This window comes from Hydrogenophaga bisanensis, from assembly GCF_042665135.1.
GTDB classification, from domain to species: Bacteria; Pseudomonadota; Gammaproteobacteria; order Burkholderiales; family Burkholderiaceae_C; genus Hydrogenophaga; species Hydrogenophaga bisanensis.
On record NZ_JBHTBX010000011.1, the window covers coordinates 1 to 53,936 of the forward strand.

The following is a 53,936-nucleotide window of genomic DNA, read 5'->3' on the forward strand; positions in this document are numbered from 1 at the left end:
AGCGGCCGGCTCGAACCAACTCGACCATCTGCTGGCGGAACTCCGCCGGGTAGGGCGGTCGTACTTTGGACATTGGTGACTCCTTGAACACAAAGCATGATGTGTCCACGGAACCGGGTCAACTCCACCCACTCGGCTCCGTACAGTCTTAATGTAGGACTGAGCCAGCGATGGAGTACGGACGTCGTCGACCTTGACGTCCGTGAGAAAGTCGGTCATCAGGATTTGCGCCATCTGCTTCACTTGCGCCGCACTGATCGCAGGCACCAACTCGTCAGTGGTTCTGTCGATGCGGAACCCCAGAAGTGCGAGGTTGTCGGCAGTGAAGAACCGATGCAACGAACTGATCGGGAAGTCGTCGCTGACGTAGATGTCCTGGTCTTCCGCCCAAAGCGCGTACTGAGCCGCGCGTTTGTAGTCTGGCGGATGGCCGTGGTTGATCAAGAAGACGTTTCGTAGGTAAGCAGACCAATCAACCTGCCCGACACCATCCTGGGCCCCAGAGTGTCTGGCAAGCACCTCCATCGAAACAGCCTTCGGATCAGCGGAAGACATCACGTCGACAGTTTCCGGAATGGTGTCGCGATGATCGTTCAGAAGTTGCTTCAAAAGCGGCTTGAGGCGCTCGTCAGGACAAGATTCGGGAAAATTCAGAAGCTTGAGCGCGGTCACGCGGCGATTGCCGTCCATAACCTTGTAGTGGCCGTCACCCGTAGGCATGACGATGATTGGCATCGTCGTCAGGCCTCGATTAGCGATGTCCTTCATCAGATTGACCATGTGGTCTTCCTTCCGAAGGATGCGCTCAATGCACGCACGTTGATCATGCGCGGCTCGGATCCGAGGGTTGCCCTCGTCAAGCAGCAGGTCGGTCAACGCGACGTCCTTGAGAAATTCAAAGTCCTTGCGGCTCATGTCTTCCTCATCAGTTATTGTCTCGCTATTGAGTGTAACGGTCGCCGCTTGGAATTCCAGACCTCAGTCACGGTGAGCGCCTCATAACCGAAGCAGTGTTGAACACGCGGAAGAAGTCTCGTGGCTGCTCAAGCAAGCCGCGAAGACCCGAGAAGTAGAGGTGATTCAAGCGAACTTGGGCGTTGGGAAAGTTGGCTTCGTCGGCATCCGAATTCCGACTTACTAGTTCCGTATTGATGAACTTCCGTCGTACCTCAAAACTGATGGCGGGAAGGGGTAGGCGGACTTGGACCACCGGCCGTTAATTGAGGCTGCTTTCATGACCTGCCTACAGGTCGGCTTGAACGGACCGTCAAGCGAGAACCTATGGGTGAGCGGCCACATCACGTACACGGAGGCTAAAGTGGAAACCATATGGATTGACAAGGTCATCGCGTTGCTTCACACAGTGACCCCTGACGACTTCAACAAGGTCGTTCTCGGCGCGGTCGCCTTGATTGCAATGGTCGTGAGCCCGATCGTTCAGTGGCAGATCGCCAAGCGGCAGGCGAACCTCCAAGAGCAAATTGCCAAGACTCAGGCGGAATTGCATGAGGAGATAGCTAAGCGCCAACTTGATACGCAGGGCGCTATCGCAAAGCGACAGGCAGCAGACAACATTTCATCAAAGCGTCAGGTTTGGATCGACGAACTGAGGAAGGATGCGGCAGAGTTTCTGACTGTCATAGCTAGGGTTGAAGAGTTACGGCGCCCGGGGACTACCCTATCACCTGATGACCAGCGAAAGAACTTCGACGAAATGGCTATTGCGAATGCACGGAGTCACGAGCTCGGCATCCGCATCAAGCTTCGCTTGAACGCAAGAGAGGACGAGCACAACGAATTAGTTCGGCTGATTGGAGTGCTGGTCGATGGGTGCGGTGAGCCACCAGCCAACGAGACTCTTGAGCAAAAACATGCAGCTCAAGTTCGATTTGCTACTGCTCGTGGTGATGTAGTGTCGCACCTACAGGTCATTCTCAAGCACGAGTGGGAGCGAGTGAAGCGGGGCGATGTTTAGAGTTTCAGCTATCTCATATCTACGACTAGCTATAACTTGAACGGCTGTTTCCTGCCTTCGCCGATACTCAGCTTCACGAAGTGACAGGCCGCTCCCGGCCAGTTGCCGTCGCCATCTTCTGTCATCGTTTTCCGTTTGGACTCGGTCGGTGGATCCTTGCTGCTCACTGGGAAGCAGGCACAGCCCGCAACACCTTACCCTGTGTGTTGTCCGTCAGCAGATACTCTGCCTCGTCAGGCCCCTTCCGCACGTCACGGATGCGTTCCCAGGTTCCTACAACAGCGCGTCTTGCGGGCCGGGTGCGCCGCCGCTGCCCACAGGCACCCGGCGCTTGTTGCGGTACCGACCCAACCCATTCCCCTGGGGACCCGATCTGCCCACTTCACCCGACAAGTACGCCGCGAAACGTCCGCTGTTTTGACTTTAGCGGACAAGGTTAGTGACCGATATCACAAAGACGTTGACCCATCCATGCCCGCCGGGCATGTTGACGACTTGGTCTGTCCATGCAGAGAAGCCCGCCATGAAACTCGCCCTCAAACTGCCTTTGGCGTTCGCCGCCTCCCTCTTGCTGGTGGTGGCCGCCGCCCTGTTCGGCATCTTCAGCCTGAACCAGGCCATCAAGACCTTTGAGGTCGAGGTTCACGCCAGCCACGAGAACGCGGCGGCGGCCGGCCGGCTGCTGAGCCAGTTCAAGACGCAGGTGCAGGAATGGAAAAACACCCTGCTGCGCGGCAAAGACCCGGCTCAACTCGAGCGCTACTGGACCGCGTTTAACAACATCGAGCGTGAGATTGCGCAGGCCTCGACCCAGCTGGCGCAGGCGCTGCCGGCCGGGGAGTCACAGGATCTGGTCAAGCAGTTCGCTGCGGCCCATGCCACCATGGGACAGAACTACCGCAAGGCTTTTGAAACCTTCAAGGCGGCCGACTTCGACCACGCGGTGGGCGACAAGGCGGTCAGCGGCATGGACCGCGAGCCTGCGCGCCTGCTGGACGCCGCGGTCAAGCATATTGCCGATGACAGTGCCGCTCTGGCACAGCAGGCTGAAGCCAGCGCCACGCGCGCCGCCACCATCAGCCTGGTGCTGATGGGGCTGGTCTGTGTGGTGGGTATCGCCGGGGGTGTGCTGTTCAGCCGCAGCATCGTCCGGCCGATTGAGCGGGCGGTTCACGTGGCCAGCCAGGTGGCGGGTGGTGATCTGACAGCGCGTGTGGATGCGCAGGGGTCGGATGAGGTGGCGCAGTTGCTGCAGGCCATGCAGGCCATGCAGGACAAACTGTCGGCGGTGGTGCACGTGGTGCGCCAGAACTCAGAGAGTGTGGCCACCGCCAGCGCGCAGATAGCCCAGGGCAACCACGACCTGAGCGCACGCACCGAGCAGCAGGCATCCTCGCTGGAGGAAACCGCCGCCTCTATGGAGCAGCTGAGCGCGACCGTGCGGCAGAACGCCGAGAACGCCCGCACCGCCAACCAGCTGGCCCAAGGCGCCAGCGGCGTCGCGCTCAAAGGCGGTGAGGTGGTGGGTCAGGTGGTTCAGACGATGAAGGGCATCAACGACAGCAGCAAGAAGATCGAGGACATCATCGCGGTGATCGATGGCATTTCGTTCCAGACCAACATCCTGGCGCTCAATGCCGCGGTGGAGGCAGCACGGGCCGGCGAGCAGGGCCGGGGCTTCGCCGTGGTGGCCGGCGAGGTGCGCAACCTGGCGCAGCGCAGCGCGGAAGCTGCCAAAGAGATCAAGCGCCTGATCGGCGACAGCGTGGAGCGCGTCGAGCAGGGGACCGTACAGGTCGATGAAGCGGGTCAGCGCATGGCCGAGATCGTCGAATCCATCCGCCGCGTCACCGACATCATGGGTGAGATCAGCGCGGCCTCAACAGAACAGAGCGATGGCGTGGCTCAGGTCAGTCATGCGGTCACGCAGATGGATCACGCCACCCAGCAGAACGCGGCCCTGGTGGAAGAGAGTGCTGCTGCTGCCTCCAGCCTGCGGACACAGGCCCAGCAACTGGTTGACGCGGTGGCCATTTTCAAGCTGTCGGGCTCGAAGGCCTGAGGCGCGTAGCGCTTTCTTTGGCGGTGTCGCTCAGGGCGAGGCCGGCACCACCCGAAGCACCCGCCCCTGTTCGTTGTCGGTCAGCAGGTACACCGCCCCGTCCGGCCCCATCCGCACATCGCGGATGCGTTCGCCCAGTTCCTTGAACAGCACGTCCTGCGGGCCGGGGGTGCCGTCACTGCCCATCGGCACGCGGCGCACGCTGCGTTCGGCCAAGGCGGCCACCAGCAGGCTGCCGCGCCAGGCGGGGAACAGTGGGCCGTCATACCACGCCATACCCGCCGGGGCGATGGAGGGGGTCCACTCGGTCAGCGGTGGGGTGATGCCGGGCAGGCTGCGGTAGGGGGTGATGCGGGCAAAGGTGTAGTCCACGCCGCCGGTGGTGATGGGCCAGCCGTAGTTGGCGCCGGGGGTCAGGCGGTTGAGTTCGTCGCCGCCGCGTGAGCCGTGTTCGTGGGCGTAGATGACGCCGTTCACCACCACCACACCCTGCGGGTTGCGGTGGCCTGTGCTGAAGATCTCGGGCAGGGCGCCGTCGCGCTTGATAAAGGGGTTGTCGGCCGGCACTGTGCCGTCGGGGCGGATGCGCATGAACTTGCCCAGGTGGGTGTGCAGGCGCTGCGCGTCGGTGCGCTCCAGGTTGCCGTCGCCCATGCCAAAGATCAGGGTGCCGTCGGGCAGCCAAGCCATGCGGCCGCCAAAGTGCTGGGTGTCGCTCTTGGCCGGTTGTGAGGTGAAGATGGGCCGCAGGTCTTTCAGCTCGTTGCCGTCCAGCCGGGCACTGACCACGCGCAGGTGGTTGGCCTCGGGCGTGCCGTGCGCGAACGACAGGAACAGCCGGCGGTTGTTGGCAAAGTCCGGGTCCAGCAGCACGTCGAACAGGCCGGCCTGTCCGCGAGCCAGCACCGGCGGCACGCCGGCTACGGGCTCGGGGCGCAGCTGCAAGCGGCCGTCGGGCCCGGGCTCGACCACACGCAGGCGGCCGGGCCTCTCGGTCACCAGCATGCGCCCGTCGGGCAGAAAGGCCAGCGACCAGGGGTGCTCCAGTCCGCCGGTCACGGTCTCCACGCGGTAGGCCACTGTCTGGGCCGATGGGGTCATGCTCAGCACAGCCAGGAACAAGGCAAGCAGGTATTTCATAATGGTCAGCATGAGATCCGGTGCCCGCCATGATGCCCCATCAGTTCGCTGGACGCGACGTCTGGGGGTGCTGTTGTGTGCGTGGGTGCTGGCAGCGGCCTGGGGTTCGGTGGTGCAGACGCAGTGGAACCTGCGGGCGCTGGTGGACGTGGGCGTGGAGATTCCCGCCAGCGACTGGCTGCGGGTGACCGCCCAGGACCTGATCGGCTTTGCGCCGGTGTATGGCGTCATCCTGGCCGTGGGCTGGCTGTTTGCCTTGCCGGTGGCCAGCGCCTTGGCCCGCTGGTGGCCGGCCGGGCGCAGTGCGCTGCTGGCGGCGGCGGCCGGGGTGGGCATGGTGGCCGCCGTGCGCACGGTGGACGCGGTGGCGCCCATGCCGGTGTTCATTGACGCCACGCGGCACCTGCCCGGCCTGCTGGCCATGGCCGCTGGCGCGGTCCTTGCTGGGCTGCTGTACGCCCGCCTGACCGCCCGTTTGACTTCACGCTGACCGGAGCTCACATGAAAACCATCGACGAAATGCTCCACCTGGAACTGCTGACCGCTGACCAGCACCACCAGATCAGCGCCTGGATCGCCCAGGCCGACACCCCGGACGAGATCCTGAAGATGCCCTCGGCCCTGTGGCAGGCCGTGGAACGCGCCAGCGCGGTGATGGGCATTGACGAAGACCTGCTGCGCCCACCCGCGATGGATGCGGGGGATCTGGTCTGCGGGTGAATTTGCTGTTAGATTGCTCGGATGCGAGACCACCCGATGAAGCCGCTGACGGAAGAATCCATGATCGTCCTGGAGGCCGGCATTCCCAAGCTGGCCCAGGGCGCTTTCCAGCGTGCGCAGTACGAAGCGTTGACCACCAGTGGCAAGGTGCTGCGGGCGGTCAATGGCCAGCTGGTGGAGACCTTTGCCGATGGCACCGAGACAGTGGTTCGTGATCTCCACCGTCCGGTGAAGGTTACCAAGGGTGCCAAACTCAAGCTCAAACCGCGCGCCACCGCCGCCGGATGAGCGCTGTCCAGCCGCGGCTGCGCATGTTTGCCGGCCCCAACGGGTCCGAGAAGAACTGAAAACAGACCTGGTGCCGTATTAGGTCAAGACCTCGCTGCTCGACAAGCCGGTGGATGACGACGCCGGCATCGAAAACGCCTGATGCCGAACTTGCCTTGCGCAGGCATTTGCCCAACAGCCGGGTCCACAGGGCTGGGGTTGGGTATGTTGAGTTCGATATACGCTGAATGTATTAATATCGTCCGGCGTGCGGATCGTGCGTTCAACAAAGAAATTCAGGGAAGCCAACATGACTAATACCCACTTCACCGAGCATCCGCCGGTGCCGCAAGTACTGCAGGAAGCGCTCAAGGACTATCCGGAGCTGATCGCGCAGCTTCAGGATGCCATTGCAGACCTTGGAATTCGCCCTGGCATGAGCAGGGAGCAGCGAACCGATCAGTTCGAAATGGCGATTGGCAGTCTCGAAGGCGGCCTGAATCACTTCGTCGGCCTTGCCGCCGCCGAAGTCCGAGCGGCCGAAGCTACAGGTGATGCAGCATTGATTGCCAAAGCGAGGGGGAAGGAGATGCTGATGAGCGACTGTCGGCACGATATCGGGGTAGATGAACTGATGGCGTTTTTTCGCTGGGGCCAGGACTGAGCTAGGTGGGTTCACTCATGTCTCGCACCTACGACCAGATTGACCCCGCGCAGCATCGGCAGATACTGAACGATCGCATACTCAATGACCGAAAGCTGTTCAACAACGCAACACCGGTAGATCGACCACGAATCATCATCACGGCGGGTCAACCCGGTGCCGGAAAAGGCGGTCTGGTGCGAATCGCTCAGGTTGAGCTAGGTGGCAACGTCGTCACCGTAGACCCTGACCAGTTGCGAGACAAGCACCCTCAAGCTGAGCAACTGCGCCAGCAACACCCCTACACCTGGTCCGGCCGCACCCACGGCGACGCCAGCCAGTGGGCCACGGAGCTGCGCGAGGCGGCGATGGCCCAGCGCAAGAACATCATCCTGGACACCACCATGCCGCGTGCCGACCTGATCAAGGAGCTGCAGGCGCAAGGTTACGACGTGGAAATACGGGCCATCGCCACACACCGCCTGGAAAGCGAGCTGGGTGTGGACAACCGATTCAGTCGAGATCTCGACAGGTTTGGCCAAGGTCGCCATGTTCCAGAAGAAGTGCGCAAGTCGGTCTACAACAAGCTCCCTGGGGCCCTTGACGACGTGGCCAAGCAGACCGGCGTGCCGATCCAGATCTACGACCGCGAGGGCAGGCTGCACTTTGACTCGCGCACAACGCCCAACGCCTCGCCCGGCCGCGCATTGGAAGCGGCCCGCTTTGGCCGCCTGACCCAGGACCGGCTGAATGATCTGCATCAGTCCACCGGCGCGCAACGCCAATGGCACCGTGATCTGCCTGGGCGGCTCCCCAATGAAAGGATCGGACCGGACACCGCCCGTCACCTGCTGGACGAGCGCCAGACCGGCCGGGTAGAAGAGGGCGTGCAACGCCTGCACAACGAAGTGGGCGGCTACCGTGCCGTGCGCCCCACCATCAAAGCCGCCGGCGTGCTCGGCACGGCCTACGGTGCGTACGATGCCAAGGGCCAGGTCGACGCGGCCATCGATACCGCGCGTTCCACCCGCGAGCAGTGGGTGCGCGGCGCGGAAGAATCGGCCAACCAGGCCACCAGGACGGTGGTCACCGGCGCGGCCGCCACCGTCGGGGCCGTTCCCGGTGCGGCGGCGGGCGCCCTGACCAGCCCGGTCACCGGGCCGGCGGGGCCGGTGCTGGGCGGTCTGGCCACCGGAGGTGCTGCGGCATACGGTGCGGAGAAGCTGTACGAAGAGTCCCGCTTGCAGCAGTTCAGCAGGCACCTGGGCCGCCAGGCGGGTGATCTGGGCTACGACTATCTATCCAGAGAAGGCCGCCTGCTGCGCCAGGTCAATGGCCTCAGGCAAGACCTGGGCGAAGCCCAGGACCCGGCCGAGCGTGCGCGCCTGCAGGGCCGGCTCGATCAGGCCAGCGCTGCCTTCCATCAGGAGGCCGAGCGCAACAACCGCTACTTCGAGGGGCGAGAGAAAGTCGATCAGGTGTGGGAGAAGATGCACGCGCGCATTCCCAAGGTCGACAAGGACGATGTGCAGGCGGCGCTGGCCCGTCACATCGATGCCGGCAAGCGCCCGGGCGATGCCGTGCGAGGTGCCTTCAGCGATGCGGTTCATGCCCGATACCCGCGTGCCCTGGACCACGAACCGCTGGAGAACTACCGCGCGTTGAGCAACACCCAACTGACAGACCGCTACCGCCAGTACCAGGGGGAAGTCGCGCAGGATGAGCGAACGGTCCAGGCGCTGAAGGCCAACACGCCGTCGTACAACGATCTGGATCAGGGCTGGCCCAAGGCCTTGGCCGAGCGGCGTCAGGCCGAGCGCCTGGAAAGCGCCCTGAATGAACAGTGGCGCGACCGGGGTCACCTCAAGGCCATCGGCGAAGCCATGCGCGAACGCGGCATGTCGCCACCGGTGACGCTCTCGCCGGCGCAGCAGCGCTACCACCAGCAGGCCCAGGAACAGATCGCGCCGGGGCTGCGCCGGATGGGTGTAGGTAATGAGCAGATCGATCGAGTGACCGCGGCTGCTGTCAGCCACGCTCAGTCCAGAGCGCAGGGCGCACCGGTGCAGGCCTTCCACCTGAGCAAGGATGGAGAGCGCGTGGCCATGATCGGGCCCGCCGGATCGCTCAGCGAGTTCCGCGTGAGCGAGGCCCTGTCGCAAGCGGCCGACCAGCATCTGGAGCAGGCCAGGGTGCACGCCGATGCGCACGCGAACGTGCAGGCGAAGGCGCACGCGAATGAACCGTCCCGCCGGTCAGACCCCTCGCAGAGCCAGGCTCCCGCAGCCCCTCCGGTGCATGAGTCGCCGGTGATGGTGCGATGAGGCCACCGCAGGCCACCAGCGGATGCTTCAGGGCAAGCCCGCCTTGCGCAGCCGGTAGCTGAACTGCCGCAGCGTCAGACCCAGGCTTTGTGCCGCGCGCGACTGGTTACCGCCGTGCAGGGCCAGGGCCTGGGACAGTTGGCGGGCATCATGTGATTGGGCGCTCAGGTAGTCGCGCACCAGGGGAGCGCCCGGGGCCACGGCCCGTGGGGTGGCAGGCTCGGTGTCGGGGGCGCCAGGGGCGTCGGGCAGGAAGCGCCCCAGGTCGCTGGCGTGCACCACGGCCTGATCGGCCAGCAGCACCAGGCGTTCGATGACGTTGCCCAGTTCGCGGATGTTGCCGGGCCAGTCCAGCCGCTGCAGCCGCTGCAGCGCGTCGGCGGCCAGGTGCACGTTGCGTTGGTGGGCCTGGTTGGCGCGGTTCACGAAATGCAGCGCCAGGTCGCGGATGTCTTCGCGACGCTCGCGCAGGCTGGGCAGCCGGATCGGCACGACGTTCAGCCGGTAGTACAGGTCCTGCCGGAATCGCCCGGCGGCCGCTTCCTGCGCCAGGTCGCGGTTGGTGGCCGCCACCAGCCGCACGTCGATGCGGATCTCGCGCTGGCCGCCCAGGCGCACCAGGGTGCCTTCCTGCAGGGTGCGCAGCAGCTTGGCCTGCATGGCCAGGGGCAGTTCACCGATCTCGTCCAGAAAGATGGTGCCGCCGTGTGCCTGCTCGAACCAGCCGGGGCGCGCCTGGGTGGCGCCGGTGAAGGCGCCGCGCTCGTGGCCGAACAGCTCGGACTCGAACAGCGTGTCCGGAATGGCCGAGCAGTTGACCTTGATGAAGGGTTGGTCGCGCCGCCCGCTGGCCAGGTGCACCGCGCGGGCGAACAGCTCTTTGCCGGTGCCCGACTCGCCCAGCAGCAGCACCGTGGCCTGCGATTGCGAGACGCGCTCGAGCTCGCCCAGGGCCTGCAGCAGGGCGGGTGAGCGGCCGATCAGTCCGTAGCGGGCGCTGGCGCTGTCCAGGGCGCGGGTCAGCGCCGCGTTGCGGGCCTGCAGCTGCGCAGTCTGGGCATGTACCAGCCGTTCGAGCTGCAGCAGCTGGCCGGTCAGCGTGGCCAGGGTGCGCAGCACGGCCAGATCATCGGTCAGACGCCGGCGCCGGCTGCGGATGCGGTGGCAGGCCAGCACCCCGGCCACGCGGCCGTCCACCTCGATCGGCAGGGCCAGGAAGGCCACGGTGTCCTCGGGCAACTGTTCGCGCCGAACGCTGCGGAACAGGAACAGCGGGTCGGCGTCGATGTCCTGCACGATGATGGCCTGGCCGCTGGCCAGTACCCGGCCGGTGATGCCTTCACCCGGCGCGTAGCGGCCGCGCCGGCGCTCTGCCGCCGTCAGGCCATAGGCCAGGTGGATGCGGGCCTGCTGGGGGTCTTCATCGTCCCGCAGCACGATGCGGCCGCGGTTGAGGCCCAGCAGCTCGCTCATCAGGTGCAGCATCTCGCGCAGCACGGGCTCTGGCGAGAGGCTGCGCCCCACGAGCTTCATCACCTCGTGCAGCAGCAGCAGTTCCTGGGCGTGCCAGTCGACGGGGAGATTGGCGGATGTCATGGTGGGGAGACAAGCAAGCTTCGCACCAGAGGAGGGCAGCAGACGGTAAAATCGCATCCTCTCAAGGAGCGTTGCAGCGCTGGCCGTCCCGCCAGCGTCAGGCTTGAGACCACGGGCGACCCTACATCGCCCTGCCGGCCCCGCCGGCTCCAACGGCGCTCACCAGTTTCTGAACCCTTCCTGGTGAGCCCCATGTCTGCCGTTGCCTCGTCCCCGTCCGCCCCCGCCGCGTCCGTCCCGCCCATGCTGCTGTCTGGCCTGGAGCCGCTGTTCATCGGTCGCGACAGCCTGTTCGTCAACGTGGGTGAGCGCACCAACGTCACGGGGTCCAAAGCCTTCGCCCGCATGATCCTGGAAGGACGCTACGAAGACGCCCTGGCCGTGGCCCGCCAGCAGGTGGAAAACGGTGCGCAGATCATCGACATCAACATGGACGAGGCCATGCTCGACAGCAAGGCCGCCATGGTGCGCTTCCTGAACCTGATCGCCGGCGAGCCCGACATCGCGCGTGTGCCGATCATGATCGATTCGTCCAAGTGGAGCGTGATCGAGGCCGGCTTGCAGTGCATCCAGGGCAAGGGGGTGGTCAACTCCATCTCCATGAAGGAAGGCGTGGAGGAGTTCAAGCGCCAGGCCAAACTGATCAAGCGCTATGGCGCTGCCACGGTGGTGATGGCCTTCGATGAACAGGGCCAGGCCGACACCTACGCGCGCAAGATCGAGATCTGCGAGCGCGCCTACCGCATCCTGGTCGACGAGGTGGGTTTTCCGCCCGAAGACATCATCTTCGACCCCAACATCTTCGCCATCGCCACCGGCATTGCCGAGCACGACAACTACGCGGTGGACTTCATCGAGGCCACGCGCTGGATCAAGCAGCACCTGCCGGGCGCCAAGGTTTCAGGCGGTGTGTCCAACGTGTCCTTCAGCTTCCGCGGCAACGACCCGGTGCGTGAGGCCATCCACACCGTGTTCCTGTACCACGCCATCCAGGCCGGCATGGACATGGGCATTGTCAACGCCGGCATGGTGGGCGTCTACGACGAACTGGACCCCGAGCTGCGTGAGCGGGTGGAAGATGTGGTGCTCAACCGGCGCCCGGACGCTGGCGAGCGGCTGGTGGAAATCGCCGAGAGTGCCAAGGGCGCGGCCAAGGACGACTCCAAGAAGAACGAATGGCGCGCGCTGCCGATCCGTGAGCGCCTGACGCACGCGCTGGTGCGCGGCATCAACGAGCACATCAGCGAAGACACCGAGGAAATGTGGCAGCTCATCAAGGCCGAAGGCGGACGTCCGCTGGCCGTGATCGAAGGCCCGTTGATGGACGGTATGAACGTGGTGGGTGACCTGTTCGGCGCCGGCAAGATGTTCCTGCCCCAGGTCGTGAAAAGCGCTCGCGTAATGAAGCAGGCCGTGGCCCACCTGCTGCCCTACATCGAGGAAGAGAAACGTCAGCTTGAAGCGGCCGGCGCCGATGTGCGCAGCAAGGGCAAGATCGTGATCGCCACCGTCAAGGGCGACGTGCACGACATCGGCAAGAACATCGTCACCGTGGTCTTGCAGTGCAACAACTTCGAGGTGGTGAACATGGGCGTGATGGTGCCCTGGCAGGACATCCTGGCCAAGGCCAAGGAAGAGGGTGCCGACATCGTCGGCCTTTCCGGCCTGATCACGCCCAGCCTGGAAGAGATGCAGGTGGTGGCGGCCGAGATGCAGAAGGACCCGCACTTCCGCGAGAAGCAGATTCCGCTGCTGATTGGCGGGGCCACCACCAGCCGCGTGCACACGGCGGTGAAGATCGCGCCGCACTACGAAGGCCCGGTGGTCTATGTGCCCGACGCCTCGCGCAGCGTGAGCGTGGCCCAGGGCCTGATCGGCGACGGCCGCGCGCAGTACCTGGCCGAGCTCAACGCCGACTATGAAAAGGTGCGCCAGCAGCACGCGAACAAGAAGCAAGTGCCGCTGTGGCCGCTGGACCAGGCGCGCGCCAACGCCACGCCGGTGGACTTTGCCACTTACACACCGACACCGCCCAAGTTCATTGGCCGTCGCGTGTTCAAGAATTTCGATCTGGCCGAGGCCGCGAAGTACATCGACTGGGGCCCGTTCTTCCAGACCTGGGACCTGGCCGGCCCGTACCCCGCCATCCTGGATGACGAGGTGGTGGGCGAACAGGCGCGCAAGGTGTTCGCCGACGCGCAGGCCATGCTCAAGAAGATCATCGAAGGCCGCTGGTTGACCGCCAACGCGGTGATCGGCCTGTACCCGGCCAACCGCGTCAACCATGACGACATTGCGCTCTACGCTGATGAGTCGCGCCAGCAGCCGCTGCTGACCTGGCACGGGCTGCGCCAGCAGGCGGAGAAGCAGGAGATCGATGGCGTGATGCGCCCCAGCCGCTGCCTGGCCGACTTCGTTGCGCCCGCGGGCACGCCGGATTACGTGGGGGTGTTCGCCGTCACCGCCGGCATCGGCGCCGAGAAGAAGGAAGCGCAGTTCCTGGCCGCGCACGACGACTACAACGCCATCCTGTTCAAGTCACTGGCCGACCGGTTGGCTGAGGCCATGGCCGAGTGCATGCACGAACGCGTGCGCAAGGACCTGTGGGGCTATGCCGCCGACGAGCAACTCACCAACGACCAGCTCATCAAGGAACAGTACCGCGGCATCCGACCGGCACCGGGCTATCCGGCCTGCCCGGACCACTCGGTCAAGCGACCCATGTTTGCGCTGCTGCAGGCCGACGAAATCGGCATGGGCCTGACCGAGAGCCTGGCCATGACGCCGGCCGCCAGCGTCAGCGGCTTCTATCTGGCGCACCCGGACAGCACCTACTTCAACGTCGGCAAGATCGGTGAAGACCAGGTGGCCGACCTGGCCGCGCGCAGCGGCGTGGATGCCAACGAACTCAGGCGCTGGCTGGGGCCCAACCTCTGACGGCCAGCCCGCAGGCCGCGCTCAGATGCGGTTGCCTTCGGGGCAACCCACGCGTTCGACCGTGGTGGAGCCCATCACGGTCACCCCTTTCTGATCGGCGTTGTTGCCCATCACCGTGGCGGTGCCCGAGAGCGAGGCCAGCTGGGCGCCACAGGCCAGGCGGATGGTCATGCCGCCCATCACACTGACGGTGCTGCGCAGGCAATACCAGCCGTTGGGGTTGAGCAGCTCGATCACGCTGCCGCCCATCACGTTGACCCCGGGGTTCACCACCACCAGAGCGGGGCTGGTGGTTTTCTCCGTGTCGGCGCTGGACGATCCGATGCCAAACACCTTGACCGACGTACCCAGCACCCGGTAGGACGGCCGGTCACCGAAAGGATGCGTGACCCAGGCTTTGAGGCAGGCGGCCACAGCCTGATCGGTTTCATTGGCCATCACCGGGCTGGCGCCGGCCGCCAGCATGCCGCTGAGCAGCCAGGTCAGCAGGGTACGGGGGCGGCACAGTGTCATGGGGTCTCCTGAGGTGGGCGCATGGCCGATGGCTGCATTGTGCCTTCGGTGCCACCGGGCGCTGCCTCCCTGCCGCCGGTCCTGTGGACCGTGCGACCGACCTTGTGCTCTGGTACAACCTCAGGACTGCGGGTGTGGTTCCTGGGTGGAGGCAAGCGTTTCATGGGTGTGGTGTGTCGGTCTTGCGGAACAGAGAATCGCGAGAAAGCGCGCTTCTGCATGGGTTGTGCCGCGCCACTGACCCCGGTTCCCGCGCCAGCCAGTCCGCGCCGCTCGCGCTCGGGGCGATCGCGCCGCGAGGGTTCGCGAAACGACAGCACCGCCCGCTCCTCGGCTGGTCGATGGATCGGCATCGGCGTGGTGGGGGCCGTGGCCCTGGTGTCGGCCATCGTGTGGACGCTGCGGCCTTCGGTGCCATCCCCTGCCACTGCCCTGAGTCCTTCTCTGGCTGGCGACGCATCTGCCGCACCGACCGGCGCTCTACCCGCCGGTCATCCGAGCCTGCAGGAGGCGACCGCCGCCGCCGAGGCCCGTCTGCAGGCCTCGCTGGAGCGCCTGGCGCGCGAAGACCGCGAACGCGAAGAGCTTCACCGGCAGGAACGCGAGGCGGCCGCCAAGCGACTGCAGGCCGAGCAGGCCCGTCGGGCTGAGTCGCGGGTGAAAGACGTGCCGCCGCCGGTGGCCGAGGCGCCCGCCGTCGCACCACCGCCGCCTGCACCTGAGCCGGCTCCCGCCCCGACGCCCAGTCCGGCGCGCCCCGCACCGGTGGCCACCGTGGAGCAGCGCTGCGCCGACAGCAGCAACTTCTTCAGCCGCTCTGTCTGCCAGTCGCGGGTTTGCGCGGATCCCGCCCTGGCGCAGGACCCGGTCTGCCGTCGTCTGCGCGAGATCGAGCAGTCCAGCCGTCGCGACCCCAACCTCCTGAACTGATCCTCGATCAGGTCACGTGTGCGGTAAGCTGCGAGGCCAGAGGGCTATCCATTCCCACCCCAGGAGGACACACCATGACCCGCACATTCCTGCGCCCGTTCACCTGGCTGGCCACGCTGTGGCTGGCCCTGCTGCTCAGCGGCTGCGGTTACAACGATTTCCAGCGCCTGGACGAGCAGACCAAATCGTCCTGGGCCGAGGTGCTCAACCAGTACCAGCGCCGTGCCGACCTGATTCCCAATATCGTGGCCACCGTCAAGGGTGAAGCCAATTTCGAGCAGGAGACCCTGACCAAGGTCATCGAAGCGCGCGCCAAGGCCACCGGCATCCAGGTGACCCCCGAGATGGTGTCCGACCCGGCGGCCATGCAGAAATTCCAGGCCGCCCAGGGTGAACTGGGCAGCGCCCTCAGCCGCCTGATGGTGGTCGTCGAGCAGTACCCCAACCTCAAGGCGAACCAGGCCTTTGCCGACCTGCGGGTGCAACTGGAGGGCACCGAGAACCGCATCACCGTGGCGCGCAACCGCTACATCGCGGCGGTGCAGGAGTACAACGTGCTGGCCCGCAGCTTCCCCACCAACCTGACCGCCATGGTCTTCGGCTACCAGCCCAAGGCTGGCTTCACCGTGGCCGATGAAGCCGCCGTGAGCGCCCCGCCCAAGGTCGACTTCGCCAAGTAAGCGATCATGGGGCTGATGGGGCGCGCGCCGGCGGTGCTGCGCCTGTGGCGCTGGGCACTGCTGTGGCTCATGACCGCGCTGGCCGTGCCGGTCCTGGCGCAGGGCGTGCAGCCGGTGCCGGCGCTCACCGCTCGCGTCATGGACCAGACCGGCACCCTGGCGGCGGGCGATGTGGCCGCGCTGGAGGCGCAACTGCAGGCCTTCGAGCAGCGGCGCGGCACGCAGATCGTGGTGCTGTTGGTGCGCAGCACCGCCCCCGAAGACATTGCCGACTACACCCAGCGCCTGGGCGATGCCTGGAAGATCGGCCGCCGCGACGTGGGCGATGGTCTGCTGTTCGTGGTGGCCCTGGACGACCGGCGCCTGCGCATCGCGCCTGCCAAGACCCTGGAAGGCGCCATCCCCGACGTGATGGCCAAGCGCATCATCGATCAGGTGGTGACGCCGGCCTTTCGACGGGGTGATATCGCAGGGGGCATTCGCGGCGGTCTGGAGCACCTGCAGGCACGCATCGAAGGCGAGGCGCTTCCTCTGCCCGAGGTCGGATCCGGTCGCCCCAGCCCTGGCGGCGGCATCGACTGGTTCGAGATCGGCCTGCTGTTCCTGTTTGCGGTGCCGCTGATCTCGGCTGTGCTGCGCGGCATTCTGGGTAACCGGCTGGGCGCGCTGGCGGCCGGTGGTGTCTCTGGTTTCCTGGTCTGGACCCTCAGTGGTCTTCTCTGGCTGGCCATCATGGCGGGCCTGGTCGGGCTGTTCATGTCCCTGTTCGTCCAGCAGTTGCCGCTGCAGTCTGGTGGTCGCCGTGGGGGCGGCCATTGGGGCGGTGGTTCCTCGGGCAGCTGGGGTGGGGGCGGAGGAGGCTGGTCGTCCGGTGGCGGGGGATTTTCCTCGGGGGGCGGCGGCGACTTTGGTGGCGGCGGTGCGTCAGGAGACTGGTGAGATGGGCAATTTCCGCGAACCCCTGTGGCGCCGCTGGGCACGCTGGTGGCGGCACCGCTGGCAGGCCGACGGGGCGGCGCAGCGCGCCGTGCCCCCGGACATGGCCGATCGCCTGCGGCAGCGCGTGGCCGCCAGCGAGCGGCGCCACAGTGGCGAAATCTGCCTGTGTGTCGAAGGCTCCCTGCCCGAGCGCTACCTTTGGCGCATCGGGCGCGATGCCTCGCTGCCCGAGGTGGTGCGCACCCGTGCGCTGGCCTGGTTCGGCAAGCTGCGTGTCTGGGACACCGATCACAACAACGGCGTCCTCATCTACCTGCTGCTGGCCGAACGGCGCATCGACATCGTCGCTGACCGGGGGATTGCCCGCCTGGTGCCTCCCGAACACTGGCAGGCCGTGGTCGACCGCCTGGCTCTCCGGCTGCGTCAGGGCGATGTCGAGGGTGGACTGACCGAGGCGCTGGAAGAGGTCTCGGCCCTGCTGGTGCAGCACTACCCGCTGGCCGAAGGCCAGGCCAACCCCAACGAATTGACCGACCAGGTGCGGGTGGTCTGAGTCCGGCAGCTCAGTTGCCGGAGCGCAGCACCCGCCGGTATTGCACCGCCTCGGCCACGTGGGCCACGCCCACCTGGTCGGCCTGCGCCAGATCGGCAATCGTTCGTGCCACCCGCATGGCGCGGTGGGTGCTGCGTGCGCTCCAGCCCAGACGGGCCGCGGCGGTGTTCAGGAACTTCAGTGCCGTGTCATCGGCACGCACATGCTCGTCCAGCGCCTGCCCGGCCAGCGCCTGGTTGGTGCCGCCCTGGCGTCTGCAGGCGCGCTCGCGGGCCTGCATCACGCGTTCGCGCACCTGTGCCGTGGTTTCGCCCGGCACCGCGCGCAACAGGTCGTCGGGCGGCAGTGCCGGTACCTCCACATGCAGGTCGATGCGGTCGAGCAGGGGACCGCTGAGCTTGCCCTGGTAGCGGGCGATCTGATCGGGGGTGTCGCGGCAGGCACGGGTCGGATGGCCGAGGTAGCCGCAGGGACAGGGGTTCATGGCGGCGATCAGCTGGAAGCGGGCCGGAAACTCGCTCTGCATCGCGGCGCGGGAGATGCGGATGTGGCCGGTCTCCAGGGGTTCGCGCAAAGCCTCCAGGGCGCTGCGGGCGAACTCCGGAAACTCGTCCAGGAACAGGACGCCGTGGTGCGCCAGCGAGATCTCGCCCGGTCGCGGTGGAGAGCCGCCGCCCACCAGGGCCACCGCACTGGCACTGTGGTGCGGCGCCGCCGTCGGGCGCACCCCCCAGCGATCGAGCCGGAATCGGCCCGCCAATGAGGCCACTGCCGCCGCCTCCAGCGCCTCGTCGGTGGACAGCGGGGGCAGCAAGCCGGCAAAGCGCTGGGCCAGCATGGATTTGCCGGAGCCAGGCGGTCCCATCATCAGCAGGCTGTGACCACCGGCCGCGGCAATCTCCAGCGCGCGCCGGGCGGCCGCCTGGCCTTTCACGTCGGCCAGATCGGGGTAGGGTTCGGACGTACCCAGTGCCGAGGAGGCCAGCCGCAGCCAGCCCCCATCGTCGATGGGCTCGGGCAGTGGCTCACCCGCCCGCTCGGGCAGAAATCGCTGCACCACGTCCAGCAGGTGCCTGGCCCGGTAGACCTGCGCCATGGGCACGAGGGCGGCTTCCTCGGCGCTGTCCGGTGGCAGCACCAGCCGCGCGGGGGCCTGATCGCCGGCGGACCCGCTGTGCAAGGCCAGGCTCATGGCTAGGGCCCCGCGCACCGGGCGCAGCTCGCCGCCCAGCGACAGTTCGCCGGCGAATTCCCACCCCTTGAGCTTGGCGGCATCCACCTGGCCGCTGGCCGCCAGGATGCCCAAGGCAATCGGCAAGTCGAAGCGGCCCGAATCCTTGGGCAGGTCGGCGGGAGCCAGGTTGACAGTGATGCGCTTGTTGCTGGGGAACTCCAGTCCGGCGTTGGCGATGGCCGAGCGGACCCGTTCGCGCGCCTCCTTGACCTCGGTGTCGACCAGACCGACCAGCGTGAAGCTGGGCAGGCCGTTGGCCAGGTGCACTTCCACCTGCACCGGGCGCGCCTGAAGACCCTGCAGTGCACGGCTGTGCACCAAGGACAGACTCATGGTGTATTCCTTCCCTGTTTCGGTGCATTTGTCGGCCATGGCTGGCTGGACGACCTTGTTGCACCTGTTTTGTGCATGCCGGGGCTTCTGAACGGCCGCCGGGCTGGGGATCATGGCACGCGGTCCACCGCGCACGCACCCTCAGGCGAGGGAAAAGCGGCATTTCCACGACAGTGCCGGTGCTGGAGAGCATCCGAGGTGGAGGTGGCCTGGCACGTTCCCTGCTAGACCCTTGGGGCGAACGTTTCGAAACATTGGAGTGCCCATGAACACCGTCGCATCCAAGGTGGCCGTCGTCCTCAGGGGCGCTGCCATGAATCTCAGCCCCGCGGCCGGCCTCACCGCCTGAACCGCAACCATCGACAAGAGGGAACAGCACATGAAAATGGTCTCCGCCATCATCAAGCCGTTCAAGCTGGACGAAGTGCGCGAAGCACTCTCCGGCATGGGCGTTCAAGGCATCACCGTCACCGAGGTCAAGGGCTTCGGTCGCCAGAAGGGCCATACCGAGCTCTATCGCGGCGCCGAATACGTCGTCGACTTCCTGCCCAAGGTCAAGATCGAGGCGGCCGTGGCCGACGAGCTCGTCGACCGGGTCATCGAAGCCATCGAAGGCGCTGCCCGCACCGGCAAGATCGGCGACGGCAAGATCTTCGTCTCTCCCCTGGAACAGGTCGTCCGCATCCGCACCGGTGAAACCGGCAAGGAAGCCCTCTGATCACGACCCCGTCACAAGAAAGATCACGGACATGAAAAAGCTCATTGCTTCACTGCTCCTGGGACTGGGACTGGCCTTTGGTGGCCTGAACGCGGTTGCCCAGACCACCACCGAGGCGCCGGCCGCTGCTGCTGCGCCTGCGGACGCCTCGGCCGCTCCCGCCGCCGTGGCGGCACCCGCTGCTGAACCTGCCGCTGCGCCCGCCGAGGCCGCTGCTGCCGAAGCCCCTGTCAAGGAAACCGTCGACAAGGGTGATGTGACCTGGATGATGATTTCCACCATCCTGGTGATCCTGATGGTCATCCCCGGTCTGGCCCTGTTCTACGGTGGCCTGGTGCGCAGCAAGAACATGCTGTCGGTGCTGATGCAGGTCATGGTCGTCTTCTCGCTGATCTCCGTGCTGTGGGCCGTCTATGGCTACAGCGTGGCGTTCGGCGGCGAGGGCCTGATCATCGGCGGCCTGGACAAGGTGTTCCTGGCGGGCGTGACGCCGGAGTCGCTGGCAGCGACCTTCACCCCCGGCGTGATGATTCCCGAGTACATCTTCATCGCCTTCCAGGCCACGTTTGCCGGCATCACCTGCGCGCTGATCGTGGGCTCGTTCGCCGAGCGCATCAAGTTCAGCGCCGTGCTGCTCTTCTGCGCCCTGTGGTTCACCTTCAGCTACCTGCCGATCGCCCACATGGTCTGGGGCGCTGGCGGCTACCTGTTCGACAAGGGCGCGCTGGACTTCGCCGGCGGCACCGTGGTGCACATCAATGCGGCCATGGCCGGTCTGGTGGGTGCCTATGTGGTGGGCAAGCGCATTGGCTACGGCAAGGAAGCCATGGCCCCGCACAGCCTGACCCTGACTATGGTGGGGGCTTCCCTGCTGTGGGTGGGCTGGTTCGGTTTCAACGCCGGCTCCAACCTGGAAGCCAACGGCGGCACGACCCTGGCGTTCATCAACACCCTGGTGGCCACCGCGGCCGCTGTGCTGGCCTGGTGCATTGGCGAGTCCCTGTCCAAGGGCAAGGCCTCGATGCTGGGTGCGGCCTCCGGTGCTGTCGCCGGTCTGGTGGCCATCACCCCGGCCTGCGGTACCGTCGGCCCCATGGGCGCCATCGTCATCGGTCTGGTCTCCGGCTTCCTGTGCCTGTGGGGCGTCACCGGTCTCAAGAAGATGCTCGGTGCCGACGACTCGCTGGACGTGTTCGGCGTGCACGGCGTCGGTGGCATCGTCGGTGCCCTGCTGACCGGTGTGTTCTCGGCCGCTTCCCTGGGTGGCGTCAAGGCCGACGGCTACTCCATCGGCAGCCAGCTGCTGGTGCAGGCCGAAGGTGTGGTCATCACCATGGTCTGGTCGGCGGTGGTGGCGTTCATCGTCTACAAGATTGTCGACATGGTGCTGGGTCTGCGCGTGAGTGAAGAAGCCGAGCGCGAAGGTCTGGACATCAGCTCGCACGGCGAGACGGCCTACAACCGTTGATGCCGCAACCCGCGTGGTGAGCAGCACGCCGAGAGGAATGATGCTGCCACGCTGTCTCTGAGAGTCTCCTTTGGATGTTCACCCCGCGTTGCCGAAAGGCACGCGGGGTCTTTTTTTGTCCCCCACGCGGGGGAGGCGAGATGGGCCATCCCCCGCTAGCATCGGCGGCCAACAGGGGAAGAAAGACCGGGAGGAGAAGAGCCATGACCACACGCGACCGGCATTGGATTGTTCTGGCGCTGGTCGCGTCGCTGGCCATGCCGGCCTGGGCGGGCAGCGCCAAGGCGCGTGAGGCCGCCCCGCGCGAGGCCGCACGCGTGAAGTTTCTGGACAGTGGCAGCGGCGAGACAAAGGCGGCACGGGAGAAGCGTTTGCGGCGGGAGTGCCGAGGACGCCCGAATGCCGGCGCCTGCCTCGGGTTTACCCGCTGACCCGCAGCCTCGGGCAGAGCGCTCTCGACGGGCAGGCGGCCGCGATTGCAGCGCGGCGTGCAAAAAATTCAACGGCGCGGGCGGGCCCGGTCGCTACCATCACGGCCATGAGCGACATCCCCACGAACGATTCCCCCCAGGGTCTGATCGACCAGGTGCGCGCGGCCATGGCCGACCGGACGCCGTTGCGCATCACCGGCGGCGGTACCAAGAACTTCTATGGCGAGGCGACGTCGGGGCGTCCGCTGGACGTCCGTGAGTGGACGGGCATTGTCAGTCACGAACCGACCGAGCTGGTCATCACCGTGCGGGCCGGCACGCCGCTGGCCGAGGTGCAGGCTGCGCTGGCGCAGAAGGGCCAGCATCTGCCTTTCGATCCCCCGCGTCTGGGGACCGGCTCGACCATTGGAGGGGTGGTGGCTTCGGGTCTTGCCGGTCCGGCACGCGCCACGGTGGGTGGCGTGCGGGATTTTGTGCTCGGCGCCCAGTTTGTGGATGGCCAGGGCCACTGGCTGACCTTCGGCGGCCAGGTGATGAAGAACGTGGCCGGCTACGACATCAGCCGTGCCCTGGCGGGTTCCATGGGGACACTGGGGGTGATCACTCACCTCTCGCTCAAGGTGCTGCCTGTGGCACCGGCCGAGGCCACGCTGGTCTTCCGTCTGGGCCAGCATGAGGCGCTGGAGCAGTTGCACCGTTGGGGTGGTCAGCCCCTGCCGCTGAACGCCTCCTGCTGGGTACGCGACGAGACGGCGCCGGATGCGCCCGAGCTGCTGTTTGTGCGCCTGCGCGGCGCGGTGGCGGCGGTCGAGGCCGCTGGCGAACGCATGCTGCGTGAGGTGGCGGGGGGCCAGCGCATGGACAACACCCAGGCCGCGGCGGACTGGGACGCCTGTCGCGACCATGCCTTGCCGTTTTTCCGGCCGGCGGCACCCGACCTGTGCCTCTGGCGCCTGTCGGTGCCACAGACCGCGCCGGTGCTGGAGCTGCCGTACCCGCAGCTGGTGGAATGGCAAGGCGCCCAGCGCTGGCTCTGGGCCCCGGCCAGCGCCGCCACAGCCGTCCGTGCGGCGGCCGCGGCGGTCCAGGGCCACGCCACCCTGTTCCGGCCCGGCGCCGATGGCGCGCCTGGTGTGCGCCGCTTCGACACCGAAAGTCCTGCCCTGCAGGCCATCACCCGCCGCCTGCGCGAAGCCTTCGACCCGCAGGGTTTGTTCAACCCGGGCCGGATGGGATAAGTCATGCAAACCAACCTCGCCCCCGAATTCAAAGGCACCGCCGACGGCATCGCCGCCGAGGCCATCCTGCGCAAGTGCGTGCACTGCGGCTTCTGCACCGCCACCTGCCCGACCTACCAGCTGCTCGGCGACGAGCTGGATGGTCCGCGAGGGCGCATCTACCTGATGAAGCAGGTGCTCGAAGGCGCCGAGCCCACGCGCGCCACCCAGATGCACCTGGACCGCTGCCTGACCTGCCGCAACTGTGAGAGCACCTGCCCCAGCGGGGTGGACTATGGCCACCTGGTCGACATCGGCCGCAAGATCGTGGACGCCAAGGTGCCTCGCCCGGCGGGAGAGAAGGCTGTGCGCTGGCTGCTCAAGGAAGGCCTGACCTCGCCCGCCTTCGGCCCGGCCATGAAGCTGGGCCAGCTGGTGCGTGGTCTGCTGCCCGAGACGCTGAAGAACAAGGTGCCCGCCAGGCAGGACGCCGGCCGCTGGCCGACGGCCACGCATGCGCGCAAGGTGCTGATGCTCGCGGGCTGCGTGCAGCCGGCCATGATGCCCAACATCAACACCGCCACCGCGCGCGTGCTCGACGCCGCCGGCATCCAGACCGTGGTGGCGCCCGAGGCGGGCTGTTGCGGCGCGGTCAAGTTCCACCTGAATGACCAGGACGGCGGCACGGCGCAGATGCGCGCCAACATCGACGCCTGGTGGCCGCACGTGGAGCAAGGGGTGGAGGCCATCGTGATGAACGCCTCGGGGTGCGGCGTCACGGTCAAGGAATACGGCCATATCCTGCGTGACGACCCGGCGTACGCCGCCAAGGCGGCGCGCATCAGCGAACTGACCCGTGACCTCAGCGAGTTGCTGCCAGCGCTGGTGCCGGTGCTCCAGCCCAAGCTGGCTGCCAAGCCCGACACCAGGAAAGTCATCGGCTTTCATCCGCCCTGCACGCTGCAGCACGGGCAGAAGCTCAAGGGCGGCGTCGAGACGCACCTGGCGGCGCTGGGTTTCACGGTGCAGGTGGCGCGCAACGAATCGCACCTGTGCTGCGGTTCGGCCGGCACTTACTCGGTACTCAACCCAGAGCTGGCCTATCAGCTGCGTGATCGCAAGCTCGGCCACCTGAGCGAACTGCAACCGGCGGTGATTGCCAGTGCCAACATCGGATGCATCACGCACCTGCAAAGCGGCACCGATACCCCGGTGCGTCACTGGGTGGAACTCCTGGATGAGGCGCTGACCTGACAGGGACCGGCATTTGCGCACACCCGATAACGGGCTCGGAAGACAGTGCACAAAAAGTAATGTCTTTGTCGTGGGTTGGGGGTAAGCTGCATCCGTGCTGACCGGGGCGTCCGGGCAGTGCCGCTTTGTCAACCAACGCAACCGGAGGAGAGCACCATGGGATTTTTCAGCAACATCCTGGAGAAGCTGGGCATGAAGGAAGCGGCGGCGGCGCCGGTGATCACGCCGCCTGCGGCCGTGGCCCCGGCAGCGCCTGCGCCCGCGGCGGTCGCGGCAGCACCGGCCGAACCGGTGGTGCAACCCATCGCCATGGTCGACGTCATGACCCTGCTGGCCGAAAAGGCGGCCAAGCATCCCGAGAAGCTCAACTGGAAGACGTCCATCGTCGACCTGCTCAAGCTGCTGGGCCTGGACAGCAGCCTGGCTGCGCGCAAGGAGCTGGCCAAGGAGTTGTACTGCCCTGATGAACTGATGAGCGACTCGGCCAGGATGAACATGTGGCTGCACAAGAATGTGCTGGGCCACATCGCCGCCAACGGTGGCAACATTCCCAAAGAGCTGCTCTGAGAAACGCGGGCCGAAGGGGTCCGCACCTTGGGGTGGCATTGCCTGAGTGAGGAACCATGATCGCTGCTCTGGCCACCCTGCTGGTTTTTCAGTTGCTGGGCGAGGCGCTGGTGCGCACGCTGGGCCTGCCGGTGCCCGGCCCGGTGCTGGGTCTGGCCCTGCTGCTGCCCGTGCTGGCCTGGCGGCCATCGGTGCTGGCCATGGTCCGGCCCACCGCACAGACCCTGCTGCAGCACCTGTCGCTGCTGTTCGTGCCGGCGGGCGTGGGGGTGATGCTGCACCTGCAGCGACTGGGTGACGAGGCGCTGGCGATTGGTGTGGCGCTGGTGCTCTCCACCTGGATCGGGCTGGTGGCGGCGGCCCTGACCCTGCAGGCGCTGATGCGGCTGACCCGTGGTTCTGAACCCGATGCCGCCTCGCCGGAGGGGCGGTCTTGAACGCCGGGTTGCCGCTGGCCGAAGGTGCCGCCGGCCGACTGGCCGATGTCTGGGTCTACCTCTCGGCCACGCCGCTGCTGGGTCTGACGGTGACGCTGCTGATGTACCAGGGCGCGTTCGTGCTGTATCGGCGCAGCGGCTTTCATCCGCTGGCCAATCCGGTGGCGTTTTCGGTCATCGGTCTGGGGCTGCTGCTCTGGGCCACGGGCACCCCCTATGCCACCTATTTCGAGGGTGCGCAATTCGTGCACTTTCTGCTCGGGCCGGCCACGGTGGCGCTGGCCGTGCCGCTGCTGGAGCAACTGCCGCGCCTCAAGCGCCTGTGGCTGCCACTGTTCGGTGCCCTGGTGGCCGGCACCCTGGCGGCCACCGTCAGCGCCATCGGCATCGGCTGGTTGCTGGGCGCCTCCAAGGCCACGCTGGCCTCGCTGGCGCCCAAGTCGGTCACCACCCCGGTGGCCATGGGGATCGCCGAGCAGATTGGGGGGCTGCCCTCGCTGACGGCGGTGCTGGTGGTGAGCACCGGCATCCTGGGTGCGGCCACCGCGCGCTACCTGTTCGATGCGCTGCGCATCAGCGACCCGGCGGTGCGGGGCTTCGCGCTGGGCACGGCGGCGCACGGCATCGGCACCGCGCGGGCCTTTCAGGTCAGTGAGGAAATGGGGGCCTTCGCCGGCCTGGCCATGGGCCTGTCGGCCTTGTTCAGTGCACTGGTGCTGCCGGCGGTGGCGGGTCTGTTGCTGCGCTGGGTCTGATCACCCTGCTTCAGGCGCGGCGCAGTCCGCCCAGCCCCAGCCGGGGCTGCAGCCAGCGCCACACCGGTTGCCCGTAGATGATGCAGGCCAGCGCCAGCAGGATCAGCGGCAGCGCGATGAACACCTGGCCGGTCAGCACCTCGCCACCCAGGGCCACCCCCACCCACAGCGCCACCACCGGGTTGACGAAGGAGTAGCTGCCGGCCAGCGCGGGCGAGGCGTTCTTGAGCAGCCACAGATAGGCGTTGAGCGTGACCAGCGTGCCCATGACCACCAGGTACAGCCAGGCCAGCGACGACGTCAGGCTCATCTGCAGCGGGCTCCAGCTGTGCGAGGCTGGCTCCAGCCACCAGGCGGTGACGGCGCCCATGAGGCCGCCCAGCAGCCACTGCGCGGCCGAGGCCATGGCGGGGGCAGGCAAGTCGAGCTTGCGCGAGGCATAGGAGCCGATGCTCCAGCACAGGGGCGCACCGAAGGCCAGCAGCGCACCGAGCCAGGTGGCCGAGAAGTCGCCCTCGAGCGCCAGCACGGCGGCACCCATGACCCCCAGGCCCAGGCCGATCCAGCTGGTGACCGGTACCCGCTCGCCGCCCCAGCGCGTCCACAGCGCCAGCCACATTGGCATGGTGGTCACCACCGTGGCCATCAGGCCCGAGCCGATACCCATTTTCTGGGCCATCACGACCATGCCCATCGCGCCGAAGACCATCAGGCCGCCGATCAGGGCCGAATGCCGCCACTGGGCCGGTGTGGGCCAGGGCAGGCGCTGCCAGCGGGCAATCGCCAGCATCACCGCGCCCGCGACCAGGAAGCGCGTGCCGTTCATGAACAGCGGCGGCATGGTCTGCATGGCCAGGTTCAGGGCGTGGTAGGTCGTGCCCCAGACGATGTAGACGATCAGCAGCGCGGTGATCAGGCGCATGCGGTCGTCGCTGGCGCCGGGCAGTCGGAAAAAGATTGGCATTTCTGGCCTCAGGGCGGAAAATGTTCGGTGCCGGTTAGGCGAATCCGAATGTATCCGAAGATTTGACCCAATGCAAGATAATTTCCAGACGGATGACCTTGACAGAAGAATTCTTACGGCTCTGGCCGTTGATAGTCGCCGTTCGTACGCCGATCTGGCCGGCGAGGTAGGCATGTCGACGGCGGCGGTGCACGAGCGGGTGCGCAAGATGGTCGATCGGGGGGTGATCGAGCGCTTCTCGATCAAGGTGGCGCCTGAGGCGCTGGGGCTGCACCTGACGGCCTTCGTGGCCATCCGCAACGACGGCGGTGCCCATTGCCGGGAGATTGCGACGCGGCTGCGCGAACTGCCCGAGGTGGTGGAGGTGCACAGCGTCGCCGGCGAACACGACTCGCTGGTCAAGGTGCGATGCACGCATGCGCGGGCGCTGGAGGACGTGCTCTACGCCATCAAGGCGATTCCGGGTGTGCTGCGCACGACCAGCACGGTGGTGCTCAACACCGAATTCGAGCGGTGACGTGGAGCCCCCACGCTCCGCCGCTGCGCAGGTCTTTCAGGCGGCCAGCGCGGCTTCGATGTCCTTGGCCAGCTTGTCGGGGGCGTCCTGGGGTGCGTAGCGTTTGATCACCCGGCCGTCCTTGCCCACCAGGAACTTGGTGAAGTTCCACTTGATGGCTTTGCTGCCCAGGAGGCCCGGGGCCTCGGCGGTGAGCCAGCGGTACAGCGGATGGGCGTCGGCGCCGTTGACCTCGATCTTGCTCATCATCGGGAAACTCACCCCGTAATTGCGCTGGCAGAACGCGCCGATTTCCTCGTTGCTGCCCGGGTCCTGACTGCCGAACTGGTTGCACGGAAAACCCAGCACCGCCAGGCCCTTTCCGCCATAGGTCTGGTGCAGCTTTTCCAGGCCCGCGAACTGCGGCGTGAAGCCGCAGGCGCTGGCCGTGTTGACGATCAGCATCGCCTGGCCACGAAACTGCTCAAGGGAGACGGGTTGGCCGTCGATGGACAAGGCCTCGAAGTCGTAGATGGTGGACACGCGGACATACCTCCGATGTGGGATGGTTGGTGATCAGCGATGAAAACTATCACGATTTGCGCGGTTGAATGACGATCGCATTGGGTGACCTTGTAAACCCGATGAGATACTCCCGACCGTTTGAAGTACAACAAAAGGTACCGCATGGCAAAGGCAGAGCAGGCATACACGGTGGCCCTGGTGGGCTTTGCGCAGAACGAATCGACCACGTTCGAATCGTTCTTTCGCATGGCCGCTGCCCGCCGCCCGCCTGCCTACCGGGTACAGGAAGAGGTGGTCGACGCCCAACTCCTGATCGTCAATGCCGACAACCCCCAGGCCATTCACCTGGTGCAACTGGCCGAGTTGCCGGGGCGGGTGCTGCTGATCGGTCAGCACGACGCGGGTACCGGCTGGGCCCTGGAGAAGAAGCCGGTCAAGCTGGTCAATGTGCTGGCCGCGATGGACCGCTTGGTCGGGTACCGGACGGCTGTGCCCAAGATGGCACCGGCCGCGGCCAGCCCGGGCTTCCAGCCCTCGATGATCAAGCCCCTGGACGAGAGCATGCGGCGGGTGACAGGGCGCGCATCCCGGTCGGCGATGGCACCGGCTGCCGCCCTGGCGCCCAGGCCCGACACCGAGTTCCCGCCCACCCGGCCGATGACACGAGCGGTTGTGCCCACCCCCCCGGCGGCGCCCGCAGCATCCCCCCGCAGGCACCACGCACCCGGCGTGATGCGGCTGACCGACTTTGGCGGGCTCGATGAGCTGCCCGCCGCGGTGGCAGCGCCGGCCCCACGGTCTTCGCGCCACACCCGCACGGGTCAGCGTTCTGCCGTGGAGGCGCCGCAAGCGCCCTCTGGCGACATGCTGCTGGTCTCCGAGAGCCTGGTCGAGGGGCGCATCCTCCACAAGCGCTTCTCGCGCTACGGCCTGAAGATCGACTGGTCGCGCGAAGGCAAACAGGTGGCGGCCATGCTCAAGGCCCATCCTTACCGGCTGGTGGTCATCGACCGGGTGACCGGCGAACCCGATGCCTTCCAGATCTGTCGCCAGGCGCGCCAGCGCCGCCTGCCCAACGGCCAGCCGCCCACCGTGATCATGTTCGCGCCCACGGCCGGGAACATGGACCGGATCAAGGCGGGTCTGGCCGGCAGCGATGCCTATCTGTCGCGCTCGGTGTCCGAGGCCGATCTGTACAAGATCCTGGGCCAGCACCGGCTGGTGAGCCTGGACGGCTTTGCGCCGACCGACGTGGCCTTCTGATCGGCCTGACCCGCCTCAGCCGTGCAGGTCGTCCCGGCGGGCGATCTCCAGCAGGCGTTCCAGTTCGTGGGGATGGGTGCGTTCGTTGTGGCGGTGCCAGCGGGCGATCAGCCACATGCAGCCGGCCACCAGCACGCCGAAGCCTGTGATGGCGGCAAAAGCGGACACACCAAGACCCGTGGCCAGGCTGTAGAGGAAGCCCAGCCCCAGGATGCAGGCCTGCTCGTTGAAGTTCTGGACCGCGATCGAGCGCCCGGCGCCCATCAGGTTGTGGCCGCGATGCTGCAGCAGCGCGTTCATGGGTACGACCAGGAACCCCCCCAGCCCGCCCAGCAGCACCAGGAAGGGGGCGGCCACCCAGACGTTGTCGATGAAATTCATGGCCAGCACCAGAACACCCATGCCGATGCCCAGCGGCATCACGCGCGTGGCCTGGTCCAGCCGCATGCGCAGGGAAGCCACGACGGCGCCCACGGCGGTGCCCAGGGCCACGACGCCCACCAGACTGGATGCCTGCGTGGTGCTGTAGCCCAGGGCCGCACCGGCCCAGGCCAGCACGATGTAGCGCAGGTTGCCGCTCACACCCCAGAACAGGGTGGTGGTGGCCAGCGAGATCTGGCCCAGGCGGTCGTGCCAGAGGCGGCTGTTGCAGCGCCAGAAGTCGGGCAGCAGGGCCAGCGGGTTGCTCGGCATCGGCCGCGGGGTGACCCCGGTCAGCGGGATGCGCAGGTTGAAGATGGCCGCCAGGACATACACGCTCACCAGCACCGCGATCGCGGCTTCGGCCGCGTGGTCGATGCCGGTGTTCATGCCCGGCAGGTCGACCGACAGCAGCATGGCCGACAGGTACGGCCCCACCAGCTGGCCGCCCAGCAGCACCCCCAGAATGATCGAGGCGATGGTCAGGCCCTCGATCCAGCCGTTGGCCTTGACCAGCTGGGACGGCGGCAGCAGTTCGGTCAGGATGCCGTACTTGGCAGGCGAATAGGCCGCTGCGCCCAGGCCGACCAGGGTGTAGGCCATGAGCGGATGCACTCCCACCAGCATGAGCAGGCAGCCGACCACCTTGATGGCGTTGCTGATGAACATGACCTGTCCCTTGGGCCGGGCGTCGGCGAACGCGCCCACAAACGGGGCCAGTGCGACGTAGAACAGGGCGAACAGGGGGACCAGGGCCGCGCTCTGCCATTCCGGCGCCTGCCGGCTGCGCAGCAGTTCGATGGCCGCGACGAACAGCGCGTTGTCAGCCAGGGAGCTGAAGAACTGCGCCGTCATGATGGTGTAGAAGCCGCGCTTCATGGGGATGATTTCGGGAACCGGGCCAACAAATGTAGGGGGCCCGAAGCGGCCGTTTTGTGCGAAAGTCCGACGTCAGTCTCCAGGGCAGCCGGTTATAGCACGGCGTCTGTGACGAAACGTAGTACCTAAGAATCCATCCGTTGGGGTGAATACCCCTAGTCCTGCACCATGCCGCGTCCGATCCTTGCCACCGTCCATCCCGACGCCCTGCGTCACAACCTTGACCAGGCCCGCCGGCGGGCACCCGACGCCCGGGTGTGGGCGGTGGTCAAGGCCAACGCCTATGGCCACGGCATCGAGCGGGTGTTTGAAGCCTTGCGGGGTGCGGACGGTTTTGCGCTGCTCGACCTGGCCGAGGCCCAGCGGCTGCGGGCGCTGGACTGGCGTGGCCCCATCCTGCTGCTGGAGGGGGTGTTCGAGGCGCGCGATCTGGAGCTGTGCTCCCGCCTGAACCTGTGGCACGCGGTCCACTGCGACGAGCAGATCGACTGGCTGGCCGCGCACAAGACCCAGCACCCGCACCGGGTGTTCCTCAAGCTCAACAGCGGGATGAACCGGCTGGGTTTCACCCCGGGCGGGTTCCGGGCGGCCTGGGCGCGCCTCAATGCCCTGCCCCAGGTCGAGGAAATCTCGCTCATGACGCATTTCAGCGACGCTGACGGGCCGCGTGGCATAGCCCACCAGGTGGCGGCCTTCGAGGCGGCCACGGCCGATCTGCCGGGTGAGCGCACGCTGTGCAACAGCGCGGCCATCCTGCGCCATGCCCAGTCGCCACTGAAGGGGGAGGGTGTCAGCACCCTGGCCGCCGACTGGGTGCGCGAGGGCATTGCCCTGTATGGCAGCGCGCCCGATTACCCCGAGCACAGTGCTGCCGACTGGGACTTGCAGCCGACCTTAACCTTGTCCAGCCGGGTGATCGGTGTCCAGAGCCTGCAACCGGGCGATACGGTGGGCTACGGCTCCACCTTCACCGCCGAGGCGCCGATGCGCATTGGCGTGGTGGCCTGCGGTTACGCCGACGGCTATCCCCGTCATGCCCCCACCGGCACGCCGGTGCTGGTGGGCGGGGTGCGCACACGCCTGGTCGGCCGGGTCAGCATGGACATGATTACTGTCGACCTCTCGCCCCTGGATGCGGCCGGCGTGCCGGCCTCCATCGGGACCGAGGTGGTGCTGTGGGGCGTGAGCGCCGGCGGTGCCAGCCTGCCGGTGGACGAGGTGGCGCGCGCGGCCGGCACAATCAGTTATGAGTTGCTGTGTGCCGTGGCACCCCGGGTGCCGTTTGGTCCCTGACGCCAACGGGGCGGCGCAGGGGTTATTGTACCCCTGGGGGTATATGTGTATACTCTTGCAGGTATAGGAGAACACCATGTCTGCGCGCCTTCGTCATCCGTCCATCGCTGCTGTTGCCGGTTCCCGTCAACCCCGTCGTCTGGCCCTGGGCCTGCTCACGGCCGGATGGCTGGCCGGCGGATTCCTGTCGGTCTCACAAGCCCTCGCATCCGATGCCCCGGCCACGGGTCCACAGGTGCCCGTCATGGTGCTGGGCGAACGATCGGTCGGCGCAGGTCTGGTCATGGACGGAAGCCTGCAAGCGGTGCAGCAAAGCGTGCTGTCGGCACAGGCCAGCGGCCGCATTGCCAGCCTGAACGTCAAGGCCGGTGACCGGGTCAAGGCCGGGCAGTTGCTGGCGGTCATTGATGACCGCGTCACGCAGGCCGGTGTGGCGCAGGCCCAGGCCGGCGTGGCCCAGGCCGAAGCCAACCTGGCCAACGCCCGCGCCGCCTATGAGCGCACCCGGGACTTGCGCGCCCAGGGCTTTGTGGCGCAGGCCGCGCTCGATGCCGCCCAGGCCCAGTTCCGTGCGGCCGAGGCGGGTGCCGCTGCCGCCCGCGCCGGCCAGACCCAGGCTTCGGTGGCTCAGGGCTTCACCCGCCTGACCGCTCCGTATGACGGCTGGGTGCTGGCCACCCACGCCGAGGCCGGTTCGCTGGCCATGCCGGGTGCCCCGGTGCTGACCGTCTACGCACCGCAGCCCATCCGGGCCGTGGTGCATGTGCCGGCGTCCCAGCAGGGCCTGGTGCAGACGGCCAGCCGCATCGAGGTGCGCCTGCCCGGTACCGACCGATGGGTGCAGCCGGTGGCCCGCACCAGCCTGCCGGCGGCCGATGCGGTGTCGCAGACGGTCGAGTGGCGGCTGGACCTGAGCGCGGCCGATGGCGCCGGCCAGGTGCCCGGTCGCCAGACCCAGGTGCGTTTTGTCGGCGGCGAGTCCCAGCGCCTGGTGGTGCCGTCGTCGGCCCTGCTGCGCCGGGGTGAGCTGACCGGGGTGTATGTGGTCACGCCGCGCGGCGAAGGCCAGTCCGGGTTTGCGCTGCGCGCCGTGCGCGCCGGTGCCAGCCATGGCGAGGCCGGGGTGGAAATCCTCTCGGGCCTGAAGGCGGGTGACCGCGTGGCCCTGGACCCGGTGCGTGCCGGCCTGGCCGGTGCCCGCCCGGCGGCTCAGTGAGGTCCCTGTCATGAGTGCCTCCCCGTCCTCCAACGAAAAGCTGGGCTTCTCGGGTGCCGTCGCCCGGATGTTCCAGGCCAACGCCATCACGCCGCTGCTGGCCCTGGTGGCCCTGCTGCTGGGCCTCTTTGCCGTGCTGGTCACCCCGCGCGAGGAAGAGCCGCAGATCAACGTGACGATGGCGAATGTCATCATCCCGTTCCCGGGGGCGTCCAGCGCCGACGTCGCCAAGATGGTGGCGCAGCCGGCCGAGCAGGTGCTCTCGCAGATCCAGGGCATCGAGCACACCTACTCGGTGTCGCGGCCCGGTGTGGCGGTGCTGACCGTCCAGTTTCAGGTGGGTGTGCCGCGCACCGAGGCGCTGGTGCGCCTGTACGACGTGCTCAACGCCAATCAGGACTGGCTGCCTCAGGGGCTGGGGGTGATGACCCCCATCGTCAAACCCAAGGGCATCGACGATGTGCCAGTGCTGGCGGCCACGCTGTGGACCCAGGACGCGCAGAGTGCGCTGGACCTGGAGCGGGTGGCGCACTCGGTCGAGACCGAACTCAAGCGCGTGCCCGGCACCCGCGAGGTGGTCACCATCGGTGGTCCGGGCCGTGCGGTGCACGTCTGGCTGGAGCCCAACCGACTGCGCGAGCGTGGCGTGAGCGTGCAGCAGTTGCATGGCGCCATCGCGGCGGCCAACCAGGCCATGCCCTCTGGTGCTGTGGTCAACCCGGCGCCTGCGGCAGGCGAGCCTGGCATGTTGACGGTGGAGACCGGCGAGTTCCTTCAGAACGAGCAGGATGTGGGCGACATCGTCGTCGGCGTGAGCAACGGCCGTCCGATCTACCTGCGTGAAGTGGCCCGCATCGAGACCGGAGCGAAGCAGCCCCAGCGCTACGTCTGGTTCACCCCGGGCGCGGCCGATAGCGCCCACGCCGGCGCTCAGGGTCAGAACCACCCGGCCGTGACCATCACCGTCACCAAGAAGCCGGGCGAGAACGCAGTGGATGTGGCGCGCGGTGCCGCCGAGCGTCTGGAGAACCTGAAAAACACCGTCATCCCCGACGACGTGCAGGTCAGCATCACCCGCGACTACGGCCAGACCGCGGCCGACAAGGCCAACCAGCTGATCAAGAAGCTGATCTTCGCCACCGCCAGCGTGATCGTGCTGGTCGGCCTGGCGCTGGGCCGGCGCGAGGCGGTCATCGTCGGTGCGGCGGTGATCCTGACGCTGACCGCCACGCTGTTTGCCAGCTGGGCCTGGGGCTTCACGCTCAACCGGGTGTCGCTGTTCGCGCTCATTTTCTCCATCGGCATTCTGGTGGACGACGCCATCGTGGTGGTGGAGAACATCCATCGCCACCGGCAGCTCACGCCGGGCGAGCCGCTGTCGGTCATCATCCCCCGCGCGGTGGATGAGGTGGGCGGCCCGACCATCCTGGCCACCTTCACCGTGATCGCGGCGCTGCTGCCCATGGCCTTCGTGACCGGCCTGATGGGCCCGTACATGAGCCCGATCCCGATCAACGCCAGCATGGGCATGGCCATCTCGCTGGCGATCGCCTTCACCGTCACGCCCTGGCTGGCGCTCAAGCTCACCAAGGCCGACGGCCATGCCGACCATGGCCCGGGCAAGCTCACCAGCGCGCTGCAGAACACCTTTACCAAGATCCTCACCCCCTTCCTGCAAAGTGCGCGCAAGCGCTGGCTGCTCCTGGCCGGCATCCTCGCGGCGCTGATGCTGTCGGTGGGTCTGGCGGTGGTGCAGTGGGTGGTGCTCAAGATGCTGCCCTTCGACAACAAGAGCGAGTATCAGGTGGTGGTGGACATGCCCGCCGGCACGCCGCTGGAAGGCACGACCGCGGTGCTGCAGGACATGACCGCCTGGCTGGCACAGCAGCCCGAAGTGGCCAATGTGCAGGGCTACGCTGGCACCGCCAGCCCGATCACCTTCAATGGTCTGGTGCGTCAGTACTACCTGCGCGCCGACGCCGAGGGCGGCGACCTGCAGGTCAACCTGGTGGGTGCGGCCGACCGCAAGGAAAAGAGCCACGCCATCGCGCAGCGTCACCGTCCGGACCTGGAGAAGATCGCAGCCGCTCATGGCGCCCGCATCAAGGTGGTGGAAGTGCCGCCAGGCCCGCCGGTAATGTCGCCCATCGTGGCCGAGGTCTATGGCCCCGACCAGGCCGGACGGGCCGAGTTGGCACAGCGTGTGGCCAAGGCGTTTGCCGGTACGCCGGACATCGTCGGCATCGACACCACCCTCAAGGAAAACGCCCCGCGCGCTTTCCTGCGCATCCAGCGCCAGCGGGCCGAATCGCTGGGCATTCCGGTGCAGGTGATTGCGCAGACCGTCTACGCGGCGCTGTCCGGGTCGGACGCGGCCTACCTGCACGACGGTCACGCCAAGTTCGCGGTGCCGGTGCGCATCCAGCTGCCCCGCGAATCGCAGGTCGGGCTCGATGCGGTGCTGGCGCTGCCGCTGAAGGCCGCCAACGGGCGCATGGTCCCGCTGTCCGAACTGGTCACCGTCGAGCGCGGCGTGATCGACCAGCCGCATTACACCAAGAACTTGCTGCCGGTCACCTATGTGATGGGTGACATGGCCGGCGCGCTGGACTCGCCGCTGTACGGCCTGTTCGGCATCCGTCCGGCGCTCAAGGACGCGGCGCTGCCCAACGCGGGCGAGCTCAATGAGTACTGGATCAGCCAGCCCAAGGACCCGTACCGCCAGTACGCCGTCAAATGGGATGGCGAATGGCAGATCACCTACGAGACCTTCCGCGACATGGGCGCGGCCTACGGCGTCGGCCTGATCCTGATCTACCTGCTGGTGGTGGCGCAGTTCAAGAGCTACCTCACGCCGCTGATCATCATGGCGCCGATCCCGCTGACCATGATCGGCGTGATGCCCGGCCACGCGCTGCTGCAGTCGCAGTTCACCGCCACGTCCATGATCGGCATGATCGCGCTGGCCGGCATCATCGTGCGCAACTCCATCCTGCTGGTGGACTTCATCGAGCTGGAGACCGCCAAAGGTGTGCCCTTTGCGCAGGCGGTGGTGCAGTCGGCCGCCGTGCGCGCCCAGCCGATTGCGCTGACCGGCCTGGCCGCCATGATGGGCGCCTTCTTCATCCTGGACGACCCGATCTTCAATGGTCTGGCCATCTCGCTGATTTTCGGCATTGCCGTCTCGACCATGCTCACGCTGGTCGTCATTCCGGTGCTCTATTACGCGATGTATCGCAAACAGTTCGAGACCGCGTGATCCCTGTGTTCAACCGTTTTTCATCAAGGAGTCTGACATGACCGTCGAACGTTACATCCGCATCCTCGCTGGCTTCATGGTCCTGCTGTCGCTGGCCCTGGGTGTCGAAGGCAGCCCCATCTTCGTCAACAAGTGGTTCCTGGCCCTGACCGCCTTTGCCGGCTTCAACCTGTTCCAGTCCGGCTTCACCGGTTTCTGCCCGCCGGCCATCCTGCTCAAGAAGCTGGGTGTGCCCGAGGGCGGCAGTGCCTGTAAAGTGAAGTGACCGATCCACGCTGCTGAACGCCATGTCCTCACCCACGCCCCTGAAATTCCTGATGCCCGGCTGGTTTGCCATCGTCATGGGCTTGTGCGGCCTGTCGCTGGCGTGGTACCGGGCCCAGGGGCTGATGGGCGAGATGGCGGCGGTGTTTTCGCTGCTGGTGGGCTTGCTGGCGCTGGTGGTGGCGGTGGTGCTGCTGGCCGCGTCACTGACCCGATGGCAGCGCTACCCGCAGGCCCTGGCCGAGGACCTCAAGCACCCGGTGCGCCATGCCTTTGTCGCCGCCATCCCGGTGTCCCTGCTGCTGCTGGCGGCCGTGGGCGTGGCGCACGACGGCGCCAGCGGTGACCTCAACCTGGCCTGGCAGGCCTTGTGGTGGGCAGGCAGCCTGACCCAGCTGTGGGCGACGGTGTGGGTGCTGGGCCGCTGGCTGGCGCCCGTGGCGCTGGTGCCGGCGGGTGCCAATCCCGGTGGCCTCTGGCCCTCGGTGACGCCCGTGCTGCTGATTCCCGTGGTGGGCAACGTGGTGGTGCCGCTGGCGGGCCTGCCGCTGGGACATGAACTGTGGTCCATGGCGCAGTTTGGCATCGGTGCGTTTCTGTGGCCCATCGTCATCGGTCTGGTGCTGGTGCGCCGGCTCGCCCACAGCCCGCTGCCTGATCGCATCCTGCCGGCCTGGTTCATCACCATCGCGCCGCCGTCGGTGATCGGTGTGGTCCTCATGCAGATGCAGGCCCCGCTGGCGCTGGCAGTGGGTCTTTGGGGCGTCGCGCTGTTTTTTCTGGTGTGGCTGCTGCCTGTGCTGCGCCGCATTGCCACCCAGCCGTTCAGCATCGCCTTCTGGGGGTTGTCGTTCCCGCTCGCGGCCCTGGCCACGCTGACCCTGCTCATCGTCGAGGCCATGCCGGGCCAGGGTCTGCTGCAGACCCTGGGTGTGCTGCTGCTGGCCGCCAGCTCCATCGTCATCATCTGGCTGTGTTTTGCCACGGTGCGGGGCCTGCGCGACGGCACGCTCCTGGCACCCGAGCCGGTGGCCACCATCACCCCCACCGCGGCCTGAGGCCATGAGCGCCGCGCCGCCGACCGCCGCCCCCGCGCTGAATCCGCAGCGGCGCTCGGAACTGCTGCACCGCCTGCGCCGGGCCGAAGGGCAGGTCAGGGGCCTGCAGAAGCTGCTGGAAGAGGGCGCCGACTGCACCAAGATTGCCCAGCAGCTGCTGGCCACCCGACACGCATTGGACAGCACCTACGTGCGTCTCAACCTCTCCGTGGCCGAGCAGGAACTGGCGGCCCACCAGACCGAGGGCCTGCCGCCGGAGGCCATCGGCGAGGTGATCGACCGGCTGCAGGACCGGCTCGGTCGCGCCCGCTGACCCCGCGCGGGATCGGCGAGCACTTTTGACCTGGATGAGGGCAAAGACCGCTCGCGGTGCCGGAATAATGCCGGCATGAGCGATGTGTCCTCCCTGATGTTGCTGGCCGCCGCAGCCTTTGGTGCCGGTGTGCTCAATGCCATCGCTGGCGGTGGCAGCTTCCTGACCTTTCCGGCCCTGGTGTTCACCGGCGTGCCGCCGATCGTGGCCAACGCCACCAGTGCGCTGGCGGTCAGTCCCGGCTACCTGGGCAGCACGCTGGGTTTCCGGCCAGAGCTGCGTGCCTTGCCGGCGCGCCGTTTGTGGCGCGAAGCCCTGATCGCGGCGGTGGGTGGACTGGCGGGAGCGGGCCTGTTGCTGGTGACCCCGGCCAAGGTCTTTGCGGGTATCGTGCCCTGGCTGTTGCTGTTTGCCACGGTGCTGTTTGCCGCCGGGCCTCTGATCGCCCGCCGCGCCCAGGCCGCCGCGGGCCACGCGCAGGGGCTGGACCGCTGGCGCGAACCCGGTCTGCTGGCCGTGGCCATCTATGGTGGCTACTTCAATGGCGGGCTGGGCATCCTGCTGATGGCGCTGTACACCGTCACGGGCGAGGGGCGCATCCACACCGTCAATGCGCTCAAGAACCTCAATTCGCTGGTGCTGTCCTGGCTGTCGGTGGCGGCCTTCGTGGTGGCCGGTGCCATCGCGTGGCGTCAGGGCCTGATCATGATGGTCGCGGCCACGGCCGGCGGCTTCTTTGGCGCCCGCTGGTCCAAGCGCCTGCCGGCCCCGGTGGTGCGCACGGGTGTCATCGTCACCGGTCTGGTCATGAGCGCGGTCTTCTTCCTGCGCGGCTGAACATGGCCCGGGCCGGCGTCACCAGGGCCACCAGGTGCCCAGATGGCGCCATGCCTCGATGGCCAGGTGCCCCATCGACAAGGCGTATCCCACGCCGGCGGCACCGGTGGCCGTCGACAGCAGCAGGACCAGGCCGTCACGGAACATCCACCCCAGGCTCATCAGGATCAGGCTGGTGCCGGGCAGTACGTTGCCCAGCGGCAAGGGCAGGAAGATCAGGGCGGCCATCAGCGCCATCCACACGCCCCACCAGACCCGGGTGCGGTCGTGGCAGATGGCCCGCCAGCGCGGGCGAAGCCAGGCGTCGGCGCGTTCATAGATCCAGGCCAGGGTGTGCAGGCTGCGTTGAGACCAGCGCTCGTTGAGCGTGAGGTTGCCCAGCGCCTGGGGCAGTTCCATGCTGTCTCGACCTCTCAGCCAGGCCCAGGCCAGCGCCAGGATGCCCAGACTGACCACGGTGCCGGCACCGGCCACGGGCAGGGTCGAGATGAGCGCCATCAGGATCAGCAGGATGGCACCCGACCCGTCCCCGTGCAGGTGCAGGAGATCGGCCACCCGCAGGCGCTGCGCATCGGCCGCGGCCGAGCGCATCACATCGACCAGACGCGCACTCATGTGCGCAGCACCTTGGCCATCGGCGGCAGTGAGCGGCCTGTCAACCAGTGCAGCAGGCCTGCCACCAGCAGCAGCCCGATCATGCCCAGACCCCAGAACACCCACACCAGCGGCGTGATCCAGGTCATCAGCGAGTCGGCGGCGGGCATCACCTCGCCCAGCCAGCGCACCAGCTCCACCAGCGAGGCCTGCACCGCCTGCAGCCATGCGGTGTCCACCCAGGGTGCCAGCCAGGCCGGCACCGGCCATTGACCCATCACCGCGGCCATGTCGCCCGCCGGGGCGCTGCCCACCATCGACAGCAGCCAGCCCGTCAGGCTGACCGACACCATCGCCAGCCCGGTCCACAGGGCGGCGATCAAACCCGTGATCAACCAGATCGCGATTCTCATGATGCGGTCCTCCCGTTGCCGGCCCGGTCCGATCAGACCCGTGCAGCCGCAACACCCTGTTCAGAATAGGTTGTCCATGCCTCCAGAAAAAGCAGAAAATGCAGGACCAACCATCAGCTCGGCTCAGAGATGAACACGGAACTCAACTACAAGCACCTTTATTACTTCTGGGTCACCGCCAAGGAGGGGGGCATGTCGCACGCAGCCACCCGTCTGGGGATGGCGGTCCAGACCATCAGTGCCCAGGTGCGTCAGCTCGAACGCGAGCTGGGGCACTCGCTGTTCAAACCGGCGGGCCGTGGCCTGGCGCTGACCGAGGCCGGCCAGACCGCCCTGCAACTGGCTGAGCAGATCTTCCAGCTGGGCGAGCAGTTGCCCGCCGCGGTGCGTGATTCGGCCAGCCAGACCAGCGTGCGCCTGATGGTGGGCATCTCCGATGGCCTGCCCAAGCTGGCGGTGCGCGACCTGCTGTCGCCTGTGCTGGACGAACCCAAGCTGCGCCTGCTGTGCCACGAGGACGAGTTCGACGACCTGCTGGCCGACCTGGCCCTGCACCGCCTGGATGTGGTGCTGTCCGACCGGCCTGCGCCGGCCAACCCCAACCTGCGGCTCTACAGCCACGCCCTGGGCTCCTCGCACCTGGGCTGGTATGCGCCGGCCGCCTGGTACGACGAAGCCGCCCGCGACTTCCCGCGCAGCCTCGAGCGCGTGCCGGTGTTGCTCCCCACCTCCCATGCCTCGGTGCGACTGCGGCTGGACCAGTGGTTCGAGCGGCACGGCCTGCAGCCGCGCATCATGGGCGAGTTCGAGGACAGCGCCCTGCTGACCACCTTTGGTGCGTCGGGTCTGGGGGTGCTGCCCGCGCCCGACCGCATGCGCGAGCAGGTCGAGCGCGCCTACGGCCTGCGCTGGCTGGGCGACTGCGAGGGCGTACAGGAGCACTTCTACGCCATCGGCACCGCGCGCAAGGTCCAGCACCCGCTGGTGCAGCGTTTGCTGGACGTGCGCTGAGGCGCGAGGACCGCCATGTTCCGTGATCGCCTGGATGCCGCGCGCCAGCTGGCCAGCCGGCTCGATTACCTCAAGCGTCAGCACCCCCTGGTGCTGGCGATCCCCCGCGGAGCGGTGCCCATGGGGGCCGAGCTGGCCCGTCTTCTCGATGGCCAACTGGACGTGGTGCTGGTGCGCAAACTGCGGGCACCGTGGCAGCCTGAGCTGGCCATCGGCGCGGTGGACGAAACCGGCTGGACCTGGGTACCGGAAGAACCCGGCGGACTGGCGCTGCCGCCGTCCTATCTGCAGGAGGAAACCCGCCGCCAGCTGGCCACCATCCGGGAGCGGCGCCGGCGCTACACGCCCATCCGCGCGCCGGTGGACCCGGCCGGTCGTGTGGTGGTCGTGGTTGACGATGGCCTGGCCACCGGCGCCACCATGGTGGCGGCTCTGCACGCCCTGCGTCAGCGCCAGCCAGCCCCGGCGCGCATCATCTGCGCGGTGCCGGTGGCCTCGCGCGAGGCGCTGGCGCTGGTGACGCCCATGGCCGACGAGGTGGTCTGTCTGCTCAGCCCGGCGGATTTTTCTGCCGTCGGCCAGTTCTACCGCGACTTCGATCAGGTTGAAGACGACGAGGTGGAGCGCATCCTCCGGGGTTGACGCACGGTTCGACGTGGTCAGCGGGTCGAGCCCGGCGCGACGAGACCCCGGCGGGGTATCGGCGTGGAGAACACGATGGAGGTCCTGGTTTCTCCATAACCGTTGACGGAGGAGAGGAACTGCTCCAGGTCCGACAGACTGCGGGCCACGACGGTCATGACATAGGAATCGGCCCCGGCCACATGGTGGCATTCCAGCACTTCGGGAGCGCGGCGCAGCTTGTCGATGAACGCCTGCTTGCCGGGCTGCTGCACCGTGATGCTGACGATGGCACGCACCGGGTAGCCTGCCAGCGCTGGGTCCAGCTCTGCTCCCACCGAACGCACCACACCCGCGTCCTTCAGGCGCTTGAGGCGCTCCACTGTGGCCGGTACCGACAGGCCTGCGGCCTCGGCCAGGGTCTTGAGCGGCGCGCGGCCATCGGCTTGCAGCGCATTCAGCAGGGCCCAGGCCTTGGGGTCCAGTTGAAGGGGTGTTTCGGTCATGAGGAGACTTTGCCTGAAAAATCGTTGATGAAATCGACTTTCATTTGAATTATCGGCTGTTCAAGGTCGTATTGCCATATGAGAATTTCTCGTATGGAAACACAGACTTCATCCTCCGTGCTGGTGCTGTTCGGACAGTCGCTGCTGATCGGCCTATCGATCGCCGCCCCGGTGGGCCAGATCGGGGTGCTGGTCATCCAGCGCACGCTGGAGCAGGGTCGGGCAGCTGGTCTGGCCACGGGCCTGGGGACCGCATTGGCCGATGCCGTGTACGGGGCCATCGGTGCCTTTGGCGTCACGGGCCTGATCCACTGGCTGCTGGACCTGAAATTCTGGCTCGGGCTGTCCGGCGGCGGCTATCTGCTCTGGCTGGCTTGGCGCATCGGTAGCCGGTCTGTGGTACGCGACACGGGGGAGCGCCAGGCACCAGGGTCCTTGTTGCGTCATGTCTCCGGTACCTTCCTTCTGACGCTGTCCAACCCGACCACGATTCTGTCCTTCATGGCGGTGTTCGGTGCCTTGGCCGGAGGCTCATCGGTGTCCTCGCCCTGGGCCATGGTGACCGGTGTGCTGATCGGCTCAGCCTTCTGGTGGGTGATCCTGTCCACCAGTGTGGCCCGCTTGCGCCACCGGTTCGATGCGCGCTGGCAGCGCGCGGTCAACCGGTGTTCGGCCGCGTTGCTGGCGGGACTGGGTCTTTGGCAACTGGGCCGGCTCGTCACCTGAACCCACATCCACAGAAAGACACCGAATGACTGTTCATTTGCAATCAAGCCACCGCATCGTGGTGGAAGCCCCGGCAGACCAGGCCTTCATGTTCTTCACGCCCGCTGGTGAAGAGCTTTGGGTCGACGGCTGGCAGCCGACCTACGTCCACCCCACCGACGGCCGCACAGTGGCCGGGATGGTCTTTGTCACCGGACAGGGCGACGAGTTCACCGTCTGGACGCTCGTGGACTTTGATCGGGTAAACCTCCGCTCGCGCTACCAGCGCTGCACGCCTGCCTCCCGCACCGGTCTGGTTGAGGTGCAATGCGCCGCGCTGGATGCCGAGCGCACCGAGGTGCGGGTGCAATACACGCTCACGGCGCTGAATGTGGCTGGTCAGCGATCCCTTAGAGACTACGAAGGCCGGCGATTTGCCGAGATGATCGATGGCTGGGCGAAGGCCATTGACGAGCGGATCGAAGCATTGCGGACGACCGCCATTCGATGATTGCAGCGGACATGGCGCATCCCATCGCCACACCCTATGCGAAGGCTCCCAGCAGTCCGCCCGCTACCCCACAAGCCATCACCACCAGCCACGGCGGCAGTTTCCATGCCATGAGGGCGACCAGCGCCACCAGCGCCAGGGCGAAGTCCCGGGGACCCTGGATCGCACTGGTCCACACCGGTTGGTACAGGGCGGCCAGCAGAAGACCCACCACCGCCGCGTTGATGCCCCGCAGGGCCGCCTGTGTACGGCCATGACGGCGCAAGCCTTCCCAGAAGGGCAGCGCGCCCACCACCAGCAGGAATGAGGGCACAAAGATCGCCAGCAGGGCCACCAGCCCGCCCAGCCAGCCCGTGGGGGCCTGGGTCATGGACGCGCCCAGGAACGCCGCGAAGGTGAACAGCGGGCCGGGCACGGCCTGGGTGGCCCCGTAGCCGGCCAGAAAGGCGTCGTGGTCGACCCAGCCCGTCGGCACCACCTCGGCCTGCAGCAGGGGCAGGACCACGTGGCCGCCGCCAAAGACCAGCGAGCCCGCCCGGTAGAAGGCGTCGACCATGACCAGTGCCGGGTGAGGAAACAAGGTGGCCAGCACCGGCAGTGCGACCAGCAGCGCCACAAAGATCGTCAACCAGACAGCGCCGGCTCGGCGCCCGACGGTGATGGGCAAGGGATCGTGTGCGGCCGCCGGTTGGGCCTTGAACAGCCACAGGCCGATCACCCCCGCGCCGGCGATGACGCCGACCTGGCTCCAGACCGACGGCACCAGCAGCACGAGGCAAGCGGCCACCGCCATCAGGCTGATGCGTGGCGCGTCCGGGCAGAGGTTGCGCGCCATGCCCCAGACCGCCTGCGCCACCACGGCCACCGCCACCACCTTCAGGCCGTGCAGCACCCCCGCCGGCAGGGTGTCCGAATAACTGCCGATGCCCAGGGCCAACAGGATCAGGGCGAGCGCCGAGGGCAGGGTGAAGCCGGCCCAGGCCGTCAGTGCCCCGCCATAGCCGGCGCGAGAGAGCCCGATGGCGATCCCGACCTGGCTGCTGGCCGGCCCCGGCAGGAACTGGCACAGGGCCACCAGGTCCGCATAGCTGCGCTCACTCAGCCACTGGCGGCGGCTCACAAACTCGTCGCGGAAATACCCCAGATGGGCCACGGGGCCGCCGAAGGAGGTCAGGCCCAGGCGCAGGAAGATCAGGAAGACGGCCCAGGGGCTGCGGTCAGGGGCGTTGGCATCGGTCATGGTCGGCTCGGGATGGCAGGGATGCGGACCGACGATATCAAAGACGGGTGGCGGCGCCCGACTAGCGGCCCAGCTTGCTCGATCCCCACTGCTCCAGCTGGCGCTGGTCGTGCGCGGCCTCGGCCTCGATCGAATCCTGCGGCAGCAGCTTCAGGCAATCCTCCATCGCCATCGATTCGCCGGGCTCTGGCGTGGGGGTCTCGGCCTGCCCGGGTTGCCCGTGGCCGTTCCAGGCAAACCGGTTGGCGAAGCTGGGCGGGTCGGGCAGACAGTCGTCCTTGTAGATGGGCGGGATGTCGGTCACGAAGGGCGAGAACGAAATGGTCTTCTCGAAGACCAGGGGCTTGCCGGTGGGGGTGGGCGGCGATGGGGGCATTCGGGCAATGGCCTGCCGGGCCACCTGCTCGGCCGCGGCAGACGTGGTCCACAAGGTTTCCAGCCGGGTCATCGTGCCATCGGGTGCAATCTCTATCCGAAAGCGCACCACGCCCTGGTCCGGCCCCTCGACCGCCGTGCCCATCAGGCTGCGCACCTGCTGGCCCCAGGTGTAGCGGTAGGCCTTGCTGTTCTTGAGCGGGTACTTGGCGGCGAAGGCCCAATCCTGTGCGCTGGGTGCTGGCGGGGCGTCCATGGTGATCGGCGCGCGCTCGGTCGGGTCGATCGGTGTCGGAGGGGCGCTGGCCACGGCGATGTCTGGCGTGATGGCCTGCTGGACGGGCGGCGGCGTGGTGATGGGTGTGGTCTGGGGCGGTGGCGCAGCGACTTCGGGCACCGGCAGAAACTCGACCACCATGATCGGCTCGTCGGGTGGTGGAGCATCTTGCTTGGGCACCCCGAAGGCGTACTGGGTCGCGAGCGTGAGCGCCACCGCATGCAACGCCACCGACAGCACGATGGCCAGTAACGGTTTGTCTCTCTCGTGCTGCATGAACCGCGGGGGCCTTCGTTGGCGGGTGACTGGTGCCGGGCCTGGGGGTTTGTTGCCAACCCACGAACCGGCGACAATATTCATTATTGCTGATATGACAATTTAAAACCCAGGAGACCCCATGACCATCCGTTCCCTCGCCCTGGCCGCCAGTGCGGCGGCCACGCTGCTGCTGACCCCGGCCGCCCACGCCGACAACAAGGCCATTGCCATCGACGAGATGGCCGGCTACCTGGAATTTGTCGACTACGGCGGCGGCGTCATCTTTGCCGAGCAGATCCCCAAGGACGAATGGCCGAAGATGGTGGTGATCGACGCACGCGACGCCGGCCAGTTCGCCAAGGGCCACATTCCCGGCGCGATCAATATGGATTGGCGTCAGGTGCTGGCCAAGCGCGACAGCATCCCCAAAAACAAGCCGGTGCTGATCTATTGCAACACCGGATCGCTGTCTGCCCAGGCCGGTTTTGCGCTGCGCGTGGCGGGCTGGGAGAACGTGCGCATCCTGCAGGGTGGCATGGAAGAGTGGAAGGCCAAAGGCGGCTTCGATGCCGCCGCCAAGGCCACGGCGCCGGCCAAACACTGAGCCCGGCGGACCGGTACAGGGTCCTGCTCAGTCCTTGCCCGGCGGCAGGAGTGCCTGCCGGGCAGCCGCCACCACCTCTCGTGTGAGGCCTTCCAGAAGGTGTGATGCGGCGCGCGCCTGCTGCCAGTACAGGGGCACGTCCAGCGGTGTGTCCGGCACCAGTTCGACGAGACCGCCATCCTGCAGGTGCGGCAGGGCCAGTGCCAGCGGCAGCATGCCCCAGCCCATGCCGGCCAGCGTGGCGGTGACGAAGGCCTGGGACGAGGGCAGGGTGTGCCGCGGCAGCTCCACATGCCGGTGGCACAGGCGCCGCACCCAGCGGTCCTGGAGCTCGTCCTTGGTGTTGAACAGCAGGCTGGGTGCCAAGGCCAGGCTGGCGGCGCCGACCCCCTCGGCAAAGTGGCGGGCCATGAACGCGGGGCTGGCGGCCGCCACGTAGCGCATGGCGCCCAGGGCCAGACTGTTGCAGCCGGTGGCCGGACGCGCCGTGCCGGTGACGGCGGCCACCACCGTGCCGCTGCGCAGCCATTGCGCCGTGTGGTCCTGGTCATCGACCGACACCTCCATCAGCACCGGCGCCCTGGCTGCGAACGTGGCCAGCGCCGGGGCCAGCCAGGTGGCCAGGCTGTCGGCATTGACCGCCACCGCCAAGGTCACACGGGCTTCGCCTTCGGCCGCCAGTGCGGGCATGGCCTGCTGCAGTTCCTGCTCCATCAGGCGCACATGGTCCACGTGCTGGCACAGGCGCCGCCCGGTGTCGGTGGGCCGACAGGGTTGGCCCCGGATGACCAGTGCACAGCCCATGCGCTCCTCCAGCAGGCGCACCCGTTGGGACACCGCCGAGGGCGTGACGTGTAGCGCCCGGGCCGCGCGATCGAAGCTGCCTTCACGGATCACGGCGGCCAGGGCCGCGAGGGCGTCGTAGTCCAGCATGAATTTAGTATCGCTTAATCATCAAAAGAAAAGATAGTTTGTCTTCATTGAATCAGGCTGGCAAGCTCGGCGCATGTCTGTTGCACCTGTCGACTTTTCCTTGGCCATGCCCGTGTTCATTCAGGGGCTGGTGCTCAGCTTGGGCCTGATCGTGGCCATTGGCGCCCAGAACGCGTTCGTGCTGCGCCAGGGGCTGCGGCGAGAGCATGTGGGCAGCATCGTCCTGTTCTGCGCCCTGGCCGATGCACTGCTGATTACCGCGGGGGTGATGGGCATGGCGCGTGCGCTGGGCGAGAGTCCCGGGCTGGCCCGGGCCCTGGCACTGGCGGGCGCGGTTTTTCTGACGCTGTACGGCTGGCGTGCCTTGCAGCGCGCGCGGCACGCCAGCCGGCTCACCGCTTCCGAAGACGGCGCGGGGCTGACCCGCGGCGCTGCGTTGGCGCAGGCGGCGGCCTTCACACTGCTCAATCCACACGTTTACCTGGACACAGTGCTGCTGGTCGGTAGCATTGGCGCGCAGCAGCCTGCGGGCATGCAGCCCTGGTTCATCGCCGGTGCGAGCGCGGCCAGCCTCGGCTGGTTCACGTCGCTGGGCTTTGGTGCCCGCTGGCTGGCGCCCTGGTTTGCCCGCCCGCGTGCCTGGCAGGTGCTGGATGCGCTGATCGGTCTGACCATGTGGGTGCTGGCGGCCTTGCTGCTGCGGCACGTCCTGCGGATCCCCGGTTGAGAGCAGGCACCAGAGGGACTGCTATGCGGTCAGTGTCAGCAGGATGTCGGCGTACCAGGCGCAGTTCAAACCCAGCGACTCATCCAGCAGGCTGTCACGGTTGCCCATGTCCATACGGGCCGAGTGGACGCCCAGCAGTCGCCAGGGCAGGTCCCGAGTGGCGGGTGCGGGTGCTGCCTCGCGCATCACGACAGCAGCGCCGCTGGTGCCCCGGTGGGTCCGGGCATCGGTCAGGAAGAAGCCGCGACCCTGGAAGCGTATGCCGAAAGGCGATGCAATGGCCGCGTGGCGCAGCACCGGCAACTGGTGCAAGGTGTCGCCAAAGCCCAGCGGAAATCCCGCGATGCACAGGGTGGCGTCGGTGGCGACCGCGTCGAAGTCCCTGACCAGGTGATCGGGCGTGAAGGCACGGATGATGGCTCCTTTCGGAAGCGCATCGCGATCCACCTCCACCACCGCCACGTCGATGTCGCCGCCGCTGTCGCTGCCCTGGCGCCAGACCGCAGAGCCCTGCGCATAGAGCCATATGGAGTAGGCCACGCACCGCGTGAGATCCTGAGGATCCAGATGCAGACTGATCTGGATCCGGTCGGGGTGGTGGCCGCTCTCCGGGTCGTGCAGCACATGGCGACTGGTGACGAGAAACAGGCGCTGGTCGCGCTGGAAGAAAAAGGCGCTGGCGTTGCTCAGTGGTCGTTGGCCATCGTAGGTGCTCACCCCCGGGGTGGCCAGGAACAACGGATCCACCGTGGGTTGGCGGATGGGGGCGGTCTGGAGCGGTGGGCTGGTCATGGCCCCAGTATCGGTGCAACGGGCCATACCTGGCGCGCTTGCACAGGCCGGGTGGGTGTTCAGCTCAGGCCTTGGTATCCAGCAAGGTGCCCAGCATGTCGTCCTGGGTCTGCACCGTGCGCAGGTTGGCGGCAAAGCTGTAGAGGCTGATGCGCTGTTCCACCAGATCGCCCGCCAGATCGGCAAAGCCGTCGGGGCCACCCGGCTGTCCGGCCTGTTGTACCTGCGCATCCACACCGCCGCCCGCCGCACGTTCGCTCTGGGCGACTTGCTGACGCCAAAAGCCCGGTGTCAGCACATTGGCCACGTTGTGCGCACTGCTGTCCAGCCGCGTCTGGGCCGCGCGCATGCCGCTCAGACCGATGGCGGCCCCGGAACCGGCGGAGGCGATGGGCGTAGGCATGGCTTTTCTTTCTTGTCACAACGGCTATTCCGTCTGATTTCGGCAGAAGCCGTCCCATCTGTAGCCGGGCCGTGACACAGGTCATGCCCGCCGTGACCCGTTTCGGTCTATGCTTGGGGGATCCCGGTCAGGCTCCCGCCCCTGCCGCATCCAGCCTCGACCCCATCCGTCATCCCACGTCCGCTTCATGGCCAGCGATCTCGACACGGTGCGCGTGTTGCGTGCACTCTTCAACGACCTTCCGCGTCCGCCCCAGGGGCTGACAGAGGGGGAGACCATGGCCTGGATGCAGCAAGCCATGCAGGAGTTCGAGGGGGGCGAGATGGCCTACACCATCGAGCACATCACCCGCAACTCCATCGTCGACATCGTGCTGCGCCTGCGCGAGGACGGGCACCTGCGTGACGACGCTGCGTTCGAGAACACGCTCCAGCAGGTGTCCACCCCGGAGGGCCGCAAGACCTTCATGGACTGGTGCATCCAGGCCCAGAAAAGCTCGGACGCCACGTCGCGCCTGCTCAACCGGGCCAAGCGGTCCCTGATGGACCCGTCGCCGCGGTTCTCGGTCAGTATCGGCGACGTGCAGCGCTTCATCGATGGGGCGGTCACGGGGCCTGGTCCGCTGCTGGCCGAGTACCTCTCCCGCCCGGATGTGCGCGGGATCGGCGTGTACGAGGAACCGCCCGGGCAGGTGTACGAGTTCGACTGGGGCTTCATCGTCGAAGAGCCGGCCGCCTGGCATGTGTACGTGGCCGAGGCCTGGCGCAAGGGATCGGTGGGGTACTTCGAGCGCTTCCTGCAGGCCTGGCACATGGAGGTCGCGGCGGTGCCCGAAGGCAGCATGCCCGGGCCGCTGGTCCCGGAGACCCTGTCGGTGGAGCCCGGCATCGGCAGCTTCAGCAGCCTGACCCTGATCTCCACGGTGCACCCCTTGCCCGAGGGTGTGCGCCAGTGGGTGGGCGAGGTCTTCCTGGGGCAGATGCTCGGCGCCATGGCCGGGCGGGCGCTGGAAGACGACTACGACTTCCCGCTCGAGGTGCCGCAGGGCTTCTGACGGCGCCTCATCCCCAGACCGCCTCCAGCGCCGACCAGGCGCTGCCGATCACCGGCTCGGCTGCCCGGGACTGCAGGCACACGAACGCCAGCTGGCATTCCAGCGACACACGCTCGGCAATCACCAGGCCCCGGGCCTGGGCTTCGCGGATGGCGATCGCGTCCCGCACCAGCGACAGGCCCACGCCGCTGTGCACCAGGTCCAGCATGGAAGCCTCCTGATCGACCAGCGCGACGCGCCGGGGCTCGACGCCGGTGAGCGATCCCGGGCCGAAGACCTGGCGCTGCAGGCGGTGATGGGCACTGGCCGGTGGTGTGGCCAGCCAGGGCAAGGCGGCCAGACCTTTCCAGTCCTTGTCCCGCACCTGCGGCCCCCAGCCGGCGGGCGCCAGCACCCGGTAGGCAAAGTGCGTCAGCGGCCGCACCCGCCAGGGCTCGCCCAGGGGAGCGTGTGGCAGGTCCAGCCAGAAGCCCACGTCCAGTTCGCCGCGTTCCAGCCGCGTGAGCACGTCGCCGCTCATGCCCTGGCTCAGCTCGGTGTCCACCTGCGGTGCCGACTCGACCAGCTGGCGCAGGAAGGCGCCCAGGCGGGTGAATTCGGGGTCCAGGATGGTGCCGATGCGCAGGGTGCCGCGCACGGTGCGCTGCAGGTGGGCGGCGGCCAGACCGACATCGGACAGGGCCGCCAGGGCCTTGTCGGCCAGCGGCAGCAGGGCGGCGCCGTCGCGGGTGAGGGTCATGCCCTGGGCCGTGCGCTCGAACAGCTGCAGGCCGGTGGCGCCTGCCAGGCTCTTGAGCTGCAGGCTGACCGCCGGCTGGCTCAGGTGCAGGCGCTGCGCCGCCCGGGAGACATTGCCCTCGCGCGCCACGGTCACGAAGGCGCGCAGGGTCTGCGGGTCGATGGGGGGCAGGGGATGCCGGATCATCTCACCATCATAAGCAAGACAAATAATGAGTCTTAAGCGATTTCATTGGAAATCAAGGATGGCAGCAGGCACACTGCGGCCAGGTGCTCTCAAATCCATGAACTTCACTAATAACGACAGCGCCAGGAGACCCCCGCATGAGCGAACTGAGTTTTGACTACATCGTCATCGGCGCCGGCACGGCCGGCTGCCTGCTGGCCAACCGGCTGAGCGCCAACCCCCGGCACCGCGTGCTGCTGATCGAGGCCGGCCGCAAGGACGACTACCACTGGATCCACATCCCCGTGGGCTACCTGTACTGCATCGGCAACCCGCGCACCGACTGGCTCTACCAGACCGAAGCCGACCCGGGGCTCAATGGTCGGAAGCTGCGCTATCCGCGTGGCAAGACCTTGGGCGGGTGTTCGAGCATCAATGGCATGATCTACATGCGCGGCCAGGCCCGCGACTACGACCGCTGGGCCGAACTGACCGGCGACAGCCGCTGGCGCTGGGCCAACTGCCTGCCCGATTTCCGGGCGCACGAAGACCACTGGCGGCTCGATGCCTACGACCAGGGCCAGGGCGATGCGGCCTTCGCGGCGCTGCACGGCCACCGCAGTACCGGAGGGCGTGGCGAATGGCGCGTGGAGAAGCAGCGCCTGCGCTGGGACGTGCTCGATGCGTTTGCGCTGGCGGCGCGGCAGGCCGGTATTCCTGCCACCACCGACTTCAACGCTGGCGACAACGAGGGCGTGGGCTATTTCGAGGTCAACCAGAAAGCGGGCTGGCGCTGGAACGCCAGCAAGGCCTTTCTGCGCCCGGTGCAGCACCGCGCCAACCTGAGCATCTGGACGCAGACCCAGGTCGAGCGCCTTTGTCTGGAGCGGGACGCTTCGGGCGCGCTGAGTTGCACTGGCGCCGTGTTGCGCCGCGGGCGGGAATCGCTCAGTGTGCGTGCGGCTCGGGAGGTGGTGCTCAGCGCCGGTAGCATCGGCTCGGTGCAGATTCTGCAGCTCTCGGGCATCGGACCGGCGCCGGTGCTTCAGGCGGCCGGCGTGGCCGTCGAGCATGAGCTGCCGGGGGTGGGCGAGAACCTGCAGGACCACCTGCAAATCCGATCGGTCTACAAGGTGCAGGGCGCCACCACCCTCAACACCCTGGCCAACTCGCTCTGGGGCAAGGCGCGCATCGGCCTGCAGTACGCGCTCACGCGCAGCGGCCCCATGAGCATGTCGCCCAGCCAGCTGGGGGCTTTCACGCGCAGCGATCCGTCGCAGCCGCATGCCAACATCGAGTACCACGTTCAACCCCTGAGCCTGGACGCTTTCGGTGAGCCTTTGCACCGCTTCCCGGCCTTCACCGCCAGCGTATGCAACCTCAATCCCAGCAGCCGCGGCCATGTGCGCATCCGCAGTCCGCGCACTGAGGATGCACCGGCCATTGCGCCCAACTACCTCGCCACCGACGACGACCGCCGGGTGGCCGCCGACAGCCTGCGGGTCACACGGCGCATCGTGTCGCAACCGGCGATGGCCCAATACCACCCCGAGGAGTTCAAGCCTGGTCCGCAATACCAGAGCGACGAGGAACTTGCCCGCCTCGCCGGTGACATTGCCAGCACCATCTTCCACCCGGTGGGTACCACGAAGATGGGCCGCGCGGACGACCCGATGGCCGTGGTCGACAGCCACCTGCGCGTGCGCGGGGTGGCCGGTCTGCGGGTGGTCGATGCGGGCGTGATGCCCACGATCACCAGCGGCAACACCAACAGCCCGACACTCATGATCGCCGAGAAGGCGGCCCGGGCGATCCTCTCGGGTGCCTGAGCCGCGTCAGCGCAGGCGGCCGATGTAGCGGCTGCTCAGGGCATCCGGTGCGGGCTGGCCGCTCGTGGCCGGTTCGGCGGGTTCAAAGCTCGAATCGTTGCCGGAACGAGGTGCCTTGGTCTCACGCGCGGATGTGGCTGTAGGCACCGCCAGGGCCATCAGTGTCTCGAGTCGCTCGGCCAGCGGCAGCAGATCCGTATGTCCGTCCTGGGTGGCGCTGTCCCGGGCAAACGCGATCATGGCGCGGGCGTATTCGCGGTTGCCGGCCATCCATTCGGTGTCGGTGACCCGACCGGTTTTTCGACGCAGCAGCACATGCAGGTGGGCGGCGGCCGCCAGGATTTCGCCAGAACTCATGTTGGGATCCTTTTGTCGGAGACTGCCGATGCGCAGCATTTCCCGTGCCATGGTGATGCCCGTCTGAGGGTATGTCCGGATGCACGCTGACGGTGCGTGCACTTACAGTGCCTTCACTCGCAACGGTGAGTGATCACCGTGACCGCGGGGGACCGAGGAGACAAGCCCGTCCAAAAGCAGAACAAGCGTCAAACAGCGTCCCCGAGAGATGCATCAACTTCTACCAACCGACCTTCGTGGTCGGTTTTTTTTCGCCTGATCCCGCCAAGGCGCCGAACGACGGAGCAAAAAGAAAGCCACCTTGCGGTGGCTTTGGAAAGTCCTTGGAAGGACGTCGTTGGGAGACTGGTATGACCCGCGGCTGGTTCTTTGGAATGTGCGGGTGATGTTCTTGGCGTCTGTGACAGCAACTGAATGCATTGTGCGGTGCGCCACGGCGTGCGGATATCCCCTGTTCACGGTACTTACCCGGGAAACGGGCGGTTTTGGGGTGAAATCATCCCCAAAATGAGGCATGGATTGCGGTCAGCCTTGCAGTTCCACCACAAATCGCGCGCCGCCGCCCTGGCGTTCCTCGCAGCGCACGGTACCGGCATGCCGTTGGGCGATGGTCCGGACCAGCGACAGCCCCAGACCGACCCCGCCTTCGCGCTCACTGGCGCCCGGCAGGCGGAAGAACGGCTCGAAAATCCGCTCGCGGTGGCTGGCCGGCACGCCCGGTCCCTGGTCCTCCACCGCCAGACGGATCAGGGGGCCGCGCTCGGTGCGCGTGCGGCCCAGTCGCAGGGTGACCGGTGCGGGCAGGCCCGTGGCCGGGTCCCGTCCATGCCGGCGGGCGTTTTCCAGCAGGTTGCGCAGCAGCCGGCGCAGCAGGCGGGCGTGGCCCTGGACCAGCAGGGGCGCGCTGCCGTCATCGACCTGCAGTTCGGCGCCGGTGCGTGAGCACTCTTCGGCGGCCAGACCGATCAGGTCCACCTCTTCCCTCGGTCCCAGGGCGGCCGGGTCGTCGGCGCGGGCGTCCAGGCGGCTGGCCAGCAGGATCTCGTCGATCAGCTGGTCCAGTTCTTCGATGCTGCGGGCCATCTCGGCGCGCTGGGCGACGCTGCCCGGGTCCTGCCCCATGAGTTCGAGTCCCATGCGGATGCGCGCCAGCGGGGAGCGCAGTTCGTGCGACGCGTTGGCCAGCAACGCCTTGTGGGACAGCAGCAGGCTCTGCACGCGTTCGGCGGCGGCATTGAATCGCTCGGCCAGAAAGGCGACTTCATCGTGTCCCTGGACGGGCAGGCGGGTGCTGAGGTCGCCGTTGCCCCAGCGCTCGACGCCGCGCTGAAGGCCTTCCAGC

General features: G+C 67.2%; 57 protein-coding genes and 1 riboswitch (1 of these 58 running past the window's edge). Of the genes, 37 read left to right on the plus strand and 20 right to left on the minus strand.

Annotated elements, in window-relative coordinates; genetic code table 11:
* Positions 1 to 915 (minus strand): ParB N-terminal domain-containing protein (locus tag ACFQNJ_RS19365; protein WP_465262230.1); only part of this gene is annotated, 915 nt, incomplete at its 3' end.
* Positions 916 to 1,234: 319 nt separating this feature from the next.
* On the opposite strand from ACFQNJ_RS19365, the gene ACFQNJ_RS15035 reads away from it, so the two are divergent.
* Entirely contained in the window at positions 1,235 to 1,975 is a 741-nt protein-coding gene (locus ACFQNJ_RS15035) for a hypothetical protein (protein WP_382259055.1), read from the plus strand.
* A gap of 163 nt (positions 1,976 to 2,138) precedes the next feature.
* Here the strand turns inward: ACFQNJ_RS15035 and ACFQNJ_RS19370 are convergent, their stop codons facing one another.
* The gene (locus ACFQNJ_RS19370) at positions 2,139 to 2,348 is read right to left on the minus strand and encodes a PQQ-dependent sugar dehydrogenase (RefSeq protein ID WP_465262229.1); all 210 of its coding nucleotides are present in this window, start codon (positions 2,346 to 2,348) and stop codon (positions 2,139 to 2,141) included.
* A gap of 150 nt (positions 2,349 to 2,498) precedes the next feature.
* Between ACFQNJ_RS19370 and ACFQNJ_RS15040 the strand changes: the two genes are divergently transcribed.
* A complete protein-coding gene (locus ACFQNJ_RS15040; protein WP_382259056.1) occupies positions 2,499 to 4,037 on the plus strand; it encodes a methyl-accepting chemotaxis protein in 1,539 nt (512 codons plus the stop codon).
* A 30-nt stretch (positions 4,038 to 4,067) separates the two neighbouring features.
* On the opposite strand, the gene ACFQNJ_RS15045 is transcribed toward ACFQNJ_RS15040, so the two are convergent.
* Complete coding sequence (locus ACFQNJ_RS15045; RefSeq protein ID WP_382259058.1) at positions 4,068 to 5,177, minus strand: PQQ-dependent sugar dehydrogenase; 1,110 nt, start codon at positions 5,175 to 5,177, stop codon at positions 4,068 to 4,070.
* Positions 5,178 to 5,187: 10 nt separating this feature from the next.
* On the opposite strand from ACFQNJ_RS15045, the gene ACFQNJ_RS15050 reads away from it, so the two are divergent.
* The 5 genes from ACFQNJ_RS15050 (at position 5,188) to ACFQNJ_RS15070 (ending at position 9,131) form a co-directional block, all read left to right on the plus strand.
* Entirely contained in the window at positions 5,188 to 5,667 is a 480-nt protein-coding gene (locus ACFQNJ_RS15050; protein ID WP_374639366.1) for a hypothetical protein, read from the plus strand.
* An 11-nt stretch (positions 5,668 to 5,678) separates the two neighbouring features.
* Positions 5,679 to 5,897, plus strand: coding sequence for a hypothetical protein (locus tag ACFQNJ_RS15055; RefSeq protein ID WP_374639367.1), 219 nt, complete (start codon positions 5,679 to 5,681; stop codon positions 5,895 to 5,897).
* 36 nt (positions 5,898 to 5,933) lie between these two features.
* The gene (locus ACFQNJ_RS15060; protein WP_374639368.1) at positions 5,934 to 6,185 is read left to right on the plus strand and encodes a hypothetical protein; all 252 of its coding nucleotides are present in this window, start codon (positions 5,934 to 5,936) and stop codon (positions 6,183 to 6,185) included.
* 289 nt (positions 6,186 to 6,474) lie between these two features.
* Positions 6,475 to 6,828 carry a hypothetical protein gene (locus tag ACFQNJ_RS15065; protein ID WP_382259061.1) on the plus strand — a complete coding sequence of 118 codons (354 nt, stop codon included), beginning with the start codon at positions 6,475 to 6,477 and terminating at the stop codon, positions 6,826 to 6,828.
* A 17-nt stretch (positions 6,829 to 6,845) separates the two neighbouring features.
* Complete coding sequence (locus tag ACFQNJ_RS15070) at positions 6,846 to 9,131, plus strand: zeta toxin family protein (RefSeq protein WP_382259063.1); 2,286 nt, start codon at positions 6,846 to 6,848, stop codon at positions 9,129 to 9,131.
* Positions 9,132 to 9,158: 27 nt separating this feature from the next.
* Here the strand turns inward: ACFQNJ_RS15070 and ACFQNJ_RS15075 are convergent, their stop codons facing one another.
* Positions 9,159 to 10,727: a sigma-54 interaction domain-containing protein gene (locus ACFQNJ_RS15075; protein WP_382259065.1), complete on the minus strand. Its 1,569-nt coding sequence runs from the start codon at positions 10,725 to 10,727 to the stop codon at positions 9,159 to 9,161.
* 57 nt (positions 10,728 to 10,784) lie between these two features.
* Positions 10,785 to 10,895, plus strand: a riboswitch (S-adenosyl-L-homocysteine riboswitch).
* A 24-nt stretch (positions 10,896 to 10,919) separates the two neighbouring features.
* On the opposite strand from ACFQNJ_RS15075, the gene metH reads away from it, so the two are divergent.
* Entirely contained in the window at positions 10,920 to 13,664 is a 2,745-nt protein-coding gene (gene metH, locus ACFQNJ_RS15080) for a methionine synthase (RefSeq protein ID WP_382259067.1), read from the plus strand.
* Between the two features lie 21 nt (positions 13,665 to 13,685).
* On the opposite strand, the gene ACFQNJ_RS15085 is transcribed toward metH, so the two are convergent.
* Positions 13,686 to 14,177: a hypothetical protein gene (locus tag ACFQNJ_RS15085; RefSeq protein ID WP_382259069.1), complete on the minus strand. Its 492-nt coding sequence runs from the start codon at positions 14,175 to 14,177 to the stop codon at positions 13,686 to 13,688.
* A 21-nt stretch (positions 14,178 to 14,198) separates the two neighbouring features.
* On the opposite strand from ACFQNJ_RS15085, the gene ACFQNJ_RS15090 reads away from it, so the two are divergent.
* The 4 genes from ACFQNJ_RS15090 (at position 14,199) to ACFQNJ_RS15105 (ending at position 17,279) form a co-directional block, all read left to right on the plus strand.
* Positions 14,199 to 15,107, plus strand: coding sequence for a zinc-ribbon domain-containing protein (locus ACFQNJ_RS15090; RefSeq protein ID WP_382259071.1), 909 nt, complete (start codon positions 14,199 to 14,201; stop codon positions 15,105 to 15,107).
* A gap of 74 nt (positions 15,108 to 15,181) precedes the next feature.
* Entirely contained in the window at positions 15,182 to 15,787 is a 606-nt protein-coding gene (locus ACFQNJ_RS15095; protein WP_374639378.1) for a LemA family protein, read from the plus strand.
* A gap of 15 nt (positions 15,788 to 15,802) precedes the next feature.
* Positions 15,803 to 16,726, plus strand: a complete 924-nt coding sequence (locus tag ACFQNJ_RS15100) for a TPM domain-containing protein (RefSeq protein WP_382259073.1) — start codon at positions 15,803 to 15,805, stop codon at positions 16,724 to 16,726.
* 1 nt (position 16,727) lies between these two features.
* Positions 16,728 to 17,279: a TPM domain-containing protein gene (locus ACFQNJ_RS15105; RefSeq protein ID WP_382259075.1), complete on the plus strand. Its 552-nt coding sequence runs from the start codon at positions 16,728 to 16,730 to the stop codon at positions 17,277 to 17,279.
* Between the two features lie 10 nt (positions 17,280 to 17,289).
* Here the strand turns inward: ACFQNJ_RS15105 and ACFQNJ_RS15110 are convergent, their stop codons facing one another.
* A complete protein-coding gene (locus ACFQNJ_RS15110; RefSeq protein ID WP_382259077.1) occupies positions 17,290 to 18,846 on the minus strand; it encodes a YifB family Mg chelatase-like AAA ATPase in 1,557 nt (518 codons plus the stop codon).
* 379 nt (positions 18,847 to 19,225) lie between these two features.
* On the opposite strand from ACFQNJ_RS15110, the gene ACFQNJ_RS15115 reads away from it, so the two are divergent.
* From ACFQNJ_RS15115 to ACFQNJ_RS15150, 8 genes are all read left to right on the plus strand, one after another.
* Entirely contained in the window at positions 19,226 to 19,564 is a 339-nt protein-coding gene (locus ACFQNJ_RS15115; RefSeq protein WP_324345037.1) for a P-II family nitrogen regulator, read from the plus strand.
* 31 nt (positions 19,565 to 19,595) lie between these two features.
* Positions 19,596 to 21,032: an ammonium transporter gene (locus ACFQNJ_RS15120; RefSeq protein WP_382259079.1), complete on the plus strand. Its 1,437-nt coding sequence runs from the start codon at positions 19,596 to 19,598 to the stop codon at positions 21,030 to 21,032.
* Between the two features lie 203 nt (positions 21,033 to 21,235).
* A complete protein-coding gene (locus tag ACFQNJ_RS15125) occupies positions 21,236 to 21,463 on the plus strand; it encodes a hypothetical protein (RefSeq protein ID WP_382259081.1) in 228 nt (75 codons plus the stop codon).
* Between the two features lie 107 nt (positions 21,464 to 21,570).
* Positions 21,571 to 22,701 (plus strand): glycolate oxidase subunit GlcE, encoded by a 1,131-nt coding sequence (glcE, locus tag ACFQNJ_RS15130; RefSeq protein ID WP_382259083.1) that lies wholly within the window; start codon positions 21,571 to 21,573, stop codon positions 22,699 to 22,701.
* A 3-nt stretch (positions 22,702 to 22,704) separates the two neighbouring features.
* A complete protein-coding gene (gene glcF, locus ACFQNJ_RS15135) occupies positions 22,705 to 23,934 on the plus strand; it encodes a glycolate oxidase subunit GlcF (RefSeq protein WP_382259085.1) in 1,230 nt (409 codons plus the stop codon).
* A gap of 156 nt (positions 23,935 to 24,090) precedes the next feature.
* Complete coding sequence (locus ACFQNJ_RS15140; protein WP_382259087.1) at positions 24,091 to 24,501, plus strand: DUF3597 domain-containing protein; 411 nt, start codon at positions 24,091 to 24,093, stop codon at positions 24,499 to 24,501.
* 56 nt (positions 24,502 to 24,557) lie between these two features.
* A complete protein-coding gene (locus tag ACFQNJ_RS15145; protein WP_382259089.1) occupies positions 24,558 to 24,938 on the plus strand; it encodes a CidA/LrgA family protein in 381 nt (126 codons plus the stop codon).
* Complete coding sequence (locus ACFQNJ_RS15150) at positions 24,935 to 25,693, plus strand: LrgB family protein (RefSeq protein WP_382259091.1); 759 nt, start codon at positions 24,935 to 24,937, stop codon at positions 25,691 to 25,693. The genes ACFQNJ_RS15145 and ACFQNJ_RS15150 overlap by 4 nt, the downstream gene beginning before the upstream one ends.
* A gap of 10 nt (positions 25,694 to 25,703) precedes the next feature.
* Here the strand turns inward: ACFQNJ_RS15150 and ACFQNJ_RS15155 are convergent, their stop codons facing one another.
* Complete coding sequence (locus ACFQNJ_RS15155) at positions 25,704 to 26,657, minus strand: EamA family transporter (protein WP_382259093.1); 954 nt, start codon at positions 26,655 to 26,657, stop codon at positions 25,704 to 25,706.
* Positions 26,658 to 26,727: 70 nt separating this feature from the next.
* Here ACFQNJ_RS15155 and ACFQNJ_RS15160 point away from each other — a divergent pair, with 70 nt between their 5' ends.
* Positions 26,728 to 27,174, plus strand: coding sequence for an Lrp/AsnC family transcriptional regulator (locus tag ACFQNJ_RS15160; protein WP_382259095.1), 447 nt, complete (start codon positions 26,728 to 26,730; stop codon positions 27,172 to 27,174).
* Between the two features lie 36 nt (positions 27,175 to 27,210).
* Here ACFQNJ_RS15160 and ACFQNJ_RS15165 read toward each other — a convergent pair whose 3' ends face one another.
* Positions 27,211 to 27,696, minus strand: coding sequence for a glutathione peroxidase (locus ACFQNJ_RS15165; protein ID WP_382259097.1), 486 nt, complete (start codon positions 27,694 to 27,696; stop codon positions 27,211 to 27,213).
* 144 nt (positions 27,697 to 27,840) lie between these two features.
* On the opposite strand from ACFQNJ_RS15165, the gene ACFQNJ_RS15170 reads away from it, so the two are divergent.
* Positions 27,841 to 28,941 (plus strand): PleD family two-component system response regulator, encoded by a 1,101-nt coding sequence (locus tag ACFQNJ_RS15170; RefSeq protein WP_382259099.1) that lies wholly within the window; start codon positions 27,841 to 27,843, stop codon positions 28,939 to 28,941.
* Between the two features lie 15 nt (positions 28,942 to 28,956).
* On the opposite strand, the gene lplT is transcribed toward ACFQNJ_RS15170, so the two are convergent.
* Positions 28,957 to 30,240 (minus strand): lysophospholipid transporter LplT, encoded by a 1,284-nt coding sequence (lplT, locus tag ACFQNJ_RS15175; RefSeq protein ID WP_374639393.1) that lies wholly within the window; start codon positions 30,238 to 30,240, stop codon positions 28,957 to 28,959.
* A gap of 168 nt (positions 30,241 to 30,408) precedes the next feature.
* Between lplT and alr the strand changes: the two genes are divergently transcribed.
* From alr to ACFQNJ_RS15210, 7 genes are all read left to right on the plus strand, one after another.
* Positions 30,409 to 31,533 (plus strand): alanine racemase, encoded by a 1,125-nt coding sequence (alr, locus tag ACFQNJ_RS15180; protein WP_382259101.1) that lies wholly within the window; start codon positions 30,409 to 30,411, stop codon positions 31,531 to 31,533.
* A gap of 76 nt (positions 31,534 to 31,609) precedes the next feature.
* Positions 31,610 to 32,749 (plus strand): efflux RND transporter periplasmic adaptor subunit, encoded by a 1,140-nt coding sequence (locus tag ACFQNJ_RS15185; RefSeq protein WP_382259103.1) that lies wholly within the window; start codon positions 31,610 to 31,612, stop codon positions 32,747 to 32,749.
* A gap of 10 nt (positions 32,750 to 32,759) precedes the next feature.
* Complete coding sequence (locus ACFQNJ_RS15190) at positions 32,760 to 36,008, plus strand: efflux RND transporter permease subunit (RefSeq protein WP_382259105.1); 3,249 nt, start codon at positions 32,760 to 32,762, stop codon at positions 36,006 to 36,008.
* A gap of 37 nt (positions 36,009 to 36,045) precedes the next feature.
* A complete protein-coding gene (locus ACFQNJ_RS15195; RefSeq protein WP_374639397.1) occupies positions 36,046 to 36,273 on the plus strand; it encodes a YgaP family membrane protein in 228 nt (75 codons plus the stop codon).
* 22 nt (positions 36,274 to 36,295) lie between these two features.
* Positions 36,296 to 37,330 carry an SLAC1 family transporter gene (locus tag ACFQNJ_RS15200; protein ID WP_382259107.1) on the plus strand — a complete coding sequence of 345 codons (1,035 nt, stop codon included), beginning with the start codon at positions 36,296 to 36,298 and terminating at the stop codon, positions 37,328 to 37,330.
* Positions 37,331 to 37,334: 4 nt separating this feature from the next.
* The gene (locus ACFQNJ_RS15205; RefSeq protein ID WP_382259109.1) at positions 37,335 to 37,643 is read left to right on the plus strand and encodes a metal-sensing transcriptional repressor; all 309 of its coding nucleotides are present in this window, start codon (positions 37,335 to 37,337) and stop codon (positions 37,641 to 37,643) included.
* Positions 37,644 to 37,718: 75 nt separating this feature from the next.
* Positions 37,719 to 38,480 (plus strand): sulfite exporter TauE/SafE family protein, encoded by a 762-nt coding sequence (locus ACFQNJ_RS15210; protein WP_374639401.1) that lies wholly within the window; start codon positions 37,719 to 37,721, stop codon positions 38,478 to 38,480.
* A gap of 18 nt (positions 38,481 to 38,498) precedes the next feature.
* On the opposite strand, the gene ACFQNJ_RS15215 is transcribed toward ACFQNJ_RS15210, so the two are convergent.
* Together ACFQNJ_RS15215 and ACFQNJ_RS15220 are read right to left on the minus strand one after the other, a co-directional pair.
* Complete coding sequence (locus ACFQNJ_RS15215; protein ID WP_382259111.1) at positions 38,499 to 39,095, minus strand: exopolysaccharide biosynthesis protein; 597 nt, start codon at positions 39,093 to 39,095, stop codon at positions 38,499 to 38,501.
* Positions 39,092 to 39,487, minus strand: a complete 396-nt coding sequence (locus ACFQNJ_RS15220) for a hypothetical protein (RefSeq protein ID WP_382259113.1) — start codon at positions 39,485 to 39,487, stop codon at positions 39,092 to 39,094. The genes ACFQNJ_RS15215 and ACFQNJ_RS15220 overlap by 4 nt, the downstream gene beginning before the upstream one ends.
* Positions 39,488 to 39,616: 129 nt before the next feature.
* Here ACFQNJ_RS15220 and ACFQNJ_RS15225 point away from each other — a divergent pair, with 129 nt between their 5' ends.
* Positions 39,617 to 40,498 carry a LysR family transcriptional regulator gene (locus ACFQNJ_RS15225; protein ID WP_382259115.1) on the plus strand — a complete coding sequence of 294 codons (882 nt, stop codon included), beginning with the start codon at positions 39,617 to 39,619 and terminating at the stop codon, positions 40,496 to 40,498.
* A gap of 15 nt (positions 40,499 to 40,513) precedes the next feature.
* The gene (locus ACFQNJ_RS15230) at positions 40,514 to 41,140 is read left to right on the plus strand and encodes a phosphoribosyltransferase (RefSeq protein ID WP_382259117.1); all 627 of its coding nucleotides are present in this window, start codon (positions 40,514 to 40,516) and stop codon (positions 41,138 to 41,140) included.
* A gap of 17 nt (positions 41,141 to 41,157) precedes the next feature.
* Here the strand turns inward: ACFQNJ_RS15230 and ACFQNJ_RS15235 are convergent, their stop codons facing one another.
* Positions 41,158 to 41,625: an Lrp/AsnC family transcriptional regulator gene (locus tag ACFQNJ_RS15235; RefSeq protein WP_382259119.1), complete on the minus strand. Its 468-nt coding sequence runs from the start codon at positions 41,623 to 41,625 to the stop codon at positions 41,158 to 41,160.
* A 93-nt stretch (positions 41,626 to 41,718) separates the two neighbouring features.
* On the opposite strand from ACFQNJ_RS15235, the gene ACFQNJ_RS15240 reads away from it, so the two are divergent.
* On the plus strand, positions 41,719 to 42,351 hold the full coding sequence (locus ACFQNJ_RS15240; protein ID WP_382259121.1) for a LysE/ArgO family amino acid transporter: 633 nt from the start codon (positions 41,719 to 41,721) through the stop codon (positions 42,349 to 42,351).
* Between the two features lie 25 nt (positions 42,352 to 42,376).
* A complete protein-coding gene (locus ACFQNJ_RS15245) occupies positions 42,377 to 42,841 on the plus strand; it encodes an SRPBCC family protein (protein ID WP_382259123.1) in 465 nt (154 codons plus the stop codon).
* 34 nt (positions 42,842 to 42,875) lie between these two features.
* Here the strand turns inward: ACFQNJ_RS15245 and chrA are convergent, their stop codons facing one another.
* Positions 42,876 to 44,081: a chromate efflux transporter gene (chrA, locus tag ACFQNJ_RS15250; protein ID WP_382259125.1), complete on the minus strand. Its 1,206-nt coding sequence runs from the start codon at positions 44,079 to 44,081 to the stop codon at positions 42,876 to 42,878.
* A gap of 61 nt (positions 44,082 to 44,142) precedes the next feature.
* Positions 44,143 to 45,009, minus strand: a complete 867-nt coding sequence (locus tag ACFQNJ_RS15255; RefSeq protein WP_382259127.1) for an energy transducer TonB family protein — start codon at positions 45,007 to 45,009, stop codon at positions 44,143 to 44,145.
* Between the two features lie 121 nt (positions 45,010 to 45,130).
* On the opposite strand from ACFQNJ_RS15255, the gene ACFQNJ_RS15260 reads away from it, so the two are divergent.
* Positions 45,131 to 45,595, plus strand: coding sequence for a rhodanese-like domain-containing protein (locus ACFQNJ_RS15260; protein ID WP_382259129.1), 465 nt, complete (start codon positions 45,131 to 45,133; stop codon positions 45,593 to 45,595).
* A gap of 27 nt (positions 45,596 to 45,622) precedes the next feature.
* Here the strand turns inward: ACFQNJ_RS15260 and ACFQNJ_RS15265 are convergent, their stop codons facing one another.
* Entirely contained in the window at positions 45,623 to 46,528 is a 906-nt protein-coding gene (locus ACFQNJ_RS15265; protein WP_382259131.1) for a LysR family transcriptional regulator ArgP, read from the minus strand.
* A 73-nt stretch (positions 46,529 to 46,601) separates the two neighbouring features.
* Between ACFQNJ_RS15265 and ACFQNJ_RS15270 the strand changes: the two genes are divergently transcribed.
* Positions 46,602 to 47,255: a LysE/ArgO family amino acid transporter gene (locus tag ACFQNJ_RS15270; protein WP_374639413.1), complete on the plus strand. Its 654-nt coding sequence runs from the start codon at positions 46,602 to 46,604 to the stop codon at positions 47,253 to 47,255.
* Positions 47,256 to 47,276: 21 nt separating this feature from the next.
* Here ACFQNJ_RS15270 and ACFQNJ_RS15275 read toward each other — a convergent pair whose 3' ends face one another.
* Complete coding sequence (locus ACFQNJ_RS15275; RefSeq protein WP_382259133.1) at positions 47,277 to 48,047, minus strand: trypsin-like peptidase domain-containing protein; 771 nt, start codon at positions 48,045 to 48,047, stop codon at positions 47,277 to 47,279.
* Between the two features lie 64 nt (positions 48,048 to 48,111).
* Positions 48,112 to 48,450 (minus strand): flagellar basal body rod protein FlgC, encoded by a 339-nt coding sequence (locus ACFQNJ_RS15280; protein WP_382259134.1) that lies wholly within the window; start codon positions 48,448 to 48,450, stop codon positions 48,112 to 48,114.
* A gap of 187 nt (positions 48,451 to 48,637) precedes the next feature.
* Here ACFQNJ_RS15280 and ACFQNJ_RS15285 point away from each other — a divergent pair, with 187 nt between their 5' ends.
* Entirely contained in the window at positions 48,638 to 49,504 is an 867-nt protein-coding gene (locus ACFQNJ_RS15285; RefSeq protein ID WP_382259136.1) for a hypothetical protein, read from the plus strand.
* Positions 49,505 to 49,511: 7 nt separating this feature from the next.
* Here ACFQNJ_RS15285 and ACFQNJ_RS15290 read toward each other — a convergent pair whose 3' ends face one another.
* Positions 49,512 to 50,429: a LysR family transcriptional regulator gene (locus ACFQNJ_RS15290; RefSeq protein ID WP_382259138.1), complete on the minus strand. Its 918-nt coding sequence runs from the start codon at positions 50,427 to 50,429 to the stop codon at positions 49,512 to 49,514.
* A 137-nt stretch (positions 50,430 to 50,566) separates the two neighbouring features.
* On the opposite strand from ACFQNJ_RS15290, the gene ACFQNJ_RS15295 reads away from it, so the two are divergent.
* The gene (locus ACFQNJ_RS15295) at positions 50,567 to 52,237 is read left to right on the plus strand and encodes a GMC family oxidoreductase (protein ID WP_382259140.1); all 1,671 of its coding nucleotides are present in this window, start codon (positions 50,567 to 50,569) and stop codon (positions 52,235 to 52,237) included.
* Between the two features lie 6 nt (positions 52,238 to 52,243).
* On the opposite strand, the gene ACFQNJ_RS15300 is transcribed toward ACFQNJ_RS15295, so the two are convergent.
* Both ACFQNJ_RS15300 and ACFQNJ_RS15305 read right to left on the minus strand, forming a co-directional pair.
* Entirely contained in the window at positions 52,244 to 52,594 is a 351-nt protein-coding gene (locus tag ACFQNJ_RS15300; RefSeq protein ID WP_374639420.1) for a hypothetical protein, read from the minus strand.
* 525 nt (positions 52,595 to 53,119) lie between these two features.
* Positions 53,120 to 53,936: the 3' portion of a sensor histidine kinase gene (locus tag ACFQNJ_RS15305; RefSeq protein WP_374639421.1), read on the minus strand. Its footprint extends 428 nt past the window's final position; the window shows 817 of its 1,245 coding nt (coding positions 429-1,245); its start codon lies off the right edge, out of view; it ends in the stop codon at positions 53,120 to 53,122.

Coding starts and splice junctions, on each gene's coding strand:
- ACFQNJ_RS15035 (WP_382259055.1), top strand. CDS start 1,235: ATGACCTGCCTACAGGTCGGCTTGAACGGACCGTCAAGCGAGAACCTA.
- ACFQNJ_RS15040 (WP_382259056.1), top strand. CDS start 2,499: ATGAAACTCGCCCTCAAACTGCCTTTGGCGTTCGCCGCCTCCCTCTTG.
- ACFQNJ_RS15045 (WP_382259058.1), bottom strand. CDS start 5,177: ATGAAATACCTGCTTGCCTTGTTCCTGGCTGTGCTGAGCATGACCCCA.
- ACFQNJ_RS15050 (WP_374639366.1), top strand. CDS start 5,188: ATGAGATCCGGTGCCCGCCATGATGCCCCATCAGTTCGCTGGACGCGA.
- ACFQNJ_RS15055 (WP_374639367.1), top strand. CDS start 5,679: ATGAAAACCATCGACGAAATGCTCCACCTGGAACTGCTGACCGCTGAC.
- ACFQNJ_RS15060 (WP_374639368.1), top strand. CDS start 5,934: ATGAAGCCGCTGACGGAAGAATCCATGATCGTCCTGGAGGCCGGCATT.
- ACFQNJ_RS15065 (WP_382259061.1), top strand. CDS start 6,475: ATGACTAATACCCACTTCACCGAGCATCCGCCGGTGCCGCAAGTACTG.
- ACFQNJ_RS15070 (WP_382259063.1), top strand. CDS start 6,846: ATGTCTCGCACCTACGACCAGATTGACCCCGCGCAGCATCGGCAGATA.
- ACFQNJ_RS15075 (WP_382259065.1), bottom strand. CDS start 10,727: ATGACATCCGCCAATCTCCCCGTCGACTGGCACGCCCAGGAACTGCTG.
- metH (WP_382259067.1), top strand. CDS start 10,920: ATGTCTGCCGTTGCCTCGTCCCCGTCCGCCCCCGCCGCGTCCGTCCCG.
- ACFQNJ_RS15085 (WP_382259069.1), bottom strand. CDS start 14,177: ATGACACTGTGCCGCCCCCGTACCCTGCTGACCTGGCTGCTCAGCGGC.
- ACFQNJ_RS15090 (WP_382259071.1), top strand. CDS start 14,199: ATGGCCGATGGCTGCATTGTGCCTTCGGTGCCACCGGGCGCTGCCTCC.
- ACFQNJ_RS15095 (WP_374639378.1), top strand. CDS start 15,182: ATGACCCGCACATTCCTGCGCCCGTTCACCTGGCTGGCCACGCTGTGG.
- ACFQNJ_RS15100 (WP_382259073.1), top strand. CDS start 15,803: ATGGGGCGCGCGCCGGCGGTGCTGCGCCTGTGGCGCTGGGCACTGCTG.
- ACFQNJ_RS15105 (WP_382259075.1), top strand. CDS start 16,728: ATGGGCAATTTCCGCGAACCCCTGTGGCGCCGCTGGGCACGCTGGTGG.
- ACFQNJ_RS15110 (WP_382259077.1), bottom strand. CDS start 18,846: ATGAGTCTGTCCTTGGTGCACAGCCGTGCACTGCAGGGTCTTCAGGCG.
- ACFQNJ_RS15115 (WP_324345037.1), top strand. CDS start 19,226: ATGAAAATGGTCTCCGCCATCATCAAGCCGTTCAAGCTGGACGAAGTG.
- ACFQNJ_RS15120 (WP_382259079.1), top strand. CDS start 19,596: ATGAAAAAGCTCATTGCTTCACTGCTCCTGGGACTGGGACTGGCCTTT.
- ACFQNJ_RS15125 (WP_382259081.1), top strand. CDS start 21,236: ATGACCACACGCGACCGGCATTGGATTGTTCTGGCGCTGGTCGCGTCG.
- glcE (WP_382259083.1), top strand. CDS start 21,571: ATGAGCGACATCCCCACGAACGATTCCCCCCAGGGTCTGATCGACCAG.
- glcF (WP_382259085.1), top strand. CDS start 22,705: ATGCAAACCAACCTCGCCCCCGAATTCAAAGGCACCGCCGACGGCATC.
- ACFQNJ_RS15140 (WP_382259087.1), top strand. CDS start 24,091: ATGGGATTTTTCAGCAACATCCTGGAGAAGCTGGGCATGAAGGAAGCG.
- ACFQNJ_RS15145 (WP_382259089.1), top strand. CDS start 24,558: ATGATCGCTGCTCTGGCCACCCTGCTGGTTTTTCAGTTGCTGGGCGAG.
- ACFQNJ_RS15155 (WP_382259093.1), bottom strand. CDS start 26,657: ATGCCAATCTTTTTCCGACTGCCCGGCGCCAGCGACGACCGCATGCGC.
- ACFQNJ_RS15160 (WP_382259095.1), top strand. CDS start 26,728: ATGCAAGATAATTTCCAGACGGATGACCTTGACAGAAGAATTCTTACG.
- ACFQNJ_RS15170 (WP_382259099.1), top strand. CDS start 27,841: ATGGCAAAGGCAGAGCAGGCATACACGGTGGCCCTGGTGGGCTTTGCG.
- lplT (WP_374639393.1), bottom strand. CDS start 30,240: ATGAAGCGCGGCTTCTACACCATCATGACGGCGCAGTTCTTCAGCTCC.
- alr (WP_382259101.1), top strand. CDS start 30,409: ATGCCGCGTCCGATCCTTGCCACCGTCCATCCCGACGCCCTGCGTCAC.
- ACFQNJ_RS15185 (WP_382259103.1), top strand. CDS start 31,610: ATGTCTGCGCGCCTTCGTCATCCGTCCATCGCTGCTGTTGCCGGTTCC.
- ACFQNJ_RS15190 (WP_382259105.1), top strand. CDS start 32,760: ATGAGTGCCTCCCCGTCCTCCAACGAAAAGCTGGGCTTCTCGGGTGCC.
- ACFQNJ_RS15195 (WP_374639397.1), top strand. CDS start 36,046: ATGACCGTCGAACGTTACATCCGCATCCTCGCTGGCTTCATGGTCCTG.
- ACFQNJ_RS15200 (WP_382259107.1), top strand. CDS start 36,296: ATGTCCTCACCCACGCCCCTGAAATTCCTGATGCCCGGCTGGTTTGCC.
- ACFQNJ_RS15205 (WP_382259109.1), top strand. CDS start 37,335: ATGAGCGCCGCGCCGCCGACCGCCGCCCCCGCGCTGAATCCGCAGCGG.
- ACFQNJ_RS15210 (WP_374639401.1), top strand. CDS start 37,719: ATGAGCGATGTGTCCTCCCTGATGTTGCTGGCCGCCGCAGCCTTTGGT.
- ACFQNJ_RS15215 (WP_382259111.1), bottom strand. CDS start 39,095: ATGAGTGCGCGTCTGGTCGATGTGATGCGCTCGGCCGCGGCCGATGCG.
- ACFQNJ_RS15220 (WP_382259113.1), bottom strand. CDS start 39,487: ATGAGAATCGCGATCTGGTTGATCACGGGTTTGATCGCCGCCCTGTGG.
- ACFQNJ_RS15225 (WP_382259115.1), top strand. CDS start 39,617: ATGAACACGGAACTCAACTACAAGCACCTTTATTACTTCTGGGTCACC.
- ACFQNJ_RS15230 (WP_382259117.1), top strand. CDS start 40,514: ATGTTCCGTGATCGCCTGGATGCCGCGCGCCAGCTGGCCAGCCGGCTC.
- ACFQNJ_RS15235 (WP_382259119.1), bottom strand. CDS start 41,625: ATGACCGAAACACCCCTTCAACTGGACCCCAAGGCCTGGGCCCTGCTG.
- ACFQNJ_RS15240 (WP_382259121.1), top strand. CDS start 41,719: ATGGAAACACAGACTTCATCCTCCGTGCTGGTGCTGTTCGGACAGTCG.
- ACFQNJ_RS15245 (WP_382259123.1), top strand. CDS start 42,377: ATGACTGTTCATTTGCAATCAAGCCACCGCATCGTGGTGGAAGCCCCG.
- chrA (WP_382259125.1), bottom strand. CDS start 44,081: ATGACCGATGCCAACGCCCCTGACCGCAGCCCCTGGGCCGTCTTCCTG.
- ACFQNJ_RS15255 (WP_382259127.1), bottom strand. CDS start 45,009: ATGCAGCACGAGAGAGACAAACCGTTACTGGCCATCGTGCTGTCGGTG.
- ACFQNJ_RS15260 (WP_382259129.1), top strand. CDS start 45,131: ATGACCATCCGTTCCCTCGCCCTGGCCGCCAGTGCGGCGGCCACGCTG.
- ACFQNJ_RS15265 (WP_382259131.1), bottom strand. CDS start 46,528: ATGCTGGACTACGACGCCCTCGCGGCCCTGGCCGCCGTGATCCGTGAA.
- ACFQNJ_RS15270 (WP_374639413.1), top strand. CDS start 46,602: ATGTCTGTTGCACCTGTCGACTTTTCCTTGGCCATGCCCGTGTTCATT.
- ACFQNJ_RS15275 (WP_382259133.1), bottom strand. CDS start 48,047: ATGACCAGCCCACCGCTCCAGACCGCCCCCATCCGCCAACCCACGGTG.
- ACFQNJ_RS15280 (WP_382259134.1), bottom strand. CDS start 48,450: ATGCCTACGCCCATCGCCTCCGCCGGTTCCGGGGCCGCCATCGGTCTG.
- ACFQNJ_RS15285 (WP_382259136.1), top strand. CDS start 48,638: ATGGCCAGCGATCTCGACACGGTGCGCGTGTTGCGTGCACTCTTCAAC.
- ACFQNJ_RS15290 (WP_382259138.1), bottom strand. CDS start 50,429: ATGATCCGGCATCCCCTGCCCCCCATCGACCCGCAGACCCTGCGCGCC.
- ACFQNJ_RS15295 (WP_382259140.1), top strand. CDS start 50,567: ATGAGCGAACTGAGTTTTGACTACATCGTCATCGGCGCCGGCACGGCC.
- ACFQNJ_RS15300 (WP_374639420.1), bottom strand. CDS start 52,594: ATGAGTTCTGGCGAAATCCTGGCGGCCGCCGCCCACCTGCATGTGCTG.